Below are 57671 nucleotides of genomic sequence, written 5' to 3'. Positions count from 1 at the left end.
ATATCGCTCTGTCGCAATCGGATTCCCAGTCTTTACATTAGGTGCATTAATATTTGCGATGATATGGGCACAAATTGCATGGACGCGTTTTTGGGGATGGGATCCAAAAGAGGTTTGGGCACTTATTACTTGGCTCTTTTATGCAGCGTTTTTACATTTACGTTTATCGAAAGGGTGGCATGGTGAAAAATCAGCGTGGCTTGCAGTAATAGGCTTTGCAATTATTATGTTTAACTTTGTAGTAGTAAACTTAGTGATTGCAGGTTTGCATTCGTATGCATAACAAGTATTGGAGTGCAACGAATTTTATTGTGTAGTTCATTATTGCGGTATAAAATAGGAAGGTGACTGTCACTTTCCTATTTTAATTTTGTTAATTTCTTTTCTTTTTTGAGAAAAACATGACAAAGTATGGAGTGATTTTGTAAAATGATGTCGAGGACAACTTGTATAGTTCAGAGAAAATACATATTTTCGGGAAAAATATGAACATATTTTGTTATTTGTGTGAAACATAATGCAAAGGTGAACTTTCCAATCGTGGCGAGGTTTGTTTGTGAAAAGTTATTTCACTTTAACAGGAAATTACGGCTAGCATGTGTCCTATTAATTTAACTAATTCTCATAAGGGAAGTTTGACTGTATTGAAGAAAGGTAGGTGTGAACCGTTGTGACGTATATGTGTACAGCGGATAGCCATGGAAAATGAACTAAAGATTTTAATTGTAGATGATGAAGATCGTATCCGTCGTTTGTTAAAAATGTATTTAGAGAGAGAGCAGTACATCATTGATGAAGCTGACAATGGAGAAACGGCTTTAGAAAAAGCATTGCAAAATGATTATGATCTTATTCTTTTAGACATTATGATGCCTGGAAAAGATGGTATTGAAGTTTGTAAAGGGATTCGTGAGAAAAAGGCAACGCCAATTATTATGTTAACGGCAAAAGGAGAAGAAATAAATCGAGTGCAAGGATTTGAAGTGGGCACAGATGATTATATCGTAAAGCCGTTTAGCCCACGTGAAGTTGTGTTGCGTGTAAAAGCTGTACTCCGTCGTTCTGTTACAACAACATTCTTTACGCAAGATACAACAACAAAAGATGTTACTGTATTCCCGCACTTAACAATTGATAATGATGCACATCGTGTTACAGCGGATGGAGAAGAAGTGAATTTAACACCAAAAGAATATGAATTATTACTATTTTTAGCGAAGGCACCAGATAAAGTGTTTGACCGTGAACAATTATTAAAAGAAGTATGGCAGTATGAATTTTTCGGTGATTTACGTACGGTTGATACGCACGTAAAGCGTTTACGTGAGAAATTAAGTAAAAAATCAGCAAATGCAGCGAAAATGATTGTAACAGTATGGGGTGTTGGTTACAAGTTTGAGGTTGTGAACGATTGATGCTTTGGAAAAGTGTTGTTGGGAAGTTATGGATGACCATTTTACTCCTTGTTTCTTTCGTACTGGGATTTGTCGCTATTTTACTTTCTCAGTTTTTCGACAATTATTATGTAACGATGGGAGAAACAAGGCTGACAAATGTTGCGACGAGCGTTTCTGAATTAATAGAAGAGGGGGCGGATGAGAAGACGATAGAACATATCGCATATAAATTCGCTGACCCGCTTTCGCGGATTATTATTATCAAAGAGGATGATAAAGTATCTGCATCTCCGACTCAACGAGGGTTGGTAACATTAACATTAGATGATTTAAAACATGACAAAGAGTTACAAGCTGTATTTACAGAACGTAAAAAGGTTCAAAAAATAAAAAGCGTCCCAGATGAAAAAAACAAAAAAAATCATGAAAATGATATTATGGTCGTTGGTGTTCCGTTAAAGTCATCAAAAGATGGTGCAGTTTTTGTATATCAATCGTTACAAGTACCAAAACAGGGAATAGAGAAATCGACAGATTTTATCTTTTTATCTGCGGGAATTGCAATTATTTTAACAACATTCTTTGCGTTTTTCTTATCAACTCGAATTACAGCACCGCTGCGTAAAATGCGTGAAGTAGCTTTTGAAGTAGCGCGCGGGAAGTTTGATGCAAAGGTACCAATGGTTTCGCAAGATGAAATCGGTGAATTGGCAACAGCTTTAAATCAAATGGGGAAACAATTGAAGTTTAATATGAATGCCCTGCAGCAAGAAAAAGAACAGCTTTCTAGCATTTTAAGTAGTATGGCCGATGGTGTTATTACGTTAAATCAAGAAGGAGAAGTTGTAGTAATTAATCCGCCAGCGGAGCGTTTCTTACAAGTATGGCATGAAGAAAAAGAGATAGAGTTAAGCGTAAGTTTACCATCTGAGCTTGTTGAATTATTCCATTTAGTTGTAGAAAGTGAACAAGAGCAAGTTGTGGAAATTAATTTAGAAAAAGGAAATTATGTTGTATTGATGACACCGCTATACAATCAGACAAAGATTCGAGGGGCTGTTGCGGTACTTCGTGATATGACAGAAGAGCGCCGTCTTGAAAAAATGCGAAAAGATTTTATTGCAAATGTCTCGCATGAATTACGTACACCGATGGTTATGCTGCAAGGATATAGCGAAGCAATTTTAGATGACATTGTTCAGACGAAAGAAGAAGTGCATGAATTTGTGCAAATCATTTATGATGAATCTGTTCGATTAGGGCGTCTTGTGAATGAGTTATTAGATTTAGCTCGAATGGAGAGCGGTCATGTAGAATTACATATATCAGAGGTAGATGTTGTTCCATTTGTGGAAAAGATTGCACGGAAATTTCAAGGGATAGCAAAGGAAAAAGAAGTACAATTACTAGTTGATTTTCGAACTTCCATAATGCAGCATTCTTTTGATCCTGATCGAATGGAACAAGTGTTAACAAATTTAATTGATAATGCGTTGAGGCATACAAATACTGGCGGTAAAGTATCGCTTATAATTGATGAGAAAAATAACGGAATTGTATTCGAAGTATCAGATTCTGGAGTTGGTATTCCAGAAGAGGATATTCCGTTCTTATTTGAGCGTTTTTATAAAGCAGATAAAGCTCGTACACGCGGGAAAACGGGTGGTACAGGCTTAGGGCTTGCAATTGCAAAAAATATTGTGCGAGGACATGAGGGTAAAATAACAGTGTCGAGTGTAGTAGGTAAGGGGACAACATTCTCTGTCTATTTACCATCAGGAGTATGATGAAAAGCTTATCTTTTTGATAAGCTTTTTTCATAAAATGAAACTGTGAGCAGTGCGGTTTGTATTCTTTAATGAGCACCAATTGAATTTTTCAAGGCAAATATCTCTTGTCTATTTTCTCTACATCTTGGTTAGTAGCAGGAATATTTGTATAGTAAAAAATACATAAGAGAAGGGGGGAAAGTATGAAGCTTTATACAAAAACAGGAGATAAAGGTCGAACAAGTCTTATTGGAGGACGCGTAGATAAAGATGATTTGCGTGTGGAGGCATACGGAACACTTGATGAGGTGAATTCGTTTATTGGGCATGCAATGTCACGATTGCAAGGTGAATTATTTCTAGACATTTATCAAGAACTTGAAAAAATTCAACATGAGTTGTTTGATTGCGGTGGAGATTTAGCGATTGTAAAGAAAAAAGTTCCGTATAAAGTAACGGAGGATATCATCACCTTTCTAGAGGAAAGAATTGATGTATATATAAAAGAAGCACCACCGTTGGAACGTTTTGTTTTACCAGGAGGTAGTGAAGGAGCAGCAATTATTCATATCGCTCGTACTGTTACAAGAAGAGCAGAACGGTGCATCGTTTCTTTAAAGAAACAAGATGAGATAAATGAACATGTTTTACAATACGTAAATCGATTATCGGATTATTTATTTGCAGTTGCGAGAGTTGTGAATGCTCGTTCTCATGTAAATGATGTAGAATATGAAAGAAGTGCGATTGTGTTTCGAGATGAGGTAGAAAAGAAAGAGAAATAGACTCTTTCTTTTTTTGTATACTTTTTTCTATAATCAACCACAATAGAAAAAGTGTGGTCGATTATAGAAAACGGAGGATTTACAATGAGAGCTTTAAAGATTATATTGTTTTTCTTTTGTGTTTTTTTTATAGGACAAGCAGAAGGTGCTGCTGAAGAAAAACAATGGACGTGGCCAGTAGAGGGACGTATTAGTGATTACTTTGGAACGAGAAATGGAAAGCATTTTGGAATTGATATTGCTGCACCAATAGGCACTTCAATTGTAGCTATGCAAGGTGGCGTTGTAACGAAATCTTATTTTTCTGACAGTTACGGTCATGTTGTATTTATTAAACATAGAGATTATGAAGCTGTATATGCACATATGAATAAACGACTTGTGAGAGAGGGAGAAGAGATTTTGCAAGGGCAATTAATAGGACAGGTAGGGAATACAGGACAATCCAATGGTGCGCACTTACATTTAGAAATTCATAAAGGGTCTTGGACAATAGCAAAAACATATGCGGTTAATCCGTTGCAAATGCTTGGGGAAAAACAAAATACGGTAGCATCTGCCTCTGTATATGTTGTACAAAAAGGGGATACACTAGTGAGTATTGCTAAGAAGTTTGGCACAACTGTTGGAGAATTGAAAGTGAAAAATCACTTACAAAAAGATAATATTTTCCCGTCGCAAAAATTACATATCAATTGAAAAAGAGCTAGGAAGGCTAGCTCTTTCGCTTGTTACCAAAAAATAAAGAGGCAAATAAATCCGGCAATAGCTAAATAGCTATAATAATAAAATACTTTCGCTCTTGTTTTCTCTTCTGTTCTAAATAAGACGATAGTAGGTTCAATAAGGCCGATAATTAAACAAAGTAGACCGAGAAACATACAGCCGAGGGATAGTGAATACAAGGCGATTTGGAAGACTGGAAATGGAACAATAATTTTTAATATAAACGCAATTAGTGCAGTGTAGCAAATTGTTCCAATATACATATTTAATGTTGTGTTAGAACGGTAACCTGGCAGTTTTTTTAAAAATGGTCTAGAAACAATCTCTATTTCTAAGGATGTATTAGTTTGAATGATTTTTTCTGCCTTTTTTCCTTGATGAAACAAAGAAAGGATCCAATTTCGCTCTCCCTGAAAGACGAACTGGCTTTTTGTTAAATAATGATCGATTTTGACTTTTTTCCAGCTTTTCCATGGGTGTCGTTCGCAAAGCTTTAGTTTACTGTCTGAGTTTTTATCATATTGGTATATGCTAATTCCGTGTTTATCAAAGGCAGCATAATATGTATCTCTTGAGAATTTTCCTGAGTCAACAGGACAATAGAACAGTAATTCTTTTTTTAAATAGAAATATTCTTTGCGAAGATTTTTTTTCATAACTTCTTGAATTGATTGTTTTTTTTCTTTACTCATGACATTTCCTCCATTGTAAGAAAATGCTGTTTTCTTAACAATATCATATATTATCACTTTCACATATGAATGGCTAGAGAATTACCAACATTAAGGGACAAACACGAAAAAACGTTCTTTTTTGTCATATTATTTACTAGTCGTTAGAATGTCATGCAATTATTAAGATTTGACTATATAAAGTTTAATAAGAAGTATATAAATAATAATTAAAAAATCCCGTATTTTCAGATAGGCTAGAGGATTTGGATATGATTAGAGACGGTCAGAGCTTTTTTGTCACATGCAGGGATGAAAACAAAATGAGAAAGTGGGTACAAGTCGTCATGTTTTGTTCTATTTAGAGGCGGAAAGTGTTGCACAATGTGAATGAAAAAGAAGCATTTTCATTCACATTGTTTTAAAGTTGTTGTATAATGATGAGGAAAATAGAATATCGGTCTATCTTCGGGGCAGGGTGAAAATCCCGACCGGCGGTGATGAACACATGTATTTGTTCTAAGCCCGCGAGCCGTTAAGGCAGGATTTGGTGCGATTCCAAAGCCGACAGTACAGTCTGGATGGGAGAAGATGGAGGTTCAAACGTTCAAAAAAGATAAGTGCTTGAACGTCTATTTGATGTGCCTAAAATTTCTCCCTTTGCGTTTCAGATGCAAAGGGTTTTTTCATGGTAGAATATTTGGGCATAGCAGAACCTTTCCACTTTCCATGAGATGATCGATGGAAAAGGAGAGAGAAATATGAAACAACAGAAAAGTGTAGTAAAAATGATGAGCATTGCGATGCTAAGTAGCATTGCGTATTTGCTAATGATGTTGGATTTTCCATTTCCAGGGTTACCACCGTTTTTGAAAATTGATTTTAGTGATGTTCCAGCATTAATTGTAGCAATTATTTTTGGACCGCTTTCAGGTGTAATTGTAGAAGCGATTAAAAACGTTCTTTATTATGTCATCCATGGAAATTTAACGGGAGTGCCAGTAGGGGAAGTGGCGAATTTTATCGCTGGATGTCTCTTTATTCTTCCAGCATCTATTTTGTTCCGTAAACATCGCACAATTAAAAGCTTAACAACTGGATTGATGTTAGGTGCAATTTGTATGACACTTATTATGAGTGTACTAAATTATTTCATCATTTTACCAGCATACACTTGGTTCTTGGGTCAACCTGCTATGTCTAGCGGTGCAATGCGTCAAATGATTGTGGTGGCAATTTTACCTTTTAATTTAATTAAAGGAATTATCGTAACAATTGTTTTTGTTCCTTTATTTTCTAGATTAAAAGTATGGGTGTTTGCAAAAATGGAAAATGCATAAAGTGAAACTTTAATCAGTGGGGGGGCTTCATCCCCCACTGATTATTAGCCCTCACCAATTGGGCGCACGCCAGCAGTTTATCTCCCACCGAACATTCTAGCCACTGGAACTGGACAATGCTTTCGCCGAATTTTGAGGTGGGAGTATGACTGCCCGCGAATAGCGGGATAAATAAAAGATTTGGCATTAGTGGATATTTTTCTGCTAATGCTTTTTATTCTGTAAAAGTCTGATTGCTGAGAGGTTTTCATTTGTTTAGAAGGGGAATTATTTTTTACTCAAAAAAATAACCCTCATTTTTTGAGGGTTATTTCTGGAGACTATTCAAATTTTAATGCGTCGCCGTCGAATGCTTCGTCTGCCACTTTAATAGAATCTGTTGGGCAACCTTCAAATGCATCCATCATATCATCGATTAATACGTCTGGAATTTCAACGATACCTTGGTTATCGTCTAATGTTACGAATGCAATACCTTCATCATCGTAATCATAAATATCTGGTGCAGCAGCTCCGCAAGCTCCACATGCAATGCAAGTATCTTTATCAACAATTGTATATTTTGCCATCTTTGAATTACCTCCTCGAGAATATGTATAAAAAAACACTGATAAAAATTCTAATCCTATTGTAAAACGGTTTTTATAACTTTTCAATACAAAATTATAATGATAATGCTTATCAATTAAAATTGTCAACTAATTTCTTTAGTCATTCATGGTGTTTTTAAAATATCTAAATAAGTTGCATTTTGTTACAATGGAAGTAGAAGTAGAGTGAAAGGATGGAAGCGGCATTGCAGCTACAATATACTGTACTATACTGTTTAAAGCAATTAAAAGGTGAACGGACAGTTTCTTCCATTTATCACCTTTTAAAAGGAAAGCGTTCTTCACAAACATTTCAGGATGGGAATATGTTTTATCTTTCTTTTTTATTTGGTGTATATAAATCTTTAAGACGTCATGATTATGATAAACAGATTGAAACATTATTAAACGCACAACTTATTACATGTGTACATGAAAATACTTACATTTTATCTGAAGTAGGAGAGAAACAATTAAATGAATGGGAGAAAACATTCTATTTCCCGAAACATTTACATGGCCTGCAATACGGTGAACTTGGAGAGAGTTTTTGGAAAAGATTATCCTTAATTATACAAACTGTATCAAATTTGCAACAACAATATGTGAAATTTACTCCAATTCAACAAGATACAGAAATTACGATATGGGTAAAACGATTTATTATGAGCTCCTCTGTTTCAAGAGAACATTTAGCGCAACAGTTATATAAAGAAATAAGTTTAATATTAAAAAATGTGACTTCTTTAGAAGCAACAATTTTTGTGTACCGTCTCACAGGGTACCGACGTATTGGTTATACAACAAATCAGCTTGGAGATATGATGAAGCAAGAGGCACTTCGCATATACTTTTTATTTTGGGGAACAATTCATTTCATCATTCAACAAGTGCATAATCATAAGCAACAGTTTCCATTGTTAACAGAAATCATTGCGTATCCAAATGAAAAAGCAGATTTATTTAGTATATCAACACAAAAAACGTATCAATTATGGAAACAAGGAAGAAATATGGAAGAAATTGCGCGGATAAGGAAATTGAAAGTTGCAACAATTGAAGATCACATTGTAGAAATTGCATTACGTGAGAAAGAATTTCAGGTGGAGCAATTTATAGAAAAAGAAAAAATGAAGCAAATACAGAACATGATTGAGAAGTTACAAACACGGAAGCTGCGAATATTAAAACAAGCAGCCGGAGAGCATGTTTCCTATTTTGAGATTCGTCTTGTATTAGCGCGAGTAGGGGGATTACATGAGACTTGAAGATATTTTATATCAGTGGTTTGGCTACCGAACATTTCGCCCTGGGCAAAAGGAAGTCGTTGCAGATTTATTAAAGGGAGACTCTGTTGTAGCGATGCTGCCAACTGGAGGCGGAAAATCGCTTTGTTATCAGCTGCCAGGTCTTGTACAAGATGGAACGGTACTGATTGTTTCGCCATTATTGTCATTAATGGAAGATCAGGTTACACAATTAAAATATATAGTGAAAAATCAAGTTATAGCTCTTAATAGCTTTCGTACAATAATAGAAAAAAAAGAAGCGATGCGGCAGTTGCGTTCCTATAAATTTATATTTGCATCTCCTGAAATGTTGCAATCAGATATGTTGCTAAAAGAACTACGAAAAATTCATATTTCTTTATTTGTTGTGGACGAAGCACATTGTATTTCTCAATGGGGATATGATTTTCGAACAGATTATAAAAAGCTAGATCAAGTTATTGCATCAATGGGTTACCCACCCGTTCTAGCTTTAACAGCGACAGCTACGAAAGAAGTATTACAAGATATTATCGAAAGCTTACATTTGAAAGATGTGAAGCAGCACTTATATTCGATTGATCGTCCTAATATCGCTATGAAAATCGAATTTGTAGAAACAATTCAAGAGAAAAAAGAATCATTATTATCTTATGTGAAATATTTACAAGGGCCTGGGGTCATTTATTGTTCAAGCCGGGCTTGGACTGAACGCCTTGCGGCGTATTTAAGAGACCAAGGTATTGATGATGTTGCATATTATCACGGGGGAATGGAACACGAAGAACGGATGTTAATTCAGCAACAATTTATGAACGATCAACTGCAAATTGTTGTCTGTACAAGTGCATTTGGTATGGGAGTAAATAAGCAAAATACACGATATATTATTCATTTCCATTATCCAATCAATATAGAATCTTATTTACAAGAAATTGGACGAGCAGGCCGTGATGGAGAACCGAGCATTGCTATTTTGTTATGTAGCCCGCTTGATCATGATTTGCCGCTCTCCATTATTGAAGAAGAATTACCAAATGAACAACAAATTCGTTTTTTATTTTCTTTATTGCGAGAAACAACGTCACAAACGAAAGCGTTATCGTTAGAGGATATAGAAGATATTTGCTATAATGCAGCGGGGTTAAATGAACAATACTGGAGATTTATTCGATATCATTTCGAAAAAATGAAAATCATACAACAAAGGCAATTGATGACTGAATTCTTGTCAGATGAGGCTGAGCAGAAATTGATTACAGAAGTGAGAACGCGGCTTAATAATAAATATGGCCAACTAGAAACGATGAAAGAATGGATATGGCGAACAGATTGTAAAAGAGAAGCAATTCTTTCCCAATTTGGATATGCAAAGGAAATACAGCCGGAAAATTGCTGTAATCATTGTGGGATTCATATGGAAGATTATAAAAAAAAGCAAGCGAGACAACCTATTTTCGACTATAATTGGGAAACAGAGTTACAATTGCTTTTCGGATTTAGAGGGAAGGAATGATGGATATACGCAAGAAAAGTATTGAAGACATAAGCCCAAAAGAAATCCGACTGAATTTATATATTACACAAGCAATTGTTATATGTGTGGGAATACTATTAGCGTATACATTCTTTCCGAGTATGGATACATTTTGGGATTTGTGGTCCTGGGATTTTTCATCTGTTTTTTTTATAGGTGGAGGAGTAGCTTGTATTATTATTTTGTTGGATTATATTGCAATGCATCTTTTTCCCGAATCGTGGTTTGATGACGGTGGGATCAATGATCGCATGTTTCAAGGTATGTCTGTTTTTCAAGTGTTGGCTGTTACTCTTTTAATTGGAACAGCAGAAGAATTTTTATTTCGTGGTGTGATACAAACATATTTTGGTTTAATGTTTGCGAGTGTGGTATTTGCCGTTTTACATGTTCGCTATATTACTAAGCCGTTTTTATTTTGTTTTGTATTGCTGATTAGTATTGTATTTGGTTATGTGTTTCAATATACAGGGAATTTATTAATTACAATTTTTGCGCATTTTTTAGTCGATTTCATAATGGGGTTACAATTAAGAAATCAAACGAAAGATGGTGGTGACCAAGATGACGACGAGGCAGACAACAGAGTTTGAAGAGAATATGGAAGAGTCAACGCAAACAGAAATAGAAGGTTTACCGCCGCGTAGTGAAGTTCATAAAGACAAAAAAGAAAAAAAATCAAAATTTAAAATAAAGCATTTTTTTGTTCGGATTTTAACAGTATTGTTTATCCTTCTTCCGATTGGGATTTTGTGGTATACGGAGCGTTATATTGTAGAAAAAAACGGGAAATCAAGTGCTGATTCTGAACATAGTGCATTTGAAATTATTTTTTACAATTCGAAAAAGAAAACAAATCATGAATCAAAGTCATCCTCATCAGAGACATTTCAGTTTCATACAGTAAAAGAAGGAGAAACTTTGGAAGAGATTGCAAAGAAATATTTTCCGAACGAAGATGGAATAGCGATTATAAAGAAATACAATGAAGTAGCAGGAGAATTAGAGCCAGGACAGGTGTTGAAAATTCCGAAGAAGACAGAATCAGAACAGAACAAGTAAAAAGGAACTTTGATTCTGCTATTCGCAGACAGTAAGCCCCCCAGCTCATGATTATGAGGAATTTGAAGAAGAGAGGTGGGGGATAACTGCTCTGTCGTATCAATCTTATTTTTACAGAAAGTAATTGTTCTCTCTTCATAAATTGATGTAGTTATATTCTGTTAAGAAGAAAGATGGGGAAAGAGTATGACATGGGTAGTGTTAGGTTGTTTCATTATATGTATTGTAATTGTTTGTTTTATTATGATGTATAGAGAAGCGATACGTGATACATTGGTAGAGCACATCATAACATTTGCGAATTTTCCAATTAGTTTTGGAGAAGTTCGAATTTTTTTTATTTCAGATATTCACAGAAGAGTGGTATCTCAATCTTTAATACAGAAAGTAAAAGGAAAAGTAGATCTTGTTATTATAGGTGGGGATCTAGCGGAACGAGGAGTACCTTTATCACGAGTAGCTGATAATATTAAACGGTTAAATGAAATTGGACAAGTATATTTTGTTTGGGGTAATAATGACTATGAAATTGATTTTCACGAATTAGACGCGTTACTTCTTCAAAATGGCGTGAAAATTTTAGACAATACAGGGACTTTATTTGAATCGGAGCTTGGAGAAAAAATATGGTTACTAGGTGTTGATGATGTGGGTTTGAAGCGTGATCGATTAGATTTAGCATTAGCAGATTGCGAAGAAAAGGGCTTCCGCATACTTGTGAGCCACAATCCTGATATTTTATATAAATTAAATGGAACGGAACGTATTTCCTGTATACTAAGTGGTCATACGCACGGTGGACAAATTCGGTTATTTCATGCTACAAGTTTTTTGAAAGGTGGCATTTATGAATATCCACATACAACTTTGTTTGTAAGTAATGGTTATGGAACAACATTTGTACCATTACGGTTTCGAGCTCCTGCACAAACGCATTTGATTACATTACGAAGAAAAGATTGACGCTGTTTTTTAAGGTGGGAAGATATATGCCAAATTCAACCGGTAAATATAATATTAAAGCCATTTCCAATATGCTCGGGATACATCCAGGAACATTGCGGGCTTGGGAAAGGCGATATCAAATCATTACACCGAAGCGTAATGATGCTGGACATCGTTTATATACGGAAGAACATGTTCAAATTTTTAAATGGCTTATTAATAAACTGAATCAAGGTTTTACCATTGGACAAGCAGTAAGTTTATTAGAAAATAATCAATTACAAAATCACAATTTATTAGAAAAAGAATATAATAAAGTAGAACTTTTAGTAGACGATATCTTGTATTCTTTGTTAAAATTTGATGAAATACAAGCTCTCGAATTATTGAACGAAGCTTTTAGCATTTTTTCTATAGATAAAGTGATTACAGATGTGTTCATAAAATTACTGGTCAAGTTAAGAGAGAAACGCTTGAATGAAAAAATAACTAGTGCAGAGGAACAATATGCAATTTCTCTTTTACAATCACGTATAGGAGCGATTTATTATAGTATACCCGCGAATACAGGAACATCGAAGGTGCTTTCTATATGTGTTCCAGGAGAAATACAAGCTCTCGAATTATTTATTTTTACAACATATTTACGCCGAAAAGGTTATCCAACAATTTATATTGGGACAGGCATGGAAGAAGCCGGCATTCATGATGTAATTACACGAGTAAATCCTAAATTGCTGTTTATTTCTTGTACAATGCAAGAAAATATAATGGCAAGTGTTCAACTTGCAAAGAGATTGCATGAGCAATATAAAAATCTTTCTATCGGACTTAGCGGTTTTGCTTTTAGGTTTGCTTGTAATGAAGAAAAAGAAGAGATTTGTAATTTGTTTGTTGGGGATACGACAGAAGAGTGGGATGAATGGTTAAAAATGTCAGAATAGTTGTTCGAAGAGAACCATCTATTTTCTGTTTCATATAATAAAAATTAGATGCAACGGTTGCGTAAGGAGGTTACGGGATGAGGCTGGAACGTTTAAATTATAATAAAATAAAAATCTTTCTAACGTTCGATGATTTGTCAGAACGTGGGCTCACGAAGGAAGATTTATGGAAAAATGCTCCTAAAGTACAACAACTATTTCGAGATATGATGCAAGAAGCAAATAAAGAGCTCGGCTTTGAAGCGGATGGTCCAATTGCAGTGGAAGTGTTCTCATTACAGGCACAAGGTATGGTTGTTATTGTTACAAAAGAAAATCAAGAGTTAGATACGGAAGAAGAATTTCAAGATGAATTTATTGAAATGCAAGTTACTCTTGATGAGAGTGAGCATATATTATACGAATTTACTTCGTTAGAAGATATAATTGCATTAGCTGGGCGTTTATATAGTCTTGGAGTTACAGGCGGAAAGCTTTATGGTTGGCAAGACCGTTTTTATTTATGGTTAGAAGAAGAGACAACTACGTTATTGAAAGAAGATATGATTGCTATTTTAGCAGAGTTTGGTAGCTCTTCTACAATTACAATTTATCGAATGATGGAATATGGAAAAGAGCTTATGGCGAATGACGCAATTAAACAAATCCACAAATACTTTATCGCAAAAGAAAACCTCAGCTAAGTGATATAGTTGAGGTTTTCTTTATATAAAGTATTTAAACATTATATTATATAAAAAAATATTAACTTTTTACGTATTTCGCTTTTCTAAAAACAACATAAATACTATAATGATATTGAAAACGTTTGCAAAAATAAAAAACGTTTGCATATATTTGTTAGCGTTTTCTCTTGCATTCCTATTTTAAGAGTGTATACTAGGCAATGAAGGTTTACTAAACAAGTGAAATTACAGGGGGTTTACTTACTATGGTAGCCGAAAAGGGAGCTCAAACACAAACACAACAAAGAGAACAACATTTTGAACTGTTGAATTCGACGCAAATTGTTATTAAAGAAGCCTTAGAAAAATTGGGTTATCCAAACGAAGTATATGAATTACTTAAAGAACCGATTCGTATGATGACAGTGAAGATTCCAGTTCGAATGGATGATGGAACTGTTAAAATATTTACAGGATATCGCGCTCAGCATAATGATGCTGTTGGTCCGACAAAGGGTGGTATTCGCTTCCATCCGAATGTAACGGAAAATGAAGTGAAAGCACTTTCAATTTGGATGAGCTTGAAATGTGGTATTGTTGACCTACCATACGGTGGTGGTAAAGGTGGTATCGTTTGTGATCCACGTGAAATGTCTTTCCGTGAGTTAGAAAGATTAAGCCGTGGCTATGTAAGAGCAATTAGTCAAATTGTAGGGCCAACAAAAGATATTCCAGCTCCAGATGTATTTACAAATTCACAAATTATGGCATGGATGATGGATGAATATAGCCGCATTGACGAATTTAATTCACCTGGATTTATTACAGGGAAGCCACTTGTATTAGGTGGATCTCATGGACGTGAAACAGCGACTGCAAAAGGTGTAACAATTTGTATTCGTGAAGCAGCGAAGAAGCGTAATATTGATATTAAAGGTGCACGTGTTGTTGTACAAGGATTCGGAAATGCAGGTAGCTTCTTAGCGAAGTTTATGCACGATGCGGGAGCAAAGGTAATCGCGATTTCAGATGCTTACGGTGCACTTCATGATCCAAACGGTCTAGACATTGATTATTTATTAGATCGTCGTGATAGCTTCGGTACAGTAACGAAATTGTTCAATAATACAATTTCAAATAAAGAGTTATTAGAACTAGATTGTGATATTTTAGTTCCAGCTGCTATTGAAAACCAAATTACAGAAGAAAATGCAGCAAATATTAAAGCGAAAATTGTTGTAGAAGCAGCAAACGGTCCTACAACGTTAGAAGCAACGAAAATTTTAACAGAACGTGGCATTTTACTTGTTCCAGACGTATTAGCAAGTGCTGGCGGTGTAACAGTTTCTTACTTTGAGTGGGTACAAAATAACCAAGGTTACTACTGGACAGAAGAAGAAGTAGAAGCTCGTTTAGAAAAAGTAATGGTAAGCTCGTTTGATTCTATTTACGAAACAGCGCAAATTCGTAAAGTGGATATGCGTTTAGCAGCTTATATGGTTGGGGTTCGTAAAATGGCAGAAGCAAGTCGTTTCAGAGGCTGGGTATAAAGTGAAACTTCCATCAGCGGGGGGCTTCTTCATCCCACCACTGATGGTTAGTTGAACCAATCGGGCTTTTACGGGCAGTTATCCCCCCTATCTTCTTCGATTTTCTCTCAATCTTGAGGTGGGGGTTTTACTGCCCGTTAATGCGGGATAAACCGATTATTGATTATGAAAACCGCAATTTCCTCAAAGGAAGTTGCGGTTTTTTGTCGTAATTAGATTGCAAGATCAAGTGAAAGTTGCATTCGTTTTTCTACTGATGGTTAGTTGAAGCAATTTAGAAAAGGTGATAAGGGAAAGTGGGGGAGCGTAGTGCAAGTAGATCTAATGAAACGAGTGGTTGAATTAGAACAACAAATTATGAATTTAGAAAAGAAGTTAGAGGAAAAATATCGCCTCTTCAGCTGCTAGGAGAAGCACTTGCTTCTCTATTATTCGGAATATTTATTATCGGTCCACTCATTGTAGGTGTATGCGCAATCGTTGTATTGATTGTGAGTTACATGAACTTGTAAAAAATAAAAAAGAACACTTGTTCTGCCAGAACGTTCGTGCTATACTCTCCTTAGATAGAAAAACGGGAATAAAGTGAAAGTTCCACAGTGAGAAATTTATTCGTTATTCATTGATGGGAAGCATTTGCTAATTATAAAGGAGAGATTTTAATGAAAACGACTGCAGAACAACGTTTTATGATGCCAACACATGTAGTGGAGCGAGTTGAAAGTTTACGTAAGAAGGATGTGAAAGGATCTTCCTTCTTACATACAGTGAATCGTTTTTTTGGTTTAGAAACGAAGCAGGATGAAATTTGGTTTTATGGTTTCTATACTGTGGTGGTAAGTATGCTATTATTTATGGTATTTGTTTCAAATATGATGGATTTTCTGTTTTCATAATAATGTTTGCGATAGGGACACATCATCTGAATACATATAAGATTAGGGAGATTATTCTATAAGAGCGGAGATGATGTGAATGGCGAAATTTCCTATACAGCGAAATTATATTAAACATGGAAGCTCAAGGTCAGGCCTGCCACTTTCAAAAGTTCGCTTTATTGTCAGTCATGATACAGGGAATCCAGGTAGTAATGCGATTGGAAATCGAGATTATTTTAATGAAGTGCAACCGAAAGCTTCAGCTCATACATTTATTGATGATAAAACCATACTTGAGATTATTCCAATCAATGAAGTAGCCTATCATGTTCGATACAACGTTCCAATAGATAATGATATATATGGTTACAATGCTAATAGCGCAGCAATTGGTGTTGAACTTTGCTACGGTGGTAATATAAATTTTTGGGATGCGTATACACGTTTCACTTGGTATCATGCCTATTTGTGTCATAATTTTGGATTGAATCCAAGGACAGACATTGTTTCACATAAAAAACTTGATCCTACACGTAAAATTGACCCGGAACGTGTATTAAATATTCAAGGTATACCTTTTAAGCAGTTTTTAGCAGACGTCTATCGCATGTACGTATCGTATAGATGACAAATATATGAAAAATGAATACAATGAAGATAGGTGCCTACTGCTGAAAGTAGGTTTTTTCTTGTTTTTAATTGTTTATTTGAATAGAGAGTAGAAAATTAGGAGTTGAGCCTTACATGCAAAAGGAAATAGCAATTATCATCGGTGGCGGGCCGTGTGGATTAGCGGCAGCGATTGCGATGCAAAATGTTGGAATTAATCCACTTGTGATTGAAAAAGGGAATATTGTAAATGCAATCTATAATTATCCAACACACCAAACGTTTTTTTCCTCTAGTGAAAAACTAGAAATTGGTGGAGTAGCATTTATTACAGAAAATCGTAAGCCTGTTAGGAATCAAGCATTAGCATATTATCGAGAAGTAGTGAGACGGAAACATGTACGTGTGAACGCGTTTGAACGAGTAGAAGAAGTGCGGAAGGAAGAAGATACTTTCCTTGTTCAAACGTTAAAGGGTGACGGCGAGCGAGAGAGGTACAATGCAAAATATGTTATTATTGCAACTGGATATTATGACAATCCTAATTACATGAATGTTCCTGGAGAAGAGTTAAAAAAAGTAATGCATTATTTCAAAGAAGGACATCCTTATTTTAATCGCGACGTTATCGTGATAGGGGGAAAGAATTCAAGTATAGACGCGGCGTTAGAGCTTGTAAAATGCGGAGCACGTGTGACAGTTTTATATCGTGGTCAAGTATACTCTCCAAGTATTAAACCGTGGATTTTACCAGAATTTGAAGCGTTAGTGCGGCAAGGAACGATAAAAATGGAATTTAGTGCACATATAAAAGAAATTACAGAACATACAGTCACATATACAGTGGGAATCGAAGAATATACGGTTTTAAATGATTTTGTCTTTGCTATGACAGGTTATCATCCAGATCACAGTTTTTTAACAAAAATGGGTGTAGAAATTGACTCTGAAACAGGAAGACCACTGTATAACGAAGAAACGATGGAAACGAATGTGGAAGGGATTTTTATTGCAGGTGTTATTGCTGCTGGTAATAACGCAAATGAAATTTTTATAGAAAATGGTCGATTTCATGGGGATGCCATTGCGAAACTTATTGCAGATCGAGAACAGAAAAATTAGTAAGAACGGTAATAAATGAAAAACACCTCCGTCTAATTCGTAGGCTTAAGAATTAGACGGAGGTGTTTTTTCGTTATAATCAAATTTTAATGTTTAAACATAGATTGAATCTCAGCTTGTTCTTTTGTTACTTCTAGTGCAACAAGTAGCTTAATACGAGCCTTTTGAGCATTTAAACCATATGTGAAGATAATGCCCATATTTTTTAATTGTTTGCCGCCGCCCTCGTACGAATATACATCTTGGACAATTCCATTAAAGCAACGAGAAACAAGAACAACTGGAATATCTTTATCTATCAAACGTTGCAAGGCAGGAAGTGTATGCGGTGGTAAGTTTCCCTGGCCAAGTGCTTCGATAATGATCCCGTCAACTGGCAATTGCTCAATTGCAGCCAACAATGTTTCATCCATACCAGCATACGCTTTTAAGATAACAATATTTTTGGTAATTTGTGTGACAGCATATTTTTCATGATGCACTAATGCGTGATGGAAGACAACACCACGCTTTGTTACCATTCCAATTGGTCCGTATTGTGGACTTTGGAATGTTGCTACGTTACTTGTATGTGTTTTTGTCACATTCGTTGCACAGTGAATTTCATCGTTTAATACGACAAGAACGCCTTTTCCCTTTGCCTCTTCACTACTCGCAACTTTTACGGCTGACAAAAAGTTATATAAACCATCTGCTCCTAACTCATTACTTGAGCGCATTGCTCCTGTAACGACAATTGGAACATCGGCTTGGACAGTTAAGTCAAGAAAATAAGCTGTTTCTTCTAGTGTGTCTGTTCCGTGTGTAATGACAACACCTTGCACGTTATCGTTTTTAACCTTCTCGTCAATCATGACTTGTAATTGCAGCATTTCATTAGGTGTCATGTGAGGAGATGGAAGATGAAAGACATCTTCAACAATTAAATCGATATCTTCTTCTAAATTTGGAATGAATTTTAAAAGTGGATTTTGTGCGCCCGGTTGAACAACTCCAGTTTCTTTATCTTCTTCCATCGCAATTGTTCCACCTGTGTGTAAAACAAGAATTTTTTTCAATGCCTTTACCCCTCTCCAATCAATGCAAATACATTAAGAACATAACATGATTTGACTGGATTCGACAATGAAAAAGTATAAAACTGCTAAGCAATAATCACAATGAAAATAAAGTGAAACTTCCCTCTGTAAGGTCTTACTGCCTGTCAACAGGTGTCTGTTAGAGCGGAATGATAAGGAAAAGGAGATGTAGGTTTTGAAAACAATAGAGAAAATTTTAATTTGGTTACTTATTGGCCAATGTTTTTGTCTGTGTATTGTCCAATTGCTTTTAACAGAGGAAAACATAGCGAAATATGTATCGAAAGTTGTCTATTATGAAGGAGTTACAAAAGGGGTTATTACAAATATTTTAGAAGTAAATCAATAGTTTTTTCATTTGCTTCTAAGAAAGAGTGTGCTACAATAGTTGAGGACTTGAAACAGGGTAAAGTGAAACGGTTATTAGTGGAAAAAGCTGATCGTTAATGGAACCAATCGGATTTTTACTTCCTGTTAATGTAAAATGAAACAATGATGAGAGAAGCAGGGAATACCTGCTTTTCCTTCTGTTTTTATAAGTGAAAAATGGGGTGTTACAATGGAGAAACAAATTTCAATTGCAATTGATGGCCCGGCTGCTGCAGGGAAAAGTACGGTTGCTAAAATTGTTGCTAAAAAATTGTCTTATGTTTATATTGATACGGGTGCAATGTATCGTACTGTAACATATGCGGCATTAGAGCAAGGTATTGATATTGAAAATGAAACAAAATTAATGGGGATAATTAGGGATATAGACATCTCATTTCAGCATGCAGAAAATGCACAGCTTGTCTTTTTAAACGGAGAAGATGTATCAGAAGTGATTCGCACACCAGAAGTAACAAATCGCGTATCAATTGTGGCGAGACATCGCCTTGTGCGTGAAGAAATGGTACGTCGTCAGCAAGCCTTAGCAGAAAAAGGCGGCGTTGTAATGGACGGACGTGATATTGGGACGCATGTATTACCGAATGCGGAAGTGAAAATTTTTATGCTAGCTTCTGTTGAAGAGCGAGCTGAAAGAAGACATTTAGAAAACACACAAAAAGGATTTTCTTCTAACTTAGAACAATTAAAAGAAGAAATTGCGCGCCGTGATAAATTAGACTCTGAACGTGAAGTGTCTCCATTAAAGAAAGCTGAGGATGCAATTGAATTAGATACAACGTCTTTATCGATTGAAGAAGTCGTTCAAAAGATTATGGATATTGTATCGGCAACGTCCGCAAAATAAAGGAAGGGGGAAACCTCTTCCTTTATTTTTGTTTCTGTGTGGTAATAAGGAGACAAATTCCTTGACAAATTCATCGATTTGTTAGAAGTTAGTAAAAGAGAGTATTTTCTAAATATTTTACATACATGCAAATGGAAGCCATTGTTTCCATTTCGTATATACATAAAGATGCTTTACCATTTTAGTAGGGAGGTATTTCCATGGTAGAAAAAATGAATGAAGAAGTTGTAAACGCAAAGGCATTACAGGTAGGGGATATTGTTACAGGTACAGTAACTAAAGTTGAAGAAAAGCAAGTATTTGTAAATGTTGGGTACAAAACTGATGGTGTTATTCCAATTAGTGAATTGGCGAATGTTCATATTGAAAAAGCAAGCGATGTTGTAGAAGCAGAACAAACTCTTGAATTGAAAGTAATTAAATTAGAAGATGATGATTTAGTGTTGTCTAAACGTGCAGTAGATGCAGAAAAAGCATGGGAAGTATTGCAAGGACAATTTACATCAGGTGAAGTATTTGATGTAACAATTAAAGATATCGTTAACGGAGGTCTAGTTGTTGACCTTGGTGTTCGTGGCTTTATTCCAGCTTCGCTTGTAGAGATGCATTATGTAGAAGATTTTACTGATTATAAAGGAAAAACATTGGCAGTAAAAATTGTAGAATTAGACCGCGAGAAAAATCGTGTGATTCTTTCTCATAAGGCAGTAGTAGAGCAAGAGTTAGACAAGAAGAAAAAAGAAGCAGTTTCTTCTTTACAAGCAGGTGATGTTGTAGAGGGAACGGTTCAACGTTTAACTGACTTCGGAGCATTTGTAAATGTTGGCGGTGTAGATGGCTTAGTTCATATTTCTCAAATTTCTCATGATCGTGTAGAACAACCATCTGATGTATTAACAGAGGGACAAACTGTAAAAGTAAAAGTGTTATCTGTTGATGCTGATACGCAGCGTATTTCTTTATCTATGAAAGCGGTGCAACCAGGTCCATGGTCGAATGTTTCAAATCAAGTAAAAGTAGGCGATTTATTAGATGGGAAAGTAAAACGTCTTGTTACTTTCGGAGCGTTCGTTGAGATTTTTCCTGGCGTAGAAGGACTTGTTCACGTGTCACAAATCGCAAACCGTCATGTGAAAAATCCGAATGAGGTATTAAACATCGGACAAGGTGTGCAAGTAAAAGTATTAGAAGTTCATTCAGAAGAAAAACGTATTTCTTTAAGTATAAAAGAAGCGCTTGAAGAAAATAATGTAACAGAAGATTATAGTAAATATGAACCAACTTCTGAGTCTGCAACATTCCAATTAGGTGATATTATTGGAGAGAAGTTAAAAAATTTAAAGAAATAATGAGGGATGTGTGTGGTAAGAGCAAAGCGTAAATTAGAACATATTGAGTATGCTCTTTCTACTGGACAGTCTCATACGCATAGCTTTAGTGACATTGCTTTTGTTCATCAAAGCTTACCGAATATAAGTTATGAAAGTATATCATTTCAAACAGAAATCGGCGAACTTGCTTTAAGTTCGCCGATTTTTATCAATGCGATGACTGGTGGTGGCGGAGAGCACACACTACATATTAATGAACAACTAGCCCGAGCTGCACAGCAGTATCAGCTTGCGATGGCTGTCGGTTCACAAATGGCGGCGTTAAAAGATGCTAATGAAGCTGCATCTTATAAAATTGTGAGAAAAGTGAATCCAAATGGAATTGTAATTGCAAACTTAGGCAGTGAAGCAACAGTAGAACAAGCAAAGCGAGCTGTTGATATGATTGAAGCAAATGCACTACAAATTCATTTGAATGTCATTCAAGAATTGACAATGCCAGAAGGCGATCGAGATTTTACTGGTGCACTAAAAAGAATTGAACAAATTGTCAAACATTCTTCTGTTCCTGTTATAGTAAAAGAAGTTGGTTTCGGTATGAGTAAAGAGGCGGCGGAGGATTTAGCAAGTGTTGGGGTTTCTATAATAGATATTGGTGGATATGGCGGTACAAACTTTGCGGCGGTTGAAAATGAAAGAAGACAACGAACACTTTCTTATTTCAATGAGTGGGGCATTTCGACTGCTTCCTCTTTAATTGAAGTATCCTCTACACAAAAACCTCTCTCTATTATTGCATCAGGTGGTATTCAAACAGCACTTGATGTCGCGAAAGCATTAGCATTAGGAGCGTCAGTGGCTGCATTTGCCGGTCACTTTTTACGAATATTGATGCAAGACGGGATCGAGAAATTAATAGAAGAAATTGAATTACTACATACAGATTTACAGTTTATTATGACGGCGCTTGGAGTACGAACAATCGCTGAGCTTAGGCAAGTACCAATTGTTATTAAAGGTGATACATATCATTGGCTTAACGAGCGCGGGATTGATACAACGACATATAGTAGGCGTTAAATGAAATGCATTTTAAGAAACCTTTTGATGGGGTTATTGTAACGTGAAATTTCTATCAGCGGGGTCTTACTGCTAACGAATAGCGAGATGAAAATCAACCGAATGAATCAACCATTCGGTTGATTTTTTTTGTTTATAAAATTTATACAATGAGGAAGAAAGGAGCGGATGATATGGAAAATTTAATTGAAGTAAGAGAATTAGAAAAATGTTACGCACATTTTAAAGCATTAAATGGTATTTCATTTGAAGTGAGAGAAGGAGAGATTTTATGTTTCCTTGGCCCAAATGGTGCGGGGAAAAGTACGATGATTCATATATTGTCGACCATTTTACAGTACGACGGGGGAAACATTTTATTTAAAGGAAAAGATGTAAAAAAACATGCACGATATGTAAAACGCAACCTCGGTATTGTACCGCAGGATTTAGCAATTTACGAAGAGGTATCAGCGGAAAAAAATGTAGCATTTTTTGCTGCTCTTTACGGTTTGAAAGGACGGGAATTGCAGCAATCTGTAGATGAAGCACTGCAATTTGTTGGACTGCTTGATAAGAAAAATGAAAAACCAAAAACTTTTTCAGGTGGAATGAAAAGAAGGCTTAATATAGCATGTGCGATTGCACATAAACCTAAAGTTATTATTATGGATGAACCGACAGTGGGGATTGATCCGCAATCTAGAAATCATATTTTACAGTCGATTCAGCAATTACGAGAACAAGGATCTACGATTATTTATACAACGCATTATATGGAAGAAGTAGAAGAGATATCGACGAGAATTATCATTATGGATCATGGTGAAATTATTGCCGAGGGAACGAAAGAAGAACTTAAGAAGCATATTGCAGATGAAAACCGTTATTTCATAGAATGTGAACATATAACAACAGGTGTAGAAGAACGTTTTTTTAAAATTGAAGGGATGAAAGAAGTAACAGTAAAAGACGGAGTAATAGAAGTTGTCGTATTAAAAGGTGTGGAAAATTTGGATAAAATCATTACGCTTCTTGTAAATGAAGGAATGAAAGTGAAAAACATTATGAGTGAAAGTGCGAGTTTAGAAACAGTATTTTTACAGTTAACAGGAAGAAAATTAAGAGATTGAAGGTGAAAATGATGGGTTTCTTTGTGATATATAAACGCGATGTAGTTAATATTGTTATGAATCCAGTACTTTTACTAACAAATACACTTTCTCCGATTTTATTTATATTAATTTTTGGTTATTTGAGTAATGGGAGTTACGGAGAAAGTGGGATTACTTCCTATGATTATTACGGTGTTACGATTTTAATATATAGCATCTTGAATGTATCAATGACAGCTTCTAATAGTTTTATGGAGAAAAGGTTAAAAAATAGTAATTTACGAGTTATGTATAGTCCAATTCGTGTTTCTTATCTGTATTTGTCGAAAATATTGGCTACATTTACTTTTACAACTGTTTGCTATCTATTTGTTATGTATGTGGCTCGTATAGGCTTGCATGTAACGTTTGGAGGAAAGAATGTTGCTTATGTCATTATAATCGTGTTGTTATTTAATTTTTTATCAGCGGTTATCGGTGTATTATTTTGCTGTATGTTTAAAAGTGAGGAAGTAACGAATAAAATATTAAGTTTGTTAAATAATGCTTTTGCAATTTTAGGAGGGGTTTTCTTTTCTCTTGATGGATTAGGAGATACGGTTCGGACAATATCATATATTTCACCGGTAAAGTGGGTTGTAGAATGTGTGATGAAGATCATATATGATCAAGATTTTAGCCTTTTCCTTACAACGGGTAGTGTGTTAATTTTGTTAACTTGTTTTGGGTTAGTTGGCTGTAAATTTCTATTTAAGGTGGAGGATTATATATGAACGAGATTTTAATTGTTTTTCGTCATAATATCCGGCGAGCTATTAGTAAAAAGAATTATATACTGTTAACGATTCTTCTCGCGTTTATTTCTATATCGTTTGCTATATTTTTTACTTCCCAGTTTGAAATGAAGGGGAACATTGCATATGTAACAAAAGAAGGAAAGGGTGATATAAAAATAAAGGGGTTTAACATTAAAAATACGAATCAAATTCCAAGTATGTCTGAATTTGTAATGAAAAAATATGATGCAGCAGTTATTCCGAAAGAAAACGGACAAATAGAGGTAAAGACAATTAAAGAACATAATTTCAAGGAAAAAGTCGAGAGGGTATTTCAACAAAAAAATATTGGTTCGTTTCCACAAAATGAGGTTAGAAAGGTAGGTACAAATATTTTAGGGTATCTATGTATGTTTGTATTACTAGAGAGTATTATGTTTATGAGTTTTTTTACAGAAGATAAGGAAAATCGGACCTTTACTCGTATTGTATCTTCTCCTATACGTATTAGTAACTATTTATTTGCGCAGTATTTGTTTACCTTTCTTATCGTATATGCTCCAACCCTTCTCATTTTAATAGTTGAAAAGGTAATGTTTCAGGTGGATATAGGATTCAGCTTTTTAGAATATAGTTATCTATTGGCTATCCTTGTTATGATTGCGACATCTTTTGCTTTATTTATGAGTACGATTATAGAAACTACGGATAATACAATGATGTTATCTTCTTCCATTATTGTTTTTACTACTATTTTATCGGGAGCCTTCTTTGTTTTAAAAGACAAGAATGGGATAGTAGATTGGTTTGTACGAATCTTACCGCAAAAACAATATCTTTCGTTTATCGATGGTGTTGAAAATGGCTATAATCTAGCACATTATGGAGGCGCAATTACGTATATAAGTTTTATTATCTTGTTATTCTTTATGCTCAGTATAATTATTTGTAAAAAAAGAGTACAGGAAGGTCGATATTGATATTTGTTATGTTAACCATATAAAATGGAAATAAAATGCATAAAGAAAATAATAAGGTGATGAAATGAAGAGAGAAGTTCAAATCATTTCTACAAAATTAATGACTCCAACGCCAAGGAAAAATTATGTACGTAGAGAAAAATTATTAAAAAAATTAGAAACATTGTACGATTATAAGCTTGTAGTTGTAAAAGGATCGGCTGGTAGCGGAAAAACGACTATATGCTCTTCTTTTGTCAAAGAAAACCCAGAATTTGTGATTTCCTGGATTACTCTAGATAAAGAGAATAATAATGTATTATCTTTTTGGTACTATGTGTTAGAAAGTATGCGTGTATATATTGAAGAAATAGAAGACATTATTTCTTTATTTCAGATGATTATGCATAAAGATGATATGAAACGTATTATTGTAGCTTTGATTAACCTATTAAGTACAAAAGATGATATTACGATTATTATTGATGATTTTCACTATATAACGGATGTTGATGTTAATAAGACAATGGAATATTTTTTTAAGCATTCCTCAGAAAATGTTCGCATTGTCTTATTAACGAGAGAAGAACCTAAATTTTATGTAGGTGATTTTCTCATTTCAGGAAGATTATTAGAAATTGGAGAAGAAGAACTAAAGTTATCAGCAGACGAAGGTTTTCAGTTTATTAAACATACATTGAAGATGGATCTAAAATATGAGGTAATTCATGATATGAACATGGTGGCAGAAGGTTGGATTGGTGGTCTTCAGTTAATTGCGCTTGCACGATCTTATCATAACAATGATTGTATGCAGCATATGAAAGTGCTGAATAAATATATGATTACCTATTTATCAAAAGAGATTTTAGATGCTCTGGAAGAAGAAGAAAAAGATTTTCTCGTAAAAACATCTATTTTAAGTTATTTTAATGAGGAAATTTGTAATAAGTTATTGGAAAAACAAGGTACAAAAGAAATCATTACACGTCTATTTCAAAAACATTTATTTATAATTAATCTTGATGAAGATCGTGGAATATATCGCTATCACGCTATTTTTCAACAATTTTTACAACATTCTTTTGAGCGGCTAGAAATGGAGAAACAAAAGAAGTTACGTTTACGAGCTGTAGAAGTATACGAACGATGCGGTGATTTTGAGGAATGTATAAAACAATTGTTAGAGATGCAATGTTATGAGGCTGCGTTGAGAAAAATTGAAATACACGGACAAAACCCGCAAGGATGGACCTATTTACGACATATTCCGTTACCGTGTATTGTGCAAAATAAAGAGATGGCGTTTCAACTCATTTTTTACCATTATTGTAATATGGAGTTTGAGCAGTGCAAAGAAATATTAAATACCGTGTACGAAGGGGCAAGTGGTCATCATCCTTGGAAGGTATTCGAATTTTGCAAGGCTTTAATTGAGGAAGAGAATTTACAATTAGATGTTTTGTTTATAAGTGAAATTGAAGACATGGATATAAGTGATGTAACTAAGGCGATTATTTATGTAGAATTATCATTTTTTCTGTGGTTTCAGGAGCGAATCAAGGATGCACTATATGTGCTTGATAAAGCGTCTATACTTGAGAAGAGAATGAAAAATCCATATGTCAAAATGGGTATTTTAAGTTCTTTATGCCAGATTAAAGAGGATTTAGGAGATTTAAAAGAGTGTGAGAGGTTATATAATCAGCTTTTTCAGGTGGTTGAACAACATCCATTTTTATCAGCTCTTACAGTAACTTGTCATATTGGAATTACGGGTATTCATTTGAAACGTTTACAATTGGATGAGGCTGAAAAATCATTACAACATGTACAAGGTGACGAAGCTGCATTAGAAAAACCTTATTTATATAATTTAATGGAACTTCAATTTCTGAAAGGTGATAAACAGCAAGCAAACGAAACAATTCGAAAGTTACAAACATTTGATGCGTATCAAAATGAGCTGTTTATATCTTCCTTACTAAAATATGCAATCCATGTTGATGAAGAATATGTGCAGCAATTAGATCAATTTGTCCCCATATATCAACAAAAAAAAGAAAAAAAGAAACTACGAACTGAAGATAAATTGTTATATGCTCAGATTTTATTGCAGAAAGGACATATACAAGAATCGTTACAATTACTTGATGAAATTGCGGAATTTACAAGGAAATATAAAATGAAGGTTTTATTAGTAGAAGCACTATTATTAAAAGTGACTATTTTAGGAAATGATCTGCAAAAATATAAGCGAGAGCTTTTAAATTTATTGAGAGAAGCAATACATTATAGTTATGAAAATTATATTTTATTACCTTATAGAAGGATAGATAAACAGACGCAAGTATTATTGATGTTATTAAAAGAAGAACGTTTGCAAGATTTAAATGAGGGGGAGAGGGAGTTTTTATACAGGTTATTACAGTTAGGGGGTTATGATAAAGAAAATATTATTTTAAGTAATAGAGAATTAGAGGTATTGAAAGTTCTAGCGACTGGGGCATCAAATAAGAAGATTGGTGAACAATTGTGCATATCTATTTCGACAGTTAAGACGCACATTATTAACATTTATTCAAAGCTTCATGTATCCAATCGCGTTGAAGCAATTAAGAAAGCCACAGAACAAGGGATTATACAGTGAGTATATATGAATATAAGTTAAAGAACGAACACAAATCCCTTCTTTTTAGGCGGTCGAGACCAACTGGCCATGCATAGAAGCCTGCCACATGCAAGATTTAAAACAAAGGGATAAAGTGAAACTATAATCAGTGGGGGTTTTCTTCATCCCCACTGATTATCAGCCCTCACCAATCGGGCGCATGCCAGCAGTTTATCTCCCACCTAACCTCTTCAGAAAAGCGGAAGCGGCTCGCTCAGAATCGAAGGACGCCCACGCACAAGGCGGAGAGGCGCCTTGTGCCTCGTCCGAGGGGGTGAAACGACCGGAGATTCTAGCCGCTAGAGCTAGACAATGCTTTCGCTGAATTTTGAGGTGGGAGTATTACTGCCCATGAATAGCGGGATAAAGCGAGTGTATGTCACTTTTTGCTCTGCATAACAGCAATTTATATGTTGAAAAAATATATAAACAAAGAAACAGCCAATGATATGTTGGCTGTTTCTTTGTTTTAATGTTGATTTTGTTTTCGTGCTTGCTCCGGTGTATCGAGTCCTGTTGCACCAGGATATTGTAATGATTGACTGCGGTCGGATTCTACGCGTCGCGATTCTTTCAATTTTTTTTCTTGACGATCTTTACCCATGGTGTACCCACCTCCTTAGTACAAAGTGTTGCTGTTATTTTTTAAAATATGCAGCGATAGAAGATGATTATTTTTCATAAACAATTCCCATAATGGAAATAATAGGAGGTGTTCAATTGGAAGGCGGTTACTTTTATTTGTTAGCGTGGATGGGCTGGGTTATTACGACGTTTTTTTTGAAAAAAGATACAGTTAGATTTAAGATTAGTGCGGTCATTTTATTATTTATTATTTGTTCGCAAACAGTGATTTCATTTGCTTTTATTACAATATCGGTAAATGCTTTTTTATTAGCGGGAATCTCATTTATTGGAATTGCGGCATATTCAGTATGGAAAAAGGTCTACACTATACTATGCGCACTTATAATTGCGATGCTATATGCAAGTTTTTCTTTAATCGAACTCTATGACCCGATTTGGATTGTTGTAGATCGTACATGGATGTTAAGTAGTATTCTCGTTTATACATCTGTTTTATTACATAGGGACCGTCTATTACGTATATGGGGATTATATGTAGGGGCGTTGCAAGGTGAGTTATTTGTAGCTTTTATTTTAAAGACATTCAATTTTCCGTATCAATTAGGGAGTTTACAATTTTTTAATATGATTGCTGTGTCCACAATGTTCTGTAGTCTTTTATACGGAATTGGAAAAATAGTGACATACACAGAACAATTTAAGCAAAAGCAAGTGAAGGAGGGACAAGGTTAATTTATGAATTCGTATACATCAGCTATGTTGCTTGGAGTAACCGTTGGAACTGTCACACGAATTTTAATGCTTCAAACGGATACAAGGCAGTATCCAACTCGTTTACATGGCAAGATTATCCATATTGCAATGGGAATTATTGCGGCTGCTCTTGGGGCGGTTGCCATTCCAGCTATTTTGAAAAAGGATTTCTCTGCTATTACATTTCTGACATTAGCTGCATCGCAGTTTCGTGATGTGCGGAATATGGAACGTAATACATTGCAGCAATTAGATGGGTATGAACTTGTCCCTAGGGGCAATACATATATTGAGGGAATTGCAATTGTGTTTGAGAGCCGTAATTATTTAGCGATGTTAACTTCTTTCATAGCTACTTTTGCTTATTTAGGATTTAAATCGTGGTATGCCGGTATTTTAGCTGGAATCATAGGTTTCTTTTTCGCGAAAAAGTTGATGTCTGGTAAACGGCTACGTGATCTTGTTGAGGTTGAGCATGCTCCATTGCATTTTGAAGGAGCAGGCCTTTATGTTGATAATATTTATATTATGAATATCGGTTTACCAGCAAGGCAAAAAGAAATTATGAAGTATGGTATGGGATTTATTTTAAAACCAAAATCTATCGATGCTCGGGTAACATTAGCAAACCTTGGTCAAAGACAGGCGATTTTGCATGATATATCTGTTGCGCTTGGTGTATATCGAGATTCTGGAACACCTGCACTTGTACCGCTTGCAAAACGTGATTTAAATGATGGGAGAATAGGCATATTTGTTTTGCCACAAGATCAAGATGTAAATAAAGCGATTCAGGTCATTGGAAATGTTCCAACACTAGAAAGTGCTATTCATATGTCTTCTGAGGCCCCGAATGGAAGGGGAGAAAAAGGGTGATATTAGAAAAATGTATTCTTGCTGTTATTACAACAATTCCGGAAAAGTTCGCTGGCGGGGCGCCGTTATTTGTGTGTGAGACAGTAGAAGAAATGGAGTTTGTTGCTAGCAATTTAGAAGCGATTTTAGATGGAATTGCCCACCGTTTGCAAGAGAATGTATATATTATTGTGAAACATTCTTGAAATGTGTTATAATATGAGATGTTTTGATACGAAGAGAAATATTCTGGAATGCAAATCCCTTCTTGCACAAAGAAGGGTTTTTTACATAATAACAGAAGCAAATAGAAAGGATGAAAGTATATGCCAAAACCGGTAGTGGCAATAGTAGGACGCCCAAATGTGGGGAAATCTACTATTTTCAATAGAATTGTTGGAGAAAGAGTGTCGATTGTTGAAGATATCCCTGGTGTAACAAGAGATCGTATATATAGTGCAGGAGAATGGTTAAATCATGAGTTTAACATTATTGATACAGGTGGAATTGATATTGGGGACGAGCCATTCTTGACACAAATTCGTCAACAAGCAGAAGTTGCGATTGATGAGGCTGATGTTATTATTTTTATGACAAATGGTCGTGATGGTGTAACAGCTGCGGATGAAGAAGTTGCAAAGATTTTATATCGTTCTAAAAAGCCAGTTGTATTAGCTGTGAATAAAGTAGATAATCCAGAGATGCGTAGCGAAATTTACGATTTTTATGCGTTAGGCTTTGGAGAGCCGTTTCCTATATCTGGAACACATGGTTTAGGTTTAGGGGACTTATTGGATGAAGTAGCAAAACATTTTCCGCAAATTGAAGAAGAACCATACGATGATGAAACAATTAAATTCTGTTTAATTGGTCGCCCGAACGTTGGAAAATCATCAATGGTAAATGCATTGCTTGGTCAAGAACGTGTAATCGTTAGTAATGTAGCTGGTACTACACGTGATGCAGTTGATACGCCGTACAGTAAAGATGGACAAGATTACGTTATCATTGATACAGCAGGAATGCGCAAAAAAGGAAAAGTATATGAAAGTACAGAAAAGTATAGTGTACTTCGAGCACTTCGAGCAATTGAACGCTCTGATGTTGTTTTAGTTGTTTTAGATGGTGAAGAAGGAATCATTGAACAAGATAAAAAAATTGCTGGATATGCCCATGATTCAGGTCGTGCTGTTATTATTGTTGTAAATAAATGGGATGCGGTTGAGAAAGATGAGAAAACGATGAAGGAATTTGAAGAGAATATTCGTGCTCATTTCCAATTTTTAGATTACGCGCCAATCGTATTCTTATCTGCAAAAACGAGAAAACGTACACACACACTGCTTCCTGTTATTAATGAGGTAAATGCAAGTCATAGTATTCGTGTACAAACAAATGTATTAAACGATGTGATTATGGATGCTGTTGCAATGAATCCAACACCAACGCATAATGGACAACGTTTGAAAATTTTCTATGCAACACAAGTCGCGGTGAAACCACCGACATTTGTTGTGTTCGTAAACGATACAGAGTTACTGCACTTCTCATATGAGCGCTTCTTGAAAAATCGTCTGCGCGATGCGTTTGGTTTCGTAGGAACGCCGATTAAAATTATTGCAAGAGCACGAGACTAATGGAGAGGATGTGATTTTATGAAAAAAATCACAGTAGTAGGAGCAGGTAGCTGGGGAACGGCGTTAGCGATGGTATTAGCTGACAACGGTCATGATGTACGTCTTTGGGGAAACCGAGCAGAACTTATGGATGAAATGAATGAAAAACATGAGAATAGTCGTTATCTTCCAGGGATTACACTGCCAGCCAGTATCGTTGCTTACTCTTCCTTAGAAGAAGCATTAATAGGGGTAGATACAGTACTACTCGTTGTACCTACAAAGGCATATCGAGAAGTATTGCAACAGATGAAAAAATTGGTTTCGCAGCCAATTACATGGATTCATGCAAGTAAAGGGATTGAACCAGGAACTTCAAAGCGTATTTCGGAAGTGATTGAAGAAGAAATTCCAGCGCATCTCATTCGCGATGTGGTTGTCTTATCGGGGCCGAGTCATGCCGAAGAAGTTGGATTGCGTCAAGCTACAACAGTTACATCAGCTGCAAAGCGTATGGAAGCAGCTGAAGAGGTTCAAGACCTATTTATGAATAGCTATTTCCGTGTATATACAAACCCAGATATTATTGGAGTTGAACTTGGCGGGGCGTTAAAAAATATTATTGCCCTTGCGGCGGGGATTACTGATGGAATTGGCTTAGGAGATAATGCAAAGGCAGCACTTATGACGCGTGGATTAACAGAAATTGCTCGCTTAGGACGTAAAATGGGTGGGAACCCATTGACGTTTGCTGGCCTAACAGGTATGGGTGACCTAATTGTAACATGTACGAGCGTTCATAGCCGAAATTGGCGTGCTGGTAACATGCTTGGTAAAGGTTGCTCTTTACAAGAAGTATTAGATAATATGGGAATGGTTGTTGAAGGTGTGCGGACAACGAAAGCAGCATATGAGATGGCTAAGAAGATGGATGTAGAAATGCCAATTACAACTGTTTTATATGATGTGTTATTTAATGAAAAAAATGTAAAAGATGCTGTTGGAATGTTGATGGGACGTGTGCGTAAACACGAAGTAGAAGCGATTCCAGACTTGCTGTAAAAAAAGCTGTACAAATGTAAAAAGACATTTGTACAGCTTTTTCTTTTGGGTTTTTTCACCAATCTTTATTTTCTGCATACGATGAAGTGTAGATTACATGAGAGGGTGAATAAGGTGGATAACAATTTATTCAACAATATTGAAAAACAATCGAAAGTAAATAAAGAAGATATTTTTAAATTAGCCTCTTCGGTTCAAAATTCAAATTTACGCGATGAGAATGTGCTACGTCAGTTAATTCATCAGGTTGCAACGATGGCGGGAAGAGATGTATCAAAAGAAAAAGAAGACCAAATCATAAATGCGATTATTAATAATAACATGCCAACTGACTTTAGTTCATTGAGTAAAATGTTTAAAAAATAAAGTGTGAGAAACCATTGTTATATACATTGCATACGATACTATGAAGGAATGAATATGAGCTGTTTGTGGGAATATTTGGTCAACCGAAGCGAAGAAGTCCCGTTCGCTTCGGTTTTTTATTCGTTTCAATAAAGTGAAACTTTAATCAGTGGGGGGCTTCATCCCCTACTGATTATCAGCCCTCACGAATCGGGCAGTTTATCTCCCGCCTAACTTCTTAAGAAAAGCGGAAGCGGCTCGCTCAGAATTGCAGGACGCCCACGCACAAGGCGGAGAGGCGCTTTTTGAGGTGGGGGATATTATTGCCCGCTAATAGCGAGATAAAAATGAATGCCGCTTAGCATTTTGAGATGAAGTTTTGTGGTATTGTATAATAAACTAAATATTTTTATTTGTTTAAAAGTTATAATTTGTTAAAATAATAGAAAAATATATCAGGAGGGGGATATATGTCTGCTGGTCTTATAAAGATGTGGTTTGCTTTGGGGGCAATGGCTCTCATGTTTATTTCTGTTGTTTTCATTTTGCTAAGTCGTCATAAAATAAAGAATACATTTTTGAAAGGGTTTACAGCTTTGTTTGCATATGCATGTATGGTTGTATCAGGATTTATTATTTTTCTTGTCGTATTTAGCGGGCCAATTGAACAATAGAAACTAAAGGACGGATTTCTAATGAAGAAAAAACTACTAATTTTTGTATTATGTTGTACTAGTATACTATCTGGGTGCCTATATCCGAAAGAAAAGGTACAACAGCACGCCGTACCATATGAAGATCAACTACAAACAGTGCAAACAGCAGTTAATACATATAGAGAACAGAATGGTCATATATTGCCTATTAAAACACGTGATATGAATACACCAATCTATCAAAAATATCCGATTGATTTTCAAAAGATTACCCCTAGACTAATACAAGAACCTCCTGGAAATGCTTTTGAAAGCGGCGGTATTTATCAATATGTATTAGTTGATGTAGAAACAAATCCAACTGTGAAATTAATTGATGTTCGAACAGCAGAGCGAGTTCAAGATTTAAAGTTAAAACTACAAATCTATCGTGATGAGCATCAATACCCGCCATTTAAAAAAGTAATTACAGATGGTGTGTATGAGCTTGATTATAATAAAATGGGCTATAAAGAGATTCCTCAAGTGGAAAGCCCTTATTCTGGTAAAAACTTACCTTTTGTTGTTGATGAGAAAGGTGAAGTATATATTGATTATCGTATTGATTTATATGACATGTTACAAAAATATGGTGATGAAGTAAAAGAAGGAGACGATATTCGTCAGTTGCTTGTGAAACATACCCCGTTTGTACCGGCGTATTCTTTGCCATATACAGTGAAGGATAAAGAACCAATTTTTTTTAAGTGATAAGTCATGAACCTTTCTTTTAGCGAATAAGTTCTAGAAGAAGGGTTTTTTACTTCTTGAAATATTTGCATCGCAAATAAAAGATTTTTTTAAATAGTCATATGAAATTGGGACAAAATCATATGCTGTATTGTCCAAACTACAAGAATAATCATGATTTATTCCCAAAAATTTTGAGGGAGGGAATCACTTGGAAAAGGTTGATATTTTTAAAGATATCGCTGAGCGCACAGGTGGTGATATTTATCTTGGAGTTGTAGGGGCTGTCCGAACAGGGAAATCTACTTTTATTAAGAAGTTTATGGAGCTAGTTGTCATTCCAAACATTGAAAATGATTCGGATCGCCAGCGCGCACAAGATGAACTGCCGCAAAGCGCAGCAGGGCGTACGATTATGACGACAGAACCAAAGTTTGTTCCAAACCAAGCGGTTTCTATCCATGTTGATGAAGGGCTTGATGTAAATATTCGCTTAGTAGATTGTGTGGGCTATACTGTCCCGGGAGCGAAAGGATATGAAGATGAAAATGGGCCACGCATGATAAATACACCGTGGTATGAAGAACCAATCCCATTTCATGAAGCCGCGGAAATTGGAACGCGCAAAGTAATTCAAGAGCATTCTACAATTGGGGTAGTCATCACAACTGATGGAACAATTGGAGAAATTCCACGCCGTGATTATATTGAAGCAGAAGGACGGGTTGTAAATGAATTAAAAGAAGTAGGAAAACCATTTATTATGATCATTAATACAGTACAGCCGTATCATCCTGATACAGAGCAACTTCGTCAAAGTTTAGTAGAGGAATATGATATTCCGGTGTTGGCAATGAGTGTAGAAGGGCTAAGAGAAGGCGATGTATATAACGTATTACGTGAGGCGTTATATGAATTTCCTGTTCTTGAGGTAAATGTAAATCTTCCGAGTTGGGTAATGGTGTTACATGACAACCACTGGCTTCGTCAAAGTTATCAAGAGGCTGTTCAAGAAACGGTGAAAGATATTAAACGTCTTCGTGATGTTGATCGCGTTGTATGGCAATTTAGTCAATATGAATTTATCGATCGTGCAAGTTTGGCAGGAATTGATATGGGGCAGGGTGTTGCAGAGATTGATTTATATGCACCAGATGAATTGTACGATCAAATTTTAAAAGAAGTGGTAGGTGTTGAAATTCGTGGCCGAGATCATTTGTTAAAACTAATGCTCGACTTCGCTCATGCAAAAATCGAATATGATCAAGTTGCGGATGCTCTGAAAATGGTAAAACAAACAGGATACGGTGTTGCAGCACCAGCTCTAGCAGATATGAGCTTAGATGAACCGGAAATTATTCGACATGGATCACGATTTGGTGTGAAATTGAAAGCTGTTGCCCCGTCAATTCATATGATTAAAGTCGATGTGGAATCAACATTTGAACCGATTATTGGAACTGAAAAGCAAAGTGAAGAGCTTGTTCGCTATTTAATGCAAGATTTTGAAGATGATCCACTGTCTATTTGGAATTCTGATATTTTTGGGCGTTCACTTAGCTCTATCGTTCGAGAAGGAATTCAGGCGAAATTATCATTAATGCCAGAAAATGCTCGCTATAAGTTAAAAGAAACGTTAGAACGAATTATAAATGAAGGATCAGGTGGCTTAATAGCAATTATTTTATAATCGAAAGACTCCTTATTTTGGGGTCTTTTTTTATTTTTTATAGAAAAATAAAATGTCATTATCTAATATTTTATAGTCTATTGTCAAGCTTCATTAGTTTTTTGCACTTTCGTGGCAACATTTTCTTTAAAAATATTGAATTATAAAGGAGAATCGTATAATATAGGCCTAGATAATGATTTATCTACATCTTTGTAGTATAGAATTTGTAAAAATTGCCTACAAATGAAGGTAAGACTCATTTTATGATCATTATACAGTCGTATCTTTGGGAGGAGGTGAATGGCATGAACAAGACAGATTTAATCAATGCTGTTGCAGAAGCAAGTTCCCTTTCTAAAAAGGACGCAACAAAAGCAGTTGACGCTGTTTTTGATTCCATCTTAGAAGCTTTAAAGCAAGGTGATAAAGTACAACTAATCGGATTCGGTAACTTCGAAGTTCGTGAGCGTGCGGCTCGTAAAGGACGTAACCCACAAACTGGTGAGGAAATTGAAATCGCGGCAAGCAAAGTACCTGCATTCAAACCTGGTAAAGCGCTAAAAGATGCGGTTAAATAATCCTTACATATTACGGGGAAGAAGAGTTTCCTTACTTGGAAACTCTTCTTTTTGCATTTAAAAACATATATATGCTAGAATGTGTTCGTAGTATTTTTAGGTTTTATTCGGGAGGGCTAGTGGATGGCAAATGTAAACTTAGAGCAAATTGAACATGCAGTACGCCTTATTTTAGAAGCAATTGGGGATGATCCAAATCGTGAGGGCGTATTAGATACACCAAAACGTGTTGCGAAGATGTATGCAGAAGTATTTTCTGGTATGCATGAAGATCCGAAAGAACATTTACATAAAGTGTTTGGTGAAGATCATGAAGAACTTGTATTGGTAAAGGACATTCCGTTCTTTTCTATGTGTGAGCATCATCTCGTTCCATTTTATGGCGTTGCTCATGTTGCATATATTCCACGTGGTGGAAAAGTAACTGGACTAAGTAAATTGGCACGTACAGTAGATACAGTCGCACGCAGGCCGCAACTACAAGAACGCATTACATCAACAGTGGCAGATTCTATTATGGGAGTATTAGAGCCGCATGGTGTGATGGTTATTGTAGAAGCGGAGCATATGTGTATGACAATGCGCGGTGTGAAAAAACCTGGTGCAAAAACTGTAACAACTGCAGTGCGTGGTACGTTAGAAGCAGACGCAGCAGCACGTGCGGAAATTTTATCTTTTATTAAGACGAATTAGTAGGAAAGCAGGAAACTGCTTTTCTTTTTTTATCTCGTTATTCATGGGCAGTAAGTACTCTACTGATAGAAGTTTCACTTTATCTAGTTATTATTGTGTCTCATTTCAAGAAAAAGAAGATAGGCAGGAATAACTACTAATGTACATCCAAGTGGTAAGGGGATACGGGAAGGGTTGTTTTATATCGATTTAATGTTTAAGATAAGCTGAGAGAATGTCGGTTTTTTACTTTGGTTTGTTGCGTCAAGTTTTATTTATAGAAAAATGAATGAATGTGTTATAATAGGTTTTATGAATTAGAAAACAAGGGTGATTTTTGTGGGTGAAATCTACGGAGGGTTTGCGGATATAAAAGAACAGCTATATAAGAAACTACGCCATCCTTATTTTATAAAATATATTGAAGAACCAGTTGTTGATGAAAAAAAAATAGCGTTCTTATATTCCATTTTAAAAAGTGCAAACTTACATAAAGAACAAATTGAACATTACGCAGTAACCATTATGCTGGTACAAATTGCTTTGGACACACATGAGAAAGTATCAAATAAAGAAGAGACCGATGAATTTCATAAGCGGCGCCAATTAACAGTCTTAGCAGGTGATTATTACAGCGGTTTATATTATTATTTACTTTCCATGAATCATGATATTACATTGATTCGTGCCCTAGCAGACGGGATTAAAGAGATCAATGAACAAAAAATTATGCTATATCAGCAAACATATGAAACGATTGAAGAAATGTTAAAAAGTATAGGGATGATTGAATCGGCCCTTTTACAGAAAACTTGTGACCATTTTCAAGTGCAGCATGTAAAGTCTGCAATCACTAATATGTTAGCAATAGATCGTTTGCAAACTGAGTATCAAATATACATGAAGAAAGAATCGTCACCTGTATTTGCTGCATTTCAAAAGATTTTATCTTATGATGGTGAAATGAAAGTAGAAAACGTATATAACGAATTGATAAGAAAAATGCGTAGTCAGGTCAATACTTTGATGCAAAATAACACAGGGATTGAAACATTTCTTTCCACATTGAAAGAAGCCACTTGAACATTTTGAATTTACAGTTGGAAGAAGGGTAAAGCATGCAACAATCAAAAGAAGAAAGAGTACATGACGTATTTGAGAAGATATATAATAAATACGATGTAATGAATTCGGTTATTAGCTTTCAAAGACATAAAGCATGGCGCAAAGAAACAATGCGAATTATGGATGTTCAACCGGGCGGCATAACGCTTGATGTATGTTGTGGAACTGCTGACTGGACGATTGCGCTTGCTGATGCAGTCGGTCCAACCGGGAAGGCATATGGATTAGATTTTAGTAAAAATATGCTTTCTGTTGGAAAAGAGAAAGTGGCTGCTTTACAATTAAGTCAAGTAGAATTACTTCATGGTAATGCGATGGAATTGCCATTTGAGGATAACACGTTTGATTATGTCACAATTGGATTTGGACTCCGGAACGTACCAGATTATATGCAGGTATTAAAGGAAATGACACGTGTTGTAAAACCTGGTGGAAAGGTTATTTGTTTAGAAACATCTCAGCCGACAATGATTGGAATCCGCCAAGGTTACTTGTTATATTTTAAATATATCATGCCGTTGTTTGGAAAGTTATTTGCAAAAAGCTACAAAGAATATTCTTGGTTACAAGAATCTGCAAGTACATTTCCAGGGATGAAAGAATTGGCTCATATGTTTGAAGAAGCTGGATTAGAAAAAGTACAAGTAAAGCCGTTTACTTTTGGAGTAGCAGCAATGCACTTAGGATACAAACCGAAGTAAACGAGGGAATGTATTCTTTGTTGATGGAAAGCGTTCAGCAATCAGGAACATCGCAGAAGTTATCTCCTACCTTCTTTTTTATTTTATGATAATTTTAAGGTAGGAGTCTTGTTATTCATTAGAGCGGGATAAAATAGAAAAGAAGTTTTAGGTTAAGGTGAACGATATGAAGTTACAACTTATGTATTCTTTTTTACGATCGGATATTGATAAAATTGAGAAAGAACTAAAAATAGTTGTTGCTTCTGAGCAACAATTGCTGGAAGAAGCAGCGTTGCAACTAATTGATGCTGGTGGAAAGCGAATCCGACCTGTTTTTGTTCTGCTTGCAGGGAAATTTGGGGATTATAAGCTTGATGTGATTAAACATGTTGCGGTTGCATTAGAGCTTATCCATATGGCTTCTCTTGTGCATGATGATGTAATTGATGCCGCTCTTTTAAGAAGAGGAAGTGCGACTGTAAATGCCAATTGGGGTGACCGTATTGCGATGTATACAGGTGACTATTTATTTGCCAAGTCCCTAGAATGCATTACAAATTTAGAAAGTCCAGAAGTGCATAAAGCATTATCAAATACAATTCTTGAAGTGTGTAAAGGTGAAATTGAGCAAATTAAAGATAAGTATGAATTTGGGCAAAATTTACGAACGTATCTACGTCGTATTAAGCGGAAAACGGCATTGTTAATTGCAGCTAGCTGTCAATTGGGTGCAATTGCATCTGGTTCCTGTCGTGATACTGTAAATCGTTTATTTTGGTATGGATACTTTGTAGGTATGTCATATCAAATTATTGACGATATTTTAGATTTTGTGTCAACCGAAGAAAAGCTTGGAAAGCCAGCCGGCGGAGATTTATTACAAGGTAATATTACACTTCCTGTTTTATATGCAATGGAGGACCCAGCACTTCGCGAGAGAATTGTTCAAGTCAATGAAAATACGTCTTCGGATGAAATGAAGGCAATTATTGAAGCAGTCAAAAATAGTGATGCAATTGATCGCGCTTTTGCATTTAGCGAAAGATATTTACATAAGGCATTAGATGTGATTAAGCCATTGCCTCGCGGACAGGCCAAATTGGCGTTACAAAATGTTGCAAAGTATATTGGAAAGCGTAAATTTTAAATGTTTTTCGAGGAAAATAATAATCTCTCCATTTCAAAACTATTGCACAATTCTGATAAGGGTGATACTATGTGTTTGGGGATATACAATTATATACATAATGAGAAGTGGAGAGATTTATTATGGAAAAAACGTTCTTAATGGTAAAACCAGATGGTGTACAGCGTGCAATCGTAGGGGAGATTGTTGCTAGATTTGAAAGAAAGGGCTTTCAATTAGTTGGTGCTAAGCTTATGCAAATCACACCAGAGATTGCTGGAGAGCACTACGCTGAACATAAAGAAAGACCATTCTTCGGTGAATTAGTAGATTTCATTACATCTGGACCTGTTTTTGCGATGGTATGGCAAGGTGAAGGCGTTGTTGAAACAGCTCGTAATATGATGGGAAAAACAAAACCAAGTGAAGCTGCACTTGGTACAATTCGCGGTGACTTTGGACTAACAGTTGGAAAAAATATTATTCACGGTTCAGATTCTCTAGAAAGTGCAGAACGTGAAATTGGAATTTTCTTCAAAAAAGAAGAGCTAGTTGAGTATTCTAGAGCAATGAATGAGTGGATTTACTAATTATTTCAAAATAATTTGTAATCGCTTTAAAAATAGTGAATAGAATGGAAAAGCGCAAGAAAGGATGGTTATATTCCTTCTTGCGCTTTTTTGTTTTAAATTATGTAAATCTATTTTGATGTTTTAATATATAAGTCACTGCTATGCAGAAGAAAAAGGAACTGACCGCTTCTATGCACAGCCAGATGCTCTCGCTAACCTAAAAAGAAAGTGGTTTTTATGTCGTGTCTTCAATTTGTACTTATATAGTTACGAAACAATAAAGGTTATGATATAGTGTTACATAAATACTGGAGTAAAGGGGAGTAACCGATGCGATATATAACAGCTGGTGAATCTCATGGACCGCAACTAACGACAATATTAGAGGGGATTCCGGCAGGTTTATCTTTAGTAGCAGATAATATTAATACGGAGTTAGAAAGAAGACAAAAAGGCTACGGTCGTGGACGCCGCATGCAAATTGAAAAAGATCAAGTTCAAATTTTAAGCGGCGTTCGTCATGGATATACAATAGGTGCACCAATTACGCTTGTTGTCGAAAATCGTGATTTTACACATTGGACAAAAATTATGGGGGCAGAGCCGTTAACAGATGAAGAATCAAAAGAAGTAAAACGGCAAATTACACGACCTCGTCCAGGGCATGCAGATCTAAACGGAGCAATTAAGTACGGCCATCGTGATATGCGAAATGTATTAGAGCGTTCTTCTGCCAGGGAAACGACGGTTCGTGTTGCTGCCGGAGCTGTTGCCAAGCGTATTTTAGAAGAATTGGGGATAAAAGTAGCGGGACATGTTATTGAAATTGGAGGAGTAAAAGCAGAAAAGCAATCGTATACCTCTATTGCAGAGCTACAAACAATTACAGAGGCATCTCCTGTTCGCTGTTTAGATGAAGAATCAGGAAAGAAAATGATGCAGGCAATTGATAATGCGAAAACAAACGGAGATTCTATCGGAGGAATCGTTGAAGTTGTTGTCGAAGGGATGCCGATTGGTGTTGGAAGTTATGTACATTACGATCGTAAATTGGATGCAAAACTTGCATCGGCGATCATGAGTATTAATGCATTCAAAGGTGTGGAGATTGGAATTGGCTTTGAAGCAGCTCATAAGCCTGGAAGTCTTGTTCATGACGAGATTTTATGGGACAAGGATAATGGATATACAAGACGTACAAATAACGCGGGTGGATTAGAAGGTGGCATGACGACTGGGATGCCAGTTATTGTTCGCGGAGTTATGAAACCAATTCCAACTCTATATAAACCGTTACAAAGTATAGATATTGATACGAAAGAAGTGTTTCAAGCAAGTATTGAGCGTTCTGATAGCTGTGCAGTGCCAGCAGCAAGTGTTGTAGCAGAAGCTGTTGTAGCTTGGGAACTTGCAGCAGCTGTCATTGAACAATTTGGAACGGATCGCATCGATTTAATTCGTGAAAATATTAAGAAACATAACGAATATGCGAGGGAGTTTTAATGGAGACAATACAGATTCAAACAAGTTCTAAGCAATACAATGTGTATGTCGGCAATGATGTACTATCACAACTATCGACACTTATAGAAAATATGAAACCAGCTGTTTCAAATATTTTACTGATTTCTGACGAAACGGTAGCATCATTTCATTTAGACGAAGTGATAAATACTTTGCAGGTAGAGAAAGACGTATTTTCGTTCGTGGTCCCAAGTGGCGAGAAAGAAAAATCGTTTGAAAATTATTATGCTGCTCAAACGTTTGCACTTGAAAAAGGTCTAGATCGTCATGCTCTTATTCTAGCGCTTGGCGGCGGAATGATTGGGGATTTAGCAGGATTTGTTGCAGCAACGTTTATGAGAGGGGTTCGATTTGTCCAAATACCGACAACTTTACTTGCACATGACAGTTCAGTTGGAGGGAAAGTGGCAATTAATCATCCGCTTGGGAAAAATATGATTGGCGCATTTCATCAGCCAGAAGCGGTAATTTATCATACTCCGTTTTTAAATTCGCTTTCAGAAAAAGAATGGCGCTCCGGTTTTGCGGAGGCAATTAAACATTCACTTATTGGGGATGTAGAATTATATCATTGGCTTCGTAAAGAAGTGAAACAGTTGACTGATTTAAGAGATGATAAATTAATTTATACACTGCAACGTGCGATTCCAGTAAAAGCACAAATTGTTGCAGAGGATGAAACTGAAAAAGGTATTCGTGCTCACTTAAATTTTGGACATACACTTGGGCATGCACTTGAAAAAGAGATGGGATATGGAAACATAACACATGGTGATGGCGTTGCAATTGGTATGTTATTTGCTATTTTTTTAAGTGAACAAATCTATGAAAAAGACCTTCAATATAAGGAAATCAAACGTTGGTTTACGGCATATGGCTATCCAAGTATGCCGAATACACTTGATGTGAACCGTCTTATTCACGTAATGAAACAAGATAAAAAAGCGAACGGTGGAACAATTCGTATGGTCGTTATGCAGGAGATTGGGGTAGTAGATGTCGTATCTATTTCAGATGAGACCGTCCGAACGGCTTTAGAAGCATTTCAAAGAGAGGGGGAGTCTATTTGATCCGCGCGATTCGCGGCGCAACTACAGTCAATTGTAATGAAAAAGAACAAATATTGACTGTAACAGAGCGTTTAGTGAAAAAAATGGCAAGCGATAATAGAGTTTCTCCTGTTGATATTGTATCTGTACTCATTTCAACAACAGCTGATTTAAATGCATGTTTCCCAGCGGAGGCATTAAGACGTATTGAAGGCTGGTCATATGTACCGGTCATGTGCATGAAAGAAATAGAAGTACCAGATGCTCTTGAGAAATGTATTCGCGTTATGATGACGGTTATGACAAATAAACAACAACATGAAATTCAACATGTCTATTTGGAGAAAGCGGTACAACTAAGAACCGATTTACAAAAATGACAGGGGGAATTCGAATGAAAGTAAAAGAGCAATTATTGTCGCTCAAAGCGTATGTGCCAGGAAGAAATATTGAAGAAGTAAAGAGACAATATGGACTATCTAAAATTGTGAAACTAGCGTCAAATGAAAATCCATTTGGATGTTCAAAACGTGTAGATGAAGCGCTGGCGTCGTTAGCTGGGCAATATGCGCTCTATCCGGACGGCGGGGCGTATGCTCTTCGTGAAAAATTAGCAGTACATCTTCATGTGAAAGGAGAACAAATTTTATTTGGTAGCGGCTTAGATGAAGTAATTCAAATGATTAGCCGTGCTCTTTTACAAGAAGGAACAAATGTTGTCATGGCAAAGCCGACATTTTCACAATATCGTCATCATGCCGTAATTGAAAAAGCGGAAATACGTGAAGTGCCTTTAAAAGATGGTACACATGATTTAGAGGCAATGCTTGCACAAGTTGATGAGCATACACGAATTGTATGGATTTGTAACCCAAATAATCCGACCGGAACATATGTAGCAGAAAAACAATTACTTTCATTCTTAGAGGCAGTTCCGAAAACAACACTTGTTATTATGGATGAAGCATACTATGAGTATGCTGGAGCGCGAGATTATCCGCAAACATTACCATTTCTAGAGAAATATGAAAATCTTATGGTATTGCGCACATTTTCAAAAGCATACGGATTAGCGTCATTTCGCATTGGTTATGCAGTCGGAAATGAAAAGTTAATGCGTTCGTTAGAAATTGCTAGATTACCATTTAATACGTCATTGATTGCACAGGTAGTTGCGCAAGCTGCTATTGAAGATCAAGCGTTTTTACAAGAGTGTGTGAGAGTGAATAACGAGGGAATGCAGCAATATTATGATTTTTGTGAGAAGTATCAAGTATTTTATTATCCATCACAGACGAATTTTATCTTTTTAGAACTTGGACTTCCAGGTGATGAGGTTTTTGAAAGATTATTGCAAACAGGATACATCGTTCGTTCTGGTGGCCTGCTTGGTTTACCGAATGGTATTCGTATTACGATTGGAACGAAAGAAGAGAATGCCGAAATTATTGCAGTGCTTACTGAACTCATAGAAAAAAACGTGAGAAAAGAAGAGACATATTCATAAAAAAGAAACGGCTCCATGACTAGGAGTCGTTTCTTTCATCTTATTTGCGAAAAGAAGAAAGAAAGAAGTAGAATAAAGAGAGAATACATAGTTGAATATTAACGAGGTGATAGAGGTGAAACGATTAACAAAGATTAAAAATGGATTAAACGGGACGATTTTTATTCCTGGAGATAAGTCCATTTCGCATCGTGCTGTAATGTTTGGGGCGATTGCAGAAGGGGTAACAAAGATTACAAATTTTCTTCAAGGCGAAGATTGCTTAAGTACAATTGCTTGTTTTCAAAAGTTAGGTGTCACGATTGAACAAAATGGTACCGATGTCACTGTATATGGAAAAGGATTACAAGGATTAGTAGAACCAAAAGAAGTATTAGATGTTGGAAATTCAGGAACGACAATTCGGTTAATGCTTGGTATACTCGCAAATGTACCATTTCATTGTACAGTTATTGGAGATGATTCAATTGGAAAACGTCCGATGAAACGTGTTACAGAACCTCTTCGTCAAATGGGTGCGAAAATTGATGGGAGAGAAGGTGGGCAGTTTACGCCCCTGTCGATTAGAGGAGGGAATATAGAAGGTATACATTATTCTTCTCCGGTAGCAAGTGCGCAGGTGAAATCAGCTGTTCTCCTTGCAGGACTGCAAGGGGAAGGTGTGACAACTGTGACAGAACCATTACAATCTCGTGATCATACAGAGCGTATGCTACGTGCGTTTAATTGCGATGTTACTGTTGACGGATTAAATGTATCATTACAAGGTGGACAAAAGCTCTCTAGCGTAAATATTGAGGTGCCAGGAGACATCTCTTCTGCTGCCTTTTTCTTAGCGGCAGGTGCAATTGTATCAAATAGTAAAATTGTACTGAAAAATGTAGGGTTAAATCCAACAAGAACTGGGATTCTTGATGTACTATCCCAAATGGGGGCCAATTTATCCATAGATAATATTCGAAATGAAGAGTTTGAACCATGTGGTGATATTACAGTTGAAACTTCACAGCTAAGAGGGATAGAGATTGGTGGTACGCTCATCCCAAGACTCATTGATGAAATTCCAATTATAGCATTGTTAGCAACGCAAGCTGAAGGGATAACGGTAATTAAGGATGCAGAAGAATTAAAAGTAAAAGAAACGAATCGCATTGATACGGTTGTGAATGAATTGAAAAAATTAGGAGCAAATATTGAAGCGACAGAAGATGGTATGATTGTCCGTGGTAAAATGCAATTACATGGAAATATGGTAAATAGTTATGGAGATCATCGCATTGGTATGATGTTAGGCATTGCAGCCTGTATAGCAGATGGAGAAGTTATCATAGAAAATAGTGAAGCGGTAGCTGTGTCGTATCCAAACTTCTTTCAACAGTTATACATGCTGCAAAGCTAAAAGAATCTTTTCCTTTTTGAGAAGGTTCTTTTCTTCATCGTGACGGTTGATTACATAGAAGCAGTTGTTTATTATGAAATTTACTAAGTATTTATAAAAAGGAGCAAGTTATGCAAAAGTTTGAGCAAGCTGTTACATATATTGAAAACGGAGAAGTGGAGAAAGGATTACAACTATTAGCAGAACAAGTAAAACAAAGTACAGATGAAGAAAAGTATGATATTGCTCGTTATTACTATACGCTAGGATTTGTAGATCAAGCGTTAGAAATAGCAGAAGATTTACATTTGTTATATCCGGAAGAAAGTGAGTTCACACTATTTTTAGCAGAGTTATATATTGATTTAGATAAAGAAGATGAAGCCATTGAAGTACTTCATGATATTCCAGAGAATGATGAATTATATGTGCAATCTCTATTACTTGCATCTGATTTATATCAAATGCAAGGTTTTGACGAAGTAGCAGAACAAAAATTATTAAAAGCGAAAGCAATGATGCCGGATGAACCAGTGGTTGCTTTTGGACTTGGGGAATTATATAGCAGTAAAGGTGAAGATAGTAAAGCAATTCCATATTATGAATCATTACTTCCAGAGCATAAAGTAATGGGCGGTGTTGTTGTTGCGCTTCGCTTGGCTGAAAATTTAAGTGCACTTGGACAATGGGCTGAGGCGATTTCTTATTATGAGGAAGGTTTAGAAGAGCAGAAGGATATACATTCTTTATTTGGATTTGCATTTACGCTCTATCAAGGAGAACAGTACCAAAGAGCAATCGCTATGTGGGAAGAATTAAAAGAGTTAGATCCAGAATATGCATCTTTATATATGTATTTGGCAAAATGCTATGAAAAAGAAGGGATGCTTCAAGAAAGTTATGAAACGCTTCAAGAAGGAATAAAAATTGACGAATTATCGATACCGTTTTATGTGGAGTTTGCTAATATAGCGGCGAAACTAGGAAACAGAAATGAAGCGGAAGCTGCGCTGAAAAAAGCATTAGAGCTTGATCCTTCACATTTAGGGGCCACATTAAAGTATTCATACATCTTAAAAGAAGAAGAAAGATATGAAGAGATTATTGCTGTTGTAGAAAAAGCCATTGATAATGGAGAGACAGATATGCAATTAGTTTGGGATATTGCTTATGCGAAAAAACAATTAGAATTGTATTCAGATGCATTAAAACATTACCAAAGCGCATATACTTCTTTTAAGAATCATCCAGACTTCTTAGAGGAGTACGGCTACTTCCTGTTAGAAGAAGGGTTGCGAAAAGAGGCGAAAGAAGTATTTACACGTTTACTACAACTAGATCCAACACAAACTCATATTGAAGAATTATTATATAATTTAGAAGATTTTTCTTAAGTTGGAAGGAAACTGATTACTGCTTCTTGAATGTAAAAAAGAAAAAAGAAGGGCAGAGGAGGGATTAAGCGCGATGAATACCCCTGTTTCTGTGAACGAAAAGAAAGATTTCGTAAAATGGTTTTTAAATAATTATCAACTGAAACAGCGAGAATGTGTTTGGATTTTAAATTATTTAATGAGTCATGATCAAATAATGGATAAGGTGCATTTTGTAGAGCATGCGAAATATTGTCCACGTGGTCTGGTGATGTCCGCAAATTGTGTGAAAGATTTACCGTTTCATTTTTATAAACAAAATGTGATGACGACTGACGCGGAAAAATCCTTTCATGATATTCGTTTAAACAGAGATGAAGATATTTATATTCAGCTTAACTTTAAATCATCTTTTCAAAATGCGAATTATGTTGCGGTGTTAGAAGAGAATCCGTACTTACCGAAGAATATCGAAGTAAATGAAAAAGATCGTTTATTGGCAGAGCGATTTTTAGAGGAAAGTGTATATTCATTTCGGAAAGAACGACTTTTAAAATTAATTGACGAAGCACTTGATACTCAAGATGAAGAAGCATTCCGCAAGTTAACAGGTGAGTTAAAACGATTATAAATTTCTTTATAAGAGGGAATTTTGACAATTTTTAGACTACTCCAAAGAAAAGCCATCTTTTAAAGGTGGTTTTTCTTTTTTTACCTTTATCTGTATGGTTTAATAGAAATAAAGTGAACTATTTTGTAATCAGTTGAATCACATTGTTAGAGGAGTAGTGAAGGGAAAGGGGGCTATTGCGGATGAAATGGGCTGTAGCAGATGTAGAACAATATGAAAAAACAAGAGAATATATTGATACAGGAATTATACCACTTCTTTCAGTTTCGTTTGAAAAGGGGATGAAGACAGCTGCTGTAGAAGGAGAATTTATTTCTACTTTAACTAGAGAGCTAGAAAGGGAGTATAAAGGTAGAGTATTCTTATTACCATCATTTACGTATGTAGAAGGTGCACATGTAAGTGAACGTCAACGTCTATGCGATTGGACGAACTATTTAAAAGCGAAGGGTTTACGGCATATCGCGTTAATTACAAGTGATTTTTCTTGGAAAGAAATCGAATATGAGTTACCAGAACAATTATTTTGTTTACCTGCATTACCGTTAGACCAGCTTAGTGATCAAGCGAAAAGAGAAATAATTCATGCACAAATAAAAAATATTATGGAAATATTAACTGAAAAATGGGAAAATAAATAATTAATAGAAGTTTTGGATAATTAAGATTAGTATGATATTGACCGATGTAGTAGGGTATTATATCATGAGAGTGTCCTAGTCTTTATCTTTTATTTCAATTTTTCACGGGGGACAATTTCTGATAGAGGGGGGAAATTTTCGTGAGTGAGAGAGAACATAGGGTGTCAAGAAGACAGTTTTTAAACTACACTCTTACAGGTGTAGGAGGATTTATGGCGGCGGGGATTTTAATGCCAATGACGCGTTTTGCGCTTGACCCAGTTCTAAGGAAAGAAGCAGGGGGGGAAATGGTTGCGGTCGCGCAAGTGAAAGATATTACGGCTGAACCGAAACGCTTCGATTTTAAGGTAAAGCAAGTTGACGGTTGGTATAAATCAGAAGAACCAAAGTCAGCGTGGGTACACAAAGATGAAAGCGGAGACATTGTGGCATTCTCCCCAATTTGTAAGCATTTAGGATGTACAGTAAACTGGAATTCGGACAAGGCACATCCAAATCAATTTTATTGCCCGTGTCACGGGGGGCGTTATACGAAAGATGGAAAGAACATAAAGGGAACACCGCCGCTTGCGCCGCTTGATGTGTATGAGTCAAAGGTGAAAGATGGAACGCTTTATTTAGGTAAAGCGAAGCCACAAGGGGGGGCAAAGTAGATGTTAAATAAAATTTATGATTGGGTAGATGAACGGCTTGATATTACGCCCTTGTGGCGCGATATTGCAGACCATGAAGTGCCGGAACATGTAAACCCAGCGCATCACTTTTCTGCCTTTGTTTACTGCTTTGGAGGTCTTACATTTTTTATAACTGTTATTCAAATTTTATCAGGAATGTTTTTGACAATGTATTATGTACCAGATATTAAAAATGCGTGGGAATCTGTCTATTACCTACAAAATGAAGTGGCATATGGACAAATTGTTCGCGGTATGCATCACTGGGGAGCAAGTCTCGTTATCGTGATGATGTTTTTACATACACTTCGAGTTTTCTTTCAAGGTGCTTATAAAAAGCCTCGTGAATTAAACTGGATTGTCGGCGTTCTTATTTTCTTTGTTATGTTAGGATTAGGTTTTACAGGATATTTATTACCATGGGATATGAAGGCATTATTCGCAACAAAAGTAGGGATTCAAATTGCAGAACAAACACCACTTATTGGACCCTATGTAAAAACGTTGCTTGCCGGCCACTCCGAAATTGTCGGTGCCCAAACATTAACTCGCTTCTTTGCTATTCACGTATTCTTCTTGCCAGCTGCACTTCTAGGATTAATGGCAGTTCACTTCATCATGATTCGCAAACAAGGTATTTCTGGTCCACTATAAGATTATTAAACTTAAAGAATATAATTAAAGGAGGGAGACTATGCATCGCGGCAAAGGGATGAAGTTTGTCGGAGATTCGCGGGTACCTGCTGTTAGAAAACCGAATATTCCAAAAGATTACTCGGAGTATCCTGGGAAAACAGAAGCATTTTGGCCAAACTTTTTATTAAAAGAGTGGATGGTTGGTGCCGTCTTTTTAATTGGCTATCTTTGTTTGACAGTGGCGCATCCATCGCCATTAGAAAGAATTGCAGATCCTACAGATACAGGATATATACCACTTCCAGACTGGTATTTCTTATTTCTGTATCAATTGCTTAAGTATTCTTATGCATCTGGTCCGTATACGGTCATTGGTGCATTTATTATGCCGGGTATCGCATTTGGCGCATTATTACTTGCTCCATTTCTTGACCGGGGGCCAGAACGAGGTCCGTTTAAACGTCCAGTTGCAACAGGATTTATGCTGTTAGCGTTGGCATCTATCGTTTTTCTAACATGGGAATCTGTTGCCACGCATGATTGGGCAGCGGCGAAAAAGCAAGGTGCAATTGTAAAAACGGTACAAGTTGATAAAAATGATGACGGTTATAAAATTATGCAAAAAAATACATGTTTAACATGTCACGGTGAAAACTTGCAAGGGGGAGCAGCTGCACCAGCATTGCAAAACTTGACGTTAAAGCCAGAAGAAATTGCGAAAATTGCAAAAGAGGGAAAAGGTGCAATGCCAAAAGGCGTTTTTAAAGGAACGGATGAAGAGATGAAGAAATTATCGGAATTTATCGAGAAATACAATAAAAAATAAAGTGAAACCTCCATTAGTGGGGGGGCATCCCACTAATGATAGAAAGCTTGCCCAATCGGGATAAATGAGAGCTGACTACAACTTTGTAGTCAGTTTTTCTATTTTACGCAGGGAATTTGCTATAATAAAGTGAAACCTCTATCAGTGCGAGGCTACTCTTCCGTTAATGGTAGCACAATGCATTCTTGTTACGGTTCATGGATTATAGAGATGTTCATTTTTGGAAAGTTGAGGTATGTCTATTTGGTATATATATATTTGTTATTAAGACAACGTTCCTTTCTATGGCTTTTGCTCATTATTAATATTTTAGGAACAATTTATGGGTATATTTGGTATAAAAATCAGTTGGTAGAAACACCGGCTATTTTTTGGCCGTTTGTTCCAGATAGTCCAACAGCAAGTTTGTTTTTTGTTTTTGTATTAATTGCGTTTATAAAAAAGAAAAATTGGGGTTTAATGGAAGTGTTAGCAGTTGTCACATTAGTCAAATATGGGATTTGGGCCGTTGTAGTAAATGTATTAACTCTTATTGTAACGGGGTATATTGGAATAGAAGGATATATACTTATTGTTTTTCATATGGCAATGGCTGTACAAGGGCTTTTATACGCACCATTTTATCGAATGAAATATTGGCATTTTATCATTGCAGTTATTTGGACATTACATAATGATGTTGTCGATTATGTATGGGGACAAATGCCGAAATACAGTGTTATGTATATGTATGATCGCCAAATTGGCTATTTTACATTTTGGCTTAGTATCGTTGTTTTGACTACTACATACTATTTTTGTCTAAGAGAGAAAAGATTAACGCTTTCTTTATAAGGCGAAACTTCCATCAGGGAGGGGATTCATCCCCCATTGATGGAAAGCCCGACTAATCGGGCTATAACGGGCAGTTATCTCGCACCTAGATTTTTCATTTTTGGGGTCTTACTGTCCACGAATAGCGGGATAAATATAAATAAGGAATGGGGCAGAGGAATGAATTCACATAGCATATATTCGAAAATTTGGAATGGGACCTTAGTATGTATTGTTCCTTTTTGTATTGCTTTTAGTATTTTCTCAATTGCAGTTATGTGTGTTGTATATGGGAAAGGGATTTATTACGTAGAGATTGACATGTTAAATATACCGCAAATGGCAAATATGACAAAAGAAGCAATTATTCAAAATTATGATGCGCTTATTAGTTACCTTTCTCCTTTTTATAATAAACCATTACATTTCCCAACTTTAGAAATGTCTGAGAAGGGAAGAATTCATTTTGTTGATGTGAAAAATATTCTTGTTGCAATTCAATATGCTATGTATATAGGTATTTGTATATCTTTTATTGGGGGAGTTTATCTAATACGAAAACAAAGGGAAAAGTTTTTGTTCTATGCAGCGATTCATACAATTGTCTTCCCGATTGTACTCATACTCCCAATCTCAATCAATTTTGAAAAGAGTTTTGTATTTTTTCATGAACTTCTTTTTCAAAACGATTATTGGTTGTTTGACCCAGAGACTGATCCTATTATTCGTATGTTGCCAGAACAATTCTTTATGCATGCAGCCTGTATAATTTTATTACTAATTCTATTTGGGAGTGCTTGTTGTTATAGTTTATATCGTTTTTTTATGAAAAAGAGAGGAGTGTATACAGGAATTCGTAACGCCACAACGGAAAAGTAAACGTTCACTTTAATTGGGAGCGGTTCAAGGTCTATTCTTGTCCACTAGTTCATATATTGTACTAGAAGCTATAGGGGGGACAAGAATGAAAAAAGTATTAGCTGGAATTATAGCGTTTATGTTTATATTGTTTCCTATTCGGATATATGCAGCTACCTGGAATGAGTTAACGGGGTTGTTAGATGACTCACTCCAATTTGTAAAACAAGAAGAATATGACAAAGCGACACAACTATTAACGCATTTTTCTCAGCAATTTTTAAATGCTGAGAAAAAAAAGAAAATAGAACCGGAGCATATTCGTGTGATTTCTCTTGCTTATGATAAAGCATTGCAATCATTAGAAGGTCAAGGGATTAATAAACAAATAAAAATAGATGATGTGATCGCACTTCGTCTTGTGTTGGATGCAGAAGTGTCGAAATATCAGCCGCTTTGGATGGAACGAGAAGAAAATGTGATGAGTGCATTTGGGAAAATTGAAAATGCACTGCAAAAGGAAGAACATGACCGTTTTCAACAAGCATTAAACGTATTTTTGCATGAATTTGATATTGTTTATCCAAGTTTAATGATTGATTTGCCTGAAGAAGAGTTGCAACGTGTGAATTCTCATTTGTCGTACTTAGATGAATTTCGTTATATGATGATCCAAAATAAGAGCGGACAAACACAAGTGAAAATTATAAAAGATGATTTGAAAAAAATTTTTCGTACAGCGAAAAAGGATGAAGTAGATTCTTCACTCATATGGTTTATGACTGTAACTGGTGGCATTATTATTTTTACATTAACGTATGTTGGCTGGAGAAAATATAAAGGAGAAAAAGATAAACAAAAAAGTACGTTGCATTCCAAAAATAGATAAGTCTGTTTTTCAAACGAAGTGAAAAATAGAAACGATGTTGTAAGGTTTCTTTGTTGACAATATGATGGGAAGAAAATAAAATGGTTATTACTATTAACAAAAATTTATGGGAGGTTCATGATGGGTTTCTATTTAATTTACTTTGCTATCATCATGATCATACCGATGTATGCACAGTCTAGAGTACGCAGCGCATATAGTAAATACTCACAAGTGTATTCAACTTCTGGTATGACAGGAGCAGAAGTGGCTCGTAAGATTTTAGATGAGAATGGTTTGTACAATATAGCGGTAGAAGAAACGCCAGGACATTTATCTGACCATTATGACCCAAGATCGAAAACAGTTCGTTTATCACCAGATAACTATTATGGTCATTCTGTAGCAGGGACAGCGGTAGCTGCACACGAAGTTGGACATGCGATTCAAGATGCAAAAGATTATAACTTTATGCGTTTCCGTCATTCACTTGTTCCTGTTGCAAATTTTGGTTCAAATATGTCATGGGTTTTCATTATGATCGGTATGTTTGCGCATATGGCAAACTTATTGTTCTTAGGGATTATCCTAATGGCAGCAGGTGTGTTATTCCAACTTATTACATTGCCAGTTGAATTTGATGCATCAAAACGTGCAATGCAGCAAATTGAAACACTTGGAATTGTATCAACGGATGAATATGGACAAGCTCGTAAAGTATTAAATGCAGCAGCTCTTACGTACGTCGCAGCAGCGGCCGTAGCGGTATTTGAATTACTTCGTCTTGTATTAATTTATACAGGAATGCAACGTAACGATGATTAAAGACTATTGATTTTGATAGTCTTTTTTCTTTTGTCCCGTCACCTAGTATAAAACATAGTATTGAATTACCATATGAACAAGTCCAGTTAGTTAGTATGAAAGTACTAACAAGAGATGAATTCCAGTATATTCGAGAATACGGTGCTGGAGGAAGATAACAATTAGCGGAGAAATGTAAGGAAACGGGTAGTTATCATGTTACTTTCAAAGACAGAATATCGCTTGTTTAATTCGAGTTTTAGGAAGTAGGTTCCATGTTTATAGACATTTCATAGTATTAAAAGAATCGGGTTTCAATCAAAATAAACCGTGCAGGAGGTGATAAACATGAAATATCCAGAGGGATTGGTAGAGCAAGCGAGAGAGCGAATGTCTCCCTATCCTGTTGAAGGCTTTGTGTATGGACAAGGGCCGCAAAATCCAAAAATGATGCTCGTAGGAGAAGCGCCAGGCGAAACAGAAATTCATAACGGGATACCTTTTAGCGGAAGAGCCGGTAAACAGCTTATAGATTTTCTTAAGCGAATTGGTGTAACAAGGGAAGAAGTATACATTACGAGTGCAGTACGTAGTCGTCCGTATAAATGGGGTGAGAAACGAGAACGGAACGGAGAAATTGTGAAGCGTAAGTACAACCGTACGCCAAATCAGCAGGAAATACTTGCTCATGCTCTCGTTTTAGATTACGAAATTGAACATATTCAAGCACCTATTATTGTTACGCTAGGAAACATTGCCCTTAAACGTTTAGTTGGTTCAGACAAAAAGGTGTCAGAGGTGCACGGTCAATTGTTTATTCAACCTGTTCGGCGACTAGCAAATTCTAATAGCACAACCTATACTTGGACAGAGAAAGCCTATCCTATTTTTCCGACGTTTCATCCCGCTTCCATTTTTTATAATCGCAGTTTATTGGATTTAATTCATGAGGATTTAGAGAAATTAAGGGAGCATATTTAGGTCAACTTAGCCACGACTTAAACGCTAACACGTTTGAAGTGGTGGCTTAAAAAAGGCCCTGACCGCTCCTATGCACGGCCAAAGGCTCTGGTCCACCCCGAAAAGAAAGGTTTTTTATATTCTTTTTAAAAATTTGTATAGTTAATTATGTAACGGATTTTTGTTCTCATCAAGCGTAAATCCTTCCCCAACAACATCATGCACATCACTTACAGCAACGAAGGCATGAGGATCAACAGATGTAATAATACTTTTTAGTTTTACAATTTCATTTTTCGCAACGACGCAATATAAAACGTGTCGTTCCATTTTTGTGTATGTACCGATTCCTTTTAAGAAAGTTGCTCCGCGGTCCATCTCTGATAAAATTTTTTCGGCAATCTCATCATTTTTCTCAGATATAATTGTTGCTCCTTTTGCAGCATAGGCACCTTCTTGCATAAAATCAATGACTTTAGCCCCAATAAAGACAGCAACTAATGTATACATTCCTTCTCGGTATGATAAATATGTAAGGATTGATAAGATAATGACAACGGCATCAAACATAAACATCGTTTTTCCCATACTCCAGCCGATATATTTATGAGCTAATCGTGCAATAATATCAACACCGCCAGTTGTGCCGCCATACTTGAAAATAATCCCTAATCCTACCCCGATAAATAAACCAGCAAACAATGCGGCAAGTGTCATATCGTTTTGTAAGTTCAAATGTAAATTAAACGCATCATAACGCTGGAAAACCCAAAGAAATAATGAAACGCTAAATGTTCCGATTAATGTATAAAAAAATGTCGTACGACCAAGCATTTTCCAACCGATAAAAAAGATTGGTATATTTAAAAGTAAGTTTGTATAGGAAGGATCCAGTGAAAATAGAAAGTAAAGTAGTAATGTAATCCCAGTAAAACCACCTTCTGCTAGATGGTTTTCAATATTAATATTAACGATGCCAAATGAGAAAATAGCGGAACCAACTAGAATAAAAAGAATGTTTCGAATTTTTAAATTTAGTTTCATGCGAATCCCCCTAGTATGTAGTGATAATCTTAGCTTGTCCTTATGGATAGTATACGTAATATATAGAAAAATTGGCAAGAAAACTTCACACGGAGAAAGAGGAAACGGTCCCTTCAAGATTAGATGGGAATCGGTATCCTCAAAAACATGATAAATAAGCGATAACATTTGTCAAATCGCTATGAATTGGCTAACATGATAATGGAAGGATTTGAGGTGAATAACATGGAACAAAAAACAATGAAAGATATGCAAAAGGAAGTAGATGCATATATTGGTCAATTTAAAGAAGGATACTTTAGTCCGCTTGCGATGCTAGCTCGTTTGACAGAAGAGATGGGAGAGCTTGCAAGGGAAATTAATCATTATTATGGTGAAAAGCCAAAGAAAAGTACAGAAAAAGAGCGTACAATTGAAGAAGAACTTGGTGATGTGTTATTTGTGATGATCTGTATGGCAAATAGCTTAAACATTGATTTAGAAACAGCTCATAATATAGTTATGGAGAAATTTAATACGCGTGATAAAGATCGCTGGACACGTAAAGATGAGGGAGAGAAAGAATAATGAAAGAAATTAAAGTAATTATTGCAGGGCCGAGAGGACGCATGGGGCAAGAGGCGGTACTTCTTATGGAAAGAACACCGCATTTCAATTTAGTTGCTGCTGTTGATTATAAACATGGTGGAAAGAAAATTTCTGACATTGCTGGATTACCTAACATAGATGCTCCAATTTATACAGATTTACATACTTGTTTAGATGAAGTAGAAGCGGATGTTTTACTAGATTTAACAACACCAGAAATCGGAAAAAAACATGTAACTCTTGCAGTAGAACGAGGAGTTCGTTCTGTTATCGGAACAACAGGTTTTACAGAAGAAGAATTACAACAATTAACAGAAACGGCAAAGGAAAAACAAGTTGGTACAATTATTGCACCAAACTTTGCAGTTGGAGCTGTTTTA

General features: G+C 35.9%; 64 protein-coding genes and 1 riboswitch (1 of these 65 only partly in view). Of the genes, 59 read left to right on the top strand and 5 right to left on the bottom strand.

All coding sequences use genetic code 11. The features are described 5' to 3' along the window. The 5 genes from ccsB to PLX19_RS15390 form a co-directional block, all read left to right on the top strand. On the top strand, positions 1-283 hold the end of the coding sequence (gene ccsB / locus PLX19_RS15410; RefSeq protein ID WP_272189567.1) for a c-type cytochrome biogenesis protein CcsB. Its footprint begins 875 nt before the window's first position; the window shows 283 of its 1158 coding nt (coding positions 876-1158); the start codon falls outside the window, past its left edge; its stop codon occupies positions 281-283. A gap of 415 nt (positions 284-698) precedes the next feature. Continuing rightward, on the top strand, positions 699-1415 hold the full coding sequence (gene resD, locus PLX19_RS15405) for a DNA-binding response regulator ResD (protein ID WP_272189565.1): 717 nt from the start codon (positions 699-701) through the stop codon (positions 1413-1415). A 32-nt stretch (positions 1416-1447) separates the two neighbouring features. Further along, the gene (locus PLX19_RS15400; protein WP_272189732.1) at positions 1448-3184 is read left to right on the top strand and encodes an ATP-binding protein; all 1737 of its coding nucleotides are present in this window, start codon (positions 1448-1450) and stop codon (positions 3182-3184) included. Between the two features lie 185 nt (positions 3185-3369). Further along, complete coding sequence (locus tag PLX19_RS15395; protein ID WP_272189563.1) at positions 3370-3951, top strand: cob(I)yrinic acid a,c-diamide adenosyltransferase; 582 nt, start codon at positions 3370-3372, stop codon at positions 3949-3951. 84 nt (positions 3952-4035) lie between these two features. Next, positions 4036-4650 carry a peptidoglycan DD-metalloendopeptidase family protein gene (locus tag PLX19_RS15390; RefSeq protein WP_272189562.1) on the top strand — a complete coding sequence of 205 codons (615 nt, stop codon included), beginning with the start codon at positions 4036-4038 and terminating at the stop codon, positions 4648-4650. 32 nt (positions 4651-4682) lie between these two features. Here PLX19_RS15390 and PLX19_RS15385 read toward each other — a convergent pair whose 3' ends face one another. After that, positions 4683-5369 carry a hypothetical protein gene (locus tag PLX19_RS15385; RefSeq protein WP_272189560.1) on the bottom strand — a complete coding sequence of 229 codons (687 nt, stop codon included), beginning with the start codon at positions 5367-5369 and terminating at the stop codon, positions 4683-4685. 439 nt (positions 5370-5808) lie between these two features. Next, positions 5809-5945: riboswitch (FMN riboswitch) on the top strand. 164 nt (positions 5946-6109) lie between these two features. Here PLX19_RS15385 and PLX19_RS15380 point away from each other — a divergent pair. Continuing rightward, a complete protein-coding gene (locus PLX19_RS15380) occupies positions 6110-6688 on the top strand; it encodes an ECF transporter S component (RefSeq protein WP_272189559.1) in 579 nt (192 codons plus the stop codon). 320 nt (positions 6689-7008) lie between these two features. Here PLX19_RS15380 and PLX19_RS15375 read toward each other — a convergent pair whose 3' ends face one another. Next, positions 7009-7257 carry a ferredoxin gene (locus PLX19_RS15375; protein ID WP_017152544.1) on the bottom strand — a complete coding sequence of 83 codons (249 nt, stop codon included), beginning with the start codon at positions 7255-7257 and terminating at the stop codon, positions 7009-7011. Positions 7258-7484: 227 nt separating this feature from the next. Between PLX19_RS15375 and PLX19_RS15370 the strand changes: the two genes are divergently transcribed. From PLX19_RS15370 to PLX19_RS15315, 12 genes are all read left to right on the top strand, one after another. After that, on the top strand, positions 7485-8546 hold the full coding sequence (locus PLX19_RS15370) for a helix-turn-helix domain-containing protein (RefSeq protein ID WP_272189731.1): 1062 nt from the start codon (positions 7485-7487) through the stop codon (positions 8544-8546). Next, positions 8536-10062 (top strand): RecQ family ATP-dependent DNA helicase, encoded by a 1527-nt coding sequence (locus PLX19_RS15365; RefSeq protein ID WP_272189556.1) that lies wholly within the window; start codon positions 8536-8538, stop codon positions 10060-10062. Before PLX19_RS15370 ends, PLX19_RS15365 begins: the two co-directional genes overlap by 11 nt. After that, positions 10062-10676, top strand: a complete 615-nt coding sequence (locus tag PLX19_RS15360) for a CPBP family intramembrane glutamic endopeptidase (RefSeq protein ID WP_272189555.1) — start codon at positions 10062-10064, stop codon at positions 10674-10676. Before PLX19_RS15365 ends, PLX19_RS15360 begins: the two co-directional genes overlap by 1 nt. Beyond that, positions 10648-11145 carry a LysM peptidoglycan-binding domain-containing protein gene (locus tag PLX19_RS15355; protein ID WP_272189554.1) on the top strand — a complete coding sequence of 166 codons (498 nt, stop codon included), beginning with the start codon at positions 10648-10650 and terminating at the stop codon, positions 11143-11145. The genes PLX19_RS15360 and PLX19_RS15355 overlap by 29 nt, the downstream gene beginning before the upstream one ends. A 186-nt stretch (positions 11146-11331) precedes the next feature. Then, complete coding sequence (locus tag PLX19_RS15350; RefSeq protein WP_272189553.1) at positions 11332-12108, top strand: metallophosphoesterase; 777 nt, start codon at positions 11332-11334, stop codon at positions 12106-12108. A gap of 26 nt (positions 12109-12134) precedes the next feature. Then, positions 12135-13034 (top strand): MerR family transcriptional regulator, encoded by a 900-nt coding sequence (locus tag PLX19_RS15345; protein ID WP_272189551.1) that lies wholly within the window; start codon positions 12135-12137, stop codon positions 13032-13034. Between the two features lie 77 nt (positions 13035-13111). Beyond that, a complete protein-coding gene (locus PLX19_RS15340) occupies positions 13112-13717 on the top strand; it encodes a genetic competence negative regulator (RefSeq protein ID WP_272189550.1) in 606 nt (201 codons plus the stop codon). Between the two features lie 248 nt (positions 13718-13965). After that, entirely contained in the window at positions 13966-15249 is a 1284-nt protein-coding gene (gene gudB, locus PLX19_RS15335; protein WP_272189549.1) for an NAD-specific glutamate dehydrogenase, read from the top strand. Between the two features lie 264 nt (positions 15250-15513). Then, on the top strand, positions 15514-15657 hold the full coding sequence (locus PLX19_RS15330) for a hypothetical protein (RefSeq protein WP_272189547.1): 144 nt from the start codon (positions 15514-15516) through the stop codon (positions 15655-15657). 254 nt (positions 15658-15911) lie between these two features. After that, on the top strand, positions 15912-16145 hold the full coding sequence (locus tag PLX19_RS15325; protein WP_272189546.1) for a DUF3961 domain-containing protein: 234 nt from the start codon (positions 15912-15914) through the stop codon (positions 16143-16145). A gap of 79 nt (positions 16146-16224) precedes the next feature. Continuing rightward, on the top strand, positions 16225-16755 hold the full coding sequence (locus tag PLX19_RS15320) for a peptidoglycan recognition protein family protein (protein WP_272189545.1): 531 nt from the start codon (positions 16225-16227) through the stop codon (positions 16753-16755). A gap of 116 nt (positions 16756-16871) precedes the next feature. After that, positions 16872-17858 carry a YpdA family putative bacillithiol disulfide reductase gene (locus PLX19_RS15315; RefSeq protein ID WP_272189544.1) on the top strand — a complete coding sequence of 329 codons (987 nt, stop codon included), beginning with the start codon at positions 16872-16874 and terminating at the stop codon, positions 17856-17858. A gap of 86 nt (positions 17859-17944) precedes the next feature. On the opposite strand, the gene PLX19_RS15310 is transcribed toward PLX19_RS15315, so the two are convergent. Further along, the gene (locus tag PLX19_RS15310) at positions 17945-18916 is read right to left on the bottom strand and encodes an asparaginase (RefSeq protein WP_272189543.1); all 972 of its coding nucleotides are present in this window, start codon (positions 18914-18916) and stop codon (positions 17945-17947) included. 196 nt (positions 18917-19112) lie between these two features. Here PLX19_RS15310 and PLX19_RS15305 point away from each other — a divergent pair, with 196 nt between their 5' ends. The 8 genes from PLX19_RS15305 (at position 19113) to PLX19_RS15270 (ending at position 28064) form a co-directional block, all read left to right on the top strand. Continuing rightward, positions 19113-19286, top strand: a complete 174-nt coding sequence (locus PLX19_RS15305) for a DUF5359 family protein (RefSeq protein WP_272189542.1) — start codon at positions 19113-19115, stop codon at positions 19284-19286. Positions 19287-19496: 210 nt separating this feature from the next. Continuing rightward, entirely contained in the window at positions 19497-20174 is a 678-nt protein-coding gene (gene cmk / locus PLX19_RS15300; RefSeq protein ID WP_272189540.1) for a (d)CMP kinase, read from the top strand. A 200-nt stretch (positions 20175-20374) separates the two neighbouring features. Further along, positions 20375-21523, top strand: a complete 1149-nt coding sequence (gene rpsA / locus PLX19_RS15295) for a 30S ribosomal protein S1 (protein WP_272189539.1) — start codon at positions 20375-20377, stop codon at positions 21521-21523. A gap of 12 nt (positions 21524-21535) precedes the next feature. Continuing rightward, positions 21536-22585 carry a type 2 isopentenyl-diphosphate Delta-isomerase gene (gene fni, locus PLX19_RS15290; protein WP_272189538.1) on the top strand — a complete coding sequence of 350 codons (1050 nt, stop codon included), beginning with the start codon at positions 21536-21538 and terminating at the stop codon, positions 22583-22585. Positions 22586-22758: 173 nt separating this feature from the next. Continuing rightward, complete coding sequence (locus tag PLX19_RS15285) at positions 22759-23697, top strand: ABC transporter ATP-binding protein (protein WP_272189537.1); 939 nt, start codon at positions 22759-22761, stop codon at positions 23695-23697. Positions 23698-23705: 8 nt separating this feature from the next. Next, positions 23706-24452, top strand: coding sequence for an ABC transporter permease (locus tag PLX19_RS15280; protein WP_272189730.1), 747 nt, complete (start codon positions 23706-23708; stop codon positions 24450-24452). Further along, complete coding sequence (locus tag PLX19_RS15275) at positions 24449-25435, top strand: ABC transporter permease (protein WP_272189536.1); 987 nt, start codon at positions 24449-24451, stop codon at positions 25433-25435. Before PLX19_RS15280 ends, PLX19_RS15275 begins: the two co-directional genes overlap by 4 nt. A 64-nt stretch (positions 25436-25499) precedes the next feature. Continuing rightward, a complete protein-coding gene (locus PLX19_RS15270; RefSeq protein WP_272189535.1) occupies positions 25500-28064 on the top strand; it encodes a LuxR C-terminal-related transcriptional regulator in 2565 nt (854 codons plus the stop codon). A gap of 490 nt (positions 28065-28554) precedes the next feature. Here PLX19_RS15270 and PLX19_RS15265 read toward each other — a convergent pair whose 3' ends face one another. Continuing rightward, the gene (locus tag PLX19_RS15265; RefSeq protein WP_272189534.1) at positions 28555-28689 is read right to left on the bottom strand and encodes a YpzI family protein; all 135 of its coding nucleotides are present in this window, start codon (positions 28687-28689) and stop codon (positions 28555-28557) included. A gap of 116 nt (positions 28690-28805) precedes the next feature. Between PLX19_RS15265 and PLX19_RS15260 the strand changes: the two genes are divergently transcribed. From PLX19_RS15260 to PLX19_RS15110, 31 genes are all read left to right on the top strand, one after another. After that, positions 28806-29405, top strand: a complete 600-nt coding sequence (locus tag PLX19_RS15260; protein WP_272189533.1) for a YphA family membrane protein — start codon at positions 28806-28808, stop codon at positions 29403-29405. Positions 29406-29408: 3 nt separating this feature from the next. After that, on the top strand, positions 29409-30302 hold the full coding sequence (locus PLX19_RS15255) for a YIEGIA family protein (RefSeq protein WP_272189532.1): 894 nt from the start codon (positions 29409-29411) through the stop codon (positions 30300-30302). Continuing rightward, positions 30299-30487, top strand: a complete 189-nt coding sequence (locus PLX19_RS15250; protein ID WP_242217284.1) for a capping complex subunit for YIEGIA — start codon at positions 30299-30301, stop codon at positions 30485-30487. The genes PLX19_RS15255 and PLX19_RS15250 overlap by 4 nt, the downstream gene beginning before the upstream one ends. Before the next feature lie 120 nt (positions 30488-30607). Next, positions 30608-31918, top strand: a complete 1311-nt coding sequence (gene der, locus PLX19_RS15245; protein ID WP_272189530.1) for a ribosome biogenesis GTPase Der — start codon at positions 30608-30610, stop codon at positions 31916-31918. Between the two features lie 18 nt (positions 31919-31936). Continuing rightward, on the top strand, positions 31937-32959 hold the full coding sequence (locus PLX19_RS15240; RefSeq protein WP_272189529.1) for an NAD(P)H-dependent glycerol-3-phosphate dehydrogenase: 1023 nt from the start codon (positions 31937-31939) through the stop codon (positions 32957-32959). 114 nt (positions 32960-33073) lie between these two features. After that, on the top strand, positions 33074-33325 hold the full coding sequence (locus tag PLX19_RS15235; RefSeq protein WP_272189729.1) for a stage VI sporulation protein F: 252 nt from the start codon (positions 33074-33076) through the stop codon (positions 33323-33325). A gap of 449 nt (positions 33326-33774) precedes the next feature. Then, entirely contained in the window at positions 33775-33978 is a 204-nt protein-coding gene (locus tag PLX19_RS15230; protein WP_272189528.1) for a DUF2768 domain-containing protein, read from the top strand. A gap of 21 nt (positions 33979-33999) precedes the next feature. Then, the gene (locus PLX19_RS15225; protein ID WP_272189527.1) at positions 34000-34710 is read left to right on the top strand and encodes a hypothetical protein; all 711 of its coding nucleotides are present in this window, start codon (positions 34000-34002) and stop codon (positions 34708-34710) included. Between the two features lie 190 nt (positions 34711-34900). Continuing rightward, complete coding sequence (gene spoIVA / locus PLX19_RS15220; protein WP_272189526.1) at positions 34901-36379, top strand: stage IV sporulation protein A; 1479 nt, start codon at positions 34901-34903, stop codon at positions 36377-36379. 287 nt (positions 36380-36666) lie between these two features. Beyond that, positions 36667-36939: an HU family DNA-binding protein gene (locus PLX19_RS15215; protein ID WP_001043860.1), complete on the top strand. Its 273-nt coding sequence runs from the start codon at positions 36667-36669 to the stop codon at positions 36937-36939. A gap of 123 nt (positions 36940-37062) precedes the next feature. After that, positions 37063-37632, top strand: a complete 570-nt coding sequence (gene folE / locus PLX19_RS15210; protein ID WP_272189525.1) for a GTP cyclohydrolase I FolE — start codon at positions 37063-37065, stop codon at positions 37630-37632. A gap of 318 nt (positions 37633-37950) precedes the next feature. Further along, a complete protein-coding gene (locus tag PLX19_RS15205) occupies positions 37951-38694 on the top strand; it encodes a heptaprenyl diphosphate synthase component 1 (RefSeq protein ID WP_272189523.1) in 744 nt (247 codons plus the stop codon). 35 nt (positions 38695-38729) lie between these two features. After that, the gene (locus PLX19_RS15200) at positions 38730-39437 is read left to right on the top strand and encodes a demethylmenaquinone methyltransferase (RefSeq protein ID WP_272189522.1); all 708 of its coding nucleotides are present in this window, start codon (positions 38730-38732) and stop codon (positions 39435-39437) included. Positions 39438-39603: 166 nt separating this feature from the next. Continuing rightward, positions 39604-40566 carry a heptaprenyl diphosphate synthase component II gene (gene hepT / locus PLX19_RS15195; protein ID WP_272189520.1) on the top strand — a complete coding sequence of 321 codons (963 nt, stop codon included), beginning with the start codon at positions 39604-39606 and terminating at the stop codon, positions 40564-40566. Between the two features lie 122 nt (positions 40567-40688). Beyond that, entirely contained in the window at positions 40689-41135 is a 447-nt protein-coding gene (gene ndk, locus PLX19_RS15190; protein WP_272189518.1) for a nucleoside-diphosphate kinase, read from the top strand. Between the two features lie 312 nt (positions 41136-41447). Then, positions 41448-42620: a chorismate synthase gene (gene aroC, locus PLX19_RS15185; RefSeq protein ID WP_272189517.1), complete on the top strand. Its 1173-nt coding sequence runs from the start codon at positions 41448-41450 to the stop codon at positions 42618-42620. After that, positions 42620-43711 (top strand): 3-dehydroquinate synthase, encoded by a 1092-nt coding sequence (gene aroB, locus PLX19_RS15180; RefSeq protein ID WP_272189515.1) that lies wholly within the window; start codon positions 42620-42622, stop codon positions 43709-43711. Before aroC ends, aroB begins: the two co-directional genes overlap by 1 nt. Next, the gene (aroH, locus tag PLX19_RS15175; protein ID WP_272189514.1) at positions 43708-44070 is read left to right on the top strand and encodes a chorismate mutase; all 363 of its coding nucleotides are present in this window, start codon (positions 43708-43710) and stop codon (positions 44068-44070) included. Before aroB ends, aroH begins: the two co-directional genes overlap by 4 nt. 14 nt (positions 44071-44084) lie before the next feature. Further along, on the top strand, positions 44085-45197 hold the full coding sequence (gene hisC / locus PLX19_RS15170; protein ID WP_272189513.1) for a histidinol-phosphate transaminase: 1113 nt from the start codon (positions 44085-44087) through the stop codon (positions 45195-45197). A 109-nt stretch (positions 45198-45306) separates the two neighbouring features. Then, positions 45307-46596: a 3-phosphoshikimate 1-carboxyvinyltransferase gene (gene aroA / locus PLX19_RS15165; protein ID WP_272189728.1), complete on the top strand. Its 1290-nt coding sequence runs from the start codon at positions 45307-45309 to the stop codon at positions 46594-46596. A gap of 110 nt (positions 46597-46706) precedes the next feature. Further along, the gene (locus PLX19_RS15160) at positions 46707-47969 is read left to right on the top strand and encodes a tetratricopeptide repeat protein (protein WP_272189512.1); all 1263 of its coding nucleotides are present in this window, start codon (positions 46707-46709) and stop codon (positions 47967-47969) included. A 73-nt stretch (positions 47970-48042) separates the two neighbouring features. Then, positions 48043-48579: a ReoY family proteolytic degradation factor gene (locus PLX19_RS15155; protein ID WP_272189511.1), complete on the top strand. Its 537-nt coding sequence runs from the start codon at positions 48043-48045 to the stop codon at positions 48577-48579. Positions 48580-48761: 182 nt separating this feature from the next. Next, positions 48762-49220 (top strand): YpiF family protein, encoded by a 459-nt coding sequence (locus PLX19_RS15150; RefSeq protein WP_272189510.1) that lies wholly within the window; start codon positions 48762-48764, stop codon positions 49218-49220. Between the two features lie 140 nt (positions 49221-49360). Then, on the top strand, positions 49361-49873 hold the full coding sequence (qcrA, locus tag PLX19_RS15145) for a menaquinol-cytochrome c reductase iron-sulfur subunit (protein WP_272189509.1): 513 nt from the start codon (positions 49361-49363) through the stop codon (positions 49871-49873). After that, a complete protein-coding gene (gene qcrB, locus PLX19_RS15140) occupies positions 49874-50548 on the top strand; it encodes a menaquinol-cytochrome c reductase cytochrome b subunit (RefSeq protein WP_272189508.1) in 675 nt (224 codons plus the stop codon). 40 nt (positions 50549-50588) lie between these two features. Further along, the gene (locus tag PLX19_RS15135) at positions 50589-51356 is read left to right on the top strand and encodes a menaquinol-cytochrome c reductase cytochrome b/c subunit (RefSeq protein ID WP_272189507.1); all 768 of its coding nucleotides are present in this window, start codon (positions 50589-50591) and stop codon (positions 51354-51356) included. Between the two features lie 210 nt (positions 51357-51566). Beyond that, positions 51567-52190 (top strand): DUF1405 domain-containing protein, encoded by a 624-nt coding sequence (locus PLX19_RS15130; RefSeq protein WP_442869057.1) that lies wholly within the window; start codon positions 51567-51569, stop codon positions 52188-52190. Positions 52191-52349: 159 nt separating this feature from the next. After that, on the top strand, positions 52350-53048 hold the full coding sequence (lit, locus tag PLX19_RS15125; RefSeq protein ID WP_272189504.1) for a lipoprotein intramolecular transacylase Lit: 699 nt from the start codon (positions 52350-52352) through the stop codon (positions 53046-53048). Positions 53049-53133: 85 nt separating this feature from the next. Further along, a complete protein-coding gene (ypjB, locus tag PLX19_RS15120) occupies positions 53134-53916 on the top strand; it encodes a sporulation protein YpjB (RefSeq protein WP_272189503.1) in 783 nt (260 codons plus the stop codon). Between the two features lie 120 nt (positions 53917-54036). Beyond that, positions 54037-54720, top strand: coding sequence for a zinc metallopeptidase (locus PLX19_RS15115; protein WP_272189502.1), 684 nt, complete (start codon positions 54037-54039; stop codon positions 54718-54720). Positions 54721-55047: 327 nt separating this feature from the next. Continuing rightward, positions 55048-55680 (top strand): uracil-DNA glycosylase, encoded by a 633-nt coding sequence (locus PLX19_RS15110; protein WP_442869055.1) that lies wholly within the window; start codon positions 55048-55050, stop codon positions 55678-55680. A gap of 141 nt (positions 55681-55821) precedes the next feature. Here PLX19_RS15110 and PLX19_RS15105 read toward each other — a convergent pair whose 3' ends face one another. After that, complete coding sequence (locus tag PLX19_RS15105) at positions 55822-56703, bottom strand: YitT family protein (protein ID WP_272189500.1); 882 nt, start codon at positions 56701-56703, stop codon at positions 55822-55824. A gap of 225 nt (positions 56704-56928) precedes the next feature. Here PLX19_RS15105 and PLX19_RS15100 point away from each other — a divergent pair, with 225 nt between their 5' ends. Continuing rightward, positions 56929-57270, top strand: coding sequence for a nucleotide pyrophosphohydrolase (locus PLX19_RS15100; RefSeq protein WP_098915267.1), 342 nt, complete (start codon positions 56929-56931; stop codon positions 57268-57270). After that, on the top strand, positions 57270-57671 hold a 402-nt coding region (gene dapB / locus PLX19_RS15095; protein WP_272189499.1), incomplete at its 3' end, for a 4-hydroxy-tetrahydrodipicolinate reductase. The genes PLX19_RS15100 and dapB, both read left to right, overlap by 1 nt.

Source organism: Bacillus sp. BP-3 (genome assembly GCF_028401955.1).
Lineage (GTDB): Bacteria > Bacillota > Bacilli > Bacillales > Bacillaceae_G > Bacillus_A.
This window is presented reverse-complemented; position numbering and strand designations above follow the sequence as displayed.

What these genes read in the sequence shown, in the direction of transcription:
- aroC (WP_272189517.1), top strand. Translation starts at nt 41,448, where the DNA reads ATGCGATATATAACAGCTGGTGAATCTCATGGACCGCAACTAACGACA.
- resD (WP_272189565.1), top strand. Translation starts at nt 699, where the DNA reads ATGGAAAATGAACTAAAGATTTTAATTGTAGATGATGAAGATCGTATC.
- PLX19_RS15240 (WP_272189529.1), top strand. Translation starts at nt 31,937, where the DNA reads ATGAAAAAAATCACAGTAGTAGGAGCAGGTAGCTGGGGAACGGCGTTA.
- PLX19_RS15225 (WP_272189527.1), top strand. Translation starts at nt 34,000, where the DNA reads ATGAAGAAAAAACTACTAATTTTTGTATTATGTTGTACTAGTATACTA.
- PLX19_RS15390 (WP_272189562.1), top strand. Translation starts at nt 4,036, where the DNA reads ATGAGAGCTTTAAAGATTATATTGTTTTTCTTTTGTGTTTTTTTTATA.
- PLX19_RS15135 (WP_272189507.1), top strand. Translation starts at nt 50,589, where the DNA reads ATGCATCGCGGCAAAGGGATGAAGTTTGTCGGAGATTCGCGGGTACCT.
- PLX19_RS15320 (WP_272189545.1), top strand. Translation starts at nt 16,225, where the DNA reads ATGGCGAAATTTCCTATACAGCGAAATTATATTAAACATGGAAGCTCA.
- PLX19_RS15395 (WP_272189563.1), top strand. Translation starts at nt 3,370, where the DNA reads ATGAAGCTTTATACAAAAACAGGAGATAAAGGTCGAACAAGTCTTATT.
- PLX19_RS15130 (WP_442869057.1), top strand. Translation starts at nt 51,567, where the DNA reads ATGTTCATTTTTGGAAAGTTGAGGTATGTCTATTTGGTATATATATAT.
- PLX19_RS15380 (WP_272189559.1), top strand. Translation starts at nt 6,110, where the DNA reads ATGAAACAACAGAAAAGTGTAGTAAAAATGATGAGCATTGCGATGCTA.
- PLX19_RS15275 (WP_272189536.1), top strand. Translation starts at nt 24,449, where the DNA reads ATGAACGAGATTTTAATTGTTTTTCGTCATAATATCCGGCGAGCTATT.
- PLX19_RS15270 (WP_272189535.1), top strand. Translation starts at nt 25,500, where the DNA reads ATGAAGAGAGAAGTTCAAATCATTTCTACAAAATTAATGACTCCAACG.
- cmk (WP_272189540.1), top strand. Translation starts at nt 19,497, where the DNA reads ATGGAGAAACAAATTTCAATTGCAATTGATGGCCCGGCTGCTGCAGGG.
- hepT (WP_272189520.1), top strand. Translation starts at nt 39,604, where the DNA reads ATGAAGTTACAACTTATGTATTCTTTTTTACGATCGGATATTGATAAA.
- PLX19_RS15325 (WP_272189546.1), top strand. Translation starts at nt 15,912, where the DNA reads ATGAAAACGACTGCAGAACAACGTTTTATGATGCCAACACATGTAGTG.
- PLX19_RS15105 (WP_272189500.1), bottom strand. Translation starts at nt 56,703, where the DNA reads ATGAAACTAAATTTAAAAATTCGAAACATTCTTTTTATTCTAGTTGGT.
- PLX19_RS15115 (WP_272189502.1), top strand. Translation starts at nt 54,037, where the DNA reads ATGGGTTTCTATTTAATTTACTTTGCTATCATCATGATCATACCGATG.
- PLX19_RS15280 (WP_272189730.1), top strand. Translation starts at nt 23,706, where the DNA reads ATGATGGGTTTCTTTGTGATATATAAACGCGATGTAGTTAATATTGTT.
- PLX19_RS15285 (WP_272189537.1), top strand. Translation starts at nt 22,759, where the DNA reads ATGGAAAATTTAATTGAAGTAAGAGAATTAGAAAAATGTTACGCACAT.
- PLX19_RS15355 (WP_272189554.1), top strand. Translation starts at nt 10,648, where the DNA reads ATGACGACGAGGCAGACAACAGAGTTTGAAGAGAATATGGAAGAGTCA.
- PLX19_RS15215 (WP_001043860.1), top strand. Translation starts at nt 36,667, where the DNA reads ATGAACAAGACAGATTTAATCAATGCTGTTGCAGAAGCAAGTTCCCTT.
- PLX19_RS15150 (WP_272189510.1), top strand. Translation starts at nt 48,762, where the DNA reads ATGAAATGGGCTGTAGCAGATGTAGAACAATATGAAAAAACAAGAGAA.
- PLX19_RS15160 (WP_272189512.1), top strand. Translation starts at nt 46,707, where the DNA reads ATGCAAAAGTTTGAGCAAGCTGTTACATATATTGAAAACGGAGAAGTG.
- PLX19_RS15350 (WP_272189553.1), top strand. Translation starts at nt 11,332, where the DNA reads ATGACATGGGTAGTGTTAGGTTGTTTCATTATATGTATTGTAATTGTT.
- PLX19_RS15155 (WP_272189511.1), top strand. Translation starts at nt 48,043, where the DNA reads ATGAATACCCCTGTTTCTGTGAACGAAAAGAAAGATTTCGTAAAATGG.
- PLX19_RS15400 (WP_272189732.1), top strand. Translation starts at nt 1,448, where the DNA reads ATGACCATTTTACTCCTTGTTTCTTTCGTACTGGGATTTGTCGCTATT.
- PLX19_RS15255 (WP_272189532.1), top strand. Translation starts at nt 29,409, where the DNA reads ATGAATTCGTATACATCAGCTATGTTGCTTGGAGTAACCGTTGGAACT.
- PLX19_RS15110 (WP_442869055.1), top strand. Translation starts at nt 55,048, where the DNA reads ATGAAATATCCAGAGGGATTGGTAGAGCAAGCGAGAGAGCGAATGTCT.
- gudB (WP_272189549.1), top strand. Translation starts at nt 13,966, where the DNA reads ATGGTAGCCGAAAAGGGAGCTCAAACACAAACACAACAAAGAGAACAA.
- aroB (WP_272189515.1), top strand. Translation starts at nt 42,620, where the DNA reads ATGGAGACAATACAGATTCAAACAAGTTCTAAGCAATACAATGTGTAT.
- PLX19_RS15345 (WP_272189551.1), top strand. Translation starts at nt 12,135, where the DNA reads ATGCCAAATTCAACCGGTAAATATAATATTAAAGCCATTTCCAATATG.
- hisC (WP_272189513.1), top strand. Translation starts at nt 44,085, where the DNA reads ATGAAAGTAAAAGAGCAATTATTGTCGCTCAAAGCGTATGTGCCAGGA.
- lit (WP_272189504.1), top strand. Translation starts at nt 52,350, where the DNA reads ATGAATTCACATAGCATATATTCGAAAATTTGGAATGGGACCTTAGTA.
- PLX19_RS15340 (WP_272189550.1), top strand. Translation starts at nt 13,112, where the DNA reads ATGAGGCTGGAACGTTTAAATTATAATAAAATAAAAATCTTTCTAACG.
- PLX19_RS15360 (WP_272189555.1), top strand. Translation starts at nt 10,062, where the DNA reads ATGGATATACGCAAGAAAAGTATTGAAGACATAAGCCCAAAAGAAATC.
- der (WP_272189530.1), top strand. Translation starts at nt 30,608, where the DNA reads ATGCCAAAACCGGTAGTGGCAATAGTAGGACGCCCAAATGTGGGGAAA.
- PLX19_RS15100 (WP_098915267.1), top strand. Translation starts at nt 56,929, where the DNA reads ATGGAACAAAAAACAATGAAAGATATGCAAAAGGAAGTAGATGCATAT.
- ypjB (WP_272189503.1), top strand. Translation starts at nt 53,134, where the DNA reads ATGAAAAAAGTATTAGCTGGAATTATAGCGTTTATGTTTATATTGTTT.
- PLX19_RS15365 (WP_272189556.1), top strand. Translation starts at nt 8,536, where the DNA reads ATGAGACTTGAAGATATTTTATATCAGTGGTTTGGCTACCGAACATTT.
- folE (WP_272189525.1), top strand. Translation starts at nt 37,063, where the DNA reads ATGGCAAATGTAAACTTAGAGCAAATTGAACATGCAGTACGCCTTATT.
- ndk (WP_272189518.1), top strand. Translation starts at nt 40,689, where the DNA reads ATGGAAAAAACGTTCTTAATGGTAAAACCAGATGGTGTACAGCGTGCA.
- PLX19_RS15375 (WP_017152544.1), bottom strand. Translation starts at nt 7,257, where the DNA reads ATGGCAAAATATACAATTGTTGATAAAGATACTTGCATTGCATGTGGA.
- PLX19_RS15200 (WP_272189522.1), top strand. Translation starts at nt 38,730, where the DNA reads ATGCAACAATCAAAAGAAGAAAGAGTACATGACGTATTTGAGAAGATA.
- rpsA (WP_272189539.1), top strand. Translation starts at nt 20,375, where the DNA reads ATGGTAGAAAAAATGAATGAAGAAGTTGTAAACGCAAAGGCATTACAG.
- PLX19_RS15265 (WP_272189534.1), bottom strand. Translation starts at nt 28,689, where the DNA reads ATGGGTAAAGATCGTCAAGAAAAAAAATTGAAAGAATCGCGACGCGTA.
- PLX19_RS15315 (WP_272189544.1), top strand. Translation starts at nt 16,872, where the DNA reads ATGCAAAAGGAAATAGCAATTATCATCGGTGGCGGGCCGTGTGGATTA.
- qcrB (WP_272189508.1), top strand. Translation starts at nt 49,874, where the DNA reads ATGTTAAATAAAATTTATGATTGGGTAGATGAACGGCTTGATATTACG.
- PLX19_RS15385 (WP_272189560.1), bottom strand. Translation starts at nt 5,369, where the DNA reads ATGAGTAAAGAAAAAAAACAATCAATTCAAGAAGTTATGAAAAAAAAT.
- PLX19_RS15230 (WP_272189528.1), top strand. Translation starts at nt 33,775, where the DNA reads ATGTCTGCTGGTCTTATAAAGATGTGGTTTGCTTTGGGGGCAATGGCT.